The sequence below is a fragment of the Aequorivita vitellina genome, from assembly GCF_022008365.1.
GTDB lineage: Bacteria > Bacteroidota > Bacteroidia > Flavobacteriales > Flavobacteriaceae > Aequorivita > Aequorivita vitellina.
The window spans coordinates 1-57,671 of record NZ_JAIRBA010000022.1; the positions used below are offsets into that span (position 1 = coordinate 1).

The 57,671-nt window shown below is 36.4% G+C and carries 53 protein-coding genes and 1 other RNA gene (1 of these 54 running past the window's edge); 29 read left to right on the forward strand and 25 right to left on the reverse strand.

Going from position 1 to position 57,671, the window contains the following annotated elements:
* On the forward strand, nucleotides 1-94 hold a 94-nt coding region (locus K8089_RS16705), incomplete at its 5' end, for a T9SS type A sorting domain-containing protein (RefSeq protein WP_407932391.1).
* A gap of 128 nt (nucleotides 95-222) precedes the next feature.
* On the forward strand, nucleotides 223-2,343 hold the full coding sequence (locus K8089_RS11115) for a M3 family metallopeptidase (protein WP_237603365.1): 2,121 nt from the start codon (nucleotides 223-225) through the stop codon (nucleotides 2,341-2,343).
* Nucleotides 2,344-2,421: 78 nt separating this feature from the next.
* Here the strand turns inward: K8089_RS11115 and K8089_RS11120 are convergent, their stop codons facing one another.
* From K8089_RS11120 to ssrA, 5 genes are all read right to left on the reverse strand, one after another.
* A complete protein-coding gene (locus K8089_RS11120; protein WP_237603366.1) occupies nucleotides 2,422-4,590 on the reverse strand; it encodes a S46 family peptidase in 2,169 nt (722 codons plus the stop codon).
* 170 nt (nucleotides 4,591-4,760) lie between these two features.
* The gene (locus tag K8089_RS11125; protein ID WP_237603367.1) at nucleotides 4,761-5,264 is read right to left on the reverse strand and encodes a GreA/GreB family elongation factor; all 504 of its coding nucleotides are present in this window, start codon (nucleotides 5,262-5,264) and stop codon (nucleotides 4,761-4,763) included.
* Between the two features lie 97 nt (nucleotides 5,265-5,361).
* Complete coding sequence (locus K8089_RS11130) at nucleotides 5,362-5,898, reverse strand: hypothetical protein (RefSeq protein ID WP_237603368.1); 537 nt, start codon at nucleotides 5,896-5,898, stop codon at nucleotides 5,362-5,364.
* Between the two features lie 526 nt (nucleotides 5,899-6,424).
* Nucleotides 6,425-6,913, reverse strand: a complete 489-nt coding sequence (locus K8089_RS11135; RefSeq protein ID WP_237603369.1) for a YqiA/YcfP family alpha/beta fold hydrolase — start codon at nucleotides 6,911-6,913, stop codon at nucleotides 6,425-6,427.
* Between the two features lie 546 nt (nucleotides 6,914-7,459).
* Nucleotides 7,460-7,873, reverse strand: a transfer-messenger RNA (tmRNA) gene (ssrA, locus tag K8089_RS11140).
* 125 nt (nucleotides 7,874-7,998) lie between these two features.
* On the opposite strand from ssrA, the gene K8089_RS11145 reads away from it, so the two are divergent.
* Entirely contained in the window at nucleotides 7,999-9,210 is a 1,212-nt protein-coding gene (locus tag K8089_RS11145) for an NAD(P)-dependent oxidoreductase (RefSeq protein ID WP_262913925.1), read from the forward strand.
* Between the two features lie 23 nt (nucleotides 9,211-9,233).
* Here K8089_RS11145 and K8089_RS11150 read toward each other — a convergent pair whose 3' ends face one another.
* The 11 genes from K8089_RS11150 to K8089_RS11200 all read right to left on the reverse strand — a co-directional run bounded on the left by K8089_RS11150 (nucleotide 9,234) and on the right by K8089_RS11200 (nucleotide 20,363).
* Nucleotides 9,234-11,204: a DUF3857 domain-containing protein gene (locus K8089_RS11150; protein ID WP_237603370.1), complete on the reverse strand. Its 1,971-nt coding sequence runs from the start codon at nucleotides 11,202-11,204 to the stop codon at nucleotides 9,234-9,236.
* 1 nt (nucleotide 11,205) lies between these two features.
* The gene (locus K8089_RS11155; protein WP_237603371.1) at nucleotides 11,206-13,173 is read right to left on the reverse strand and encodes a DUF3857 domain-containing protein; all 1,968 of its coding nucleotides are present in this window, start codon (nucleotides 13,171-13,173) and stop codon (nucleotides 11,206-11,208) included.
* A 57-nt stretch (nucleotides 13,174-13,230) separates the two neighbouring features.
* Nucleotides 13,231-13,899: a DUF1361 domain-containing protein gene (locus tag K8089_RS11160; RefSeq protein WP_237603372.1), complete on the reverse strand. Its 669-nt coding sequence runs from the start codon at nucleotides 13,897-13,899 to the stop codon at nucleotides 13,231-13,233.
* The gene (locus tag K8089_RS11165) at nucleotides 13,871-14,263 is read right to left on the reverse strand and encodes a ribosomal maturation YjgA family protein (protein WP_237603373.1); all 393 of its coding nucleotides are present in this window, start codon (nucleotides 14,261-14,263) and stop codon (nucleotides 13,871-13,873) included. The genes K8089_RS11160 and K8089_RS11165 overlap by 29 nt, the downstream gene beginning before the upstream one ends.
* A 72-nt stretch (nucleotides 14,264-14,335) precedes the next feature.
* Nucleotides 14,336-15,685, reverse strand: a complete 1,350-nt coding sequence (creD, locus tag K8089_RS11170; RefSeq protein ID WP_237603374.1) for a cell envelope integrity protein CreD — start codon at nucleotides 15,683-15,685, stop codon at nucleotides 14,336-14,338.
* A gap of 79 nt (nucleotides 15,686-15,764) precedes the next feature.
* The gene (locus K8089_RS11175) at nucleotides 15,765-16,079 is read right to left on the reverse strand and encodes a hypothetical protein (RefSeq protein WP_237603375.1); all 315 of its coding nucleotides are present in this window, start codon (nucleotides 16,077-16,079) and stop codon (nucleotides 15,765-15,767) included.
* A gap of 82 nt (nucleotides 16,080-16,161) precedes the next feature.
* On the reverse strand, nucleotides 16,162-16,458 hold the full coding sequence (locus K8089_RS11180) for a winged helix-turn-helix domain-containing protein (protein WP_237603376.1): 297 nt from the start codon (nucleotides 16,456-16,458) through the stop codon (nucleotides 16,162-16,164).
* Between the two features lie 2 nt (nucleotides 16,459-16,460).
* A complete protein-coding gene (locus K8089_RS11185; RefSeq protein WP_237603377.1) occupies nucleotides 16,461-17,069 on the reverse strand; it encodes a hypothetical protein in 609 nt (202 codons plus the stop codon).
* A 441-nt stretch (nucleotides 17,070-17,510) separates the two neighbouring features.
* On the reverse strand, nucleotides 17,511-18,329 hold the full coding sequence (kdsA, locus tag K8089_RS11190) for a 3-deoxy-8-phosphooctulonate synthase (RefSeq protein WP_237603378.1): 819 nt from the start codon (nucleotides 18,327-18,329) through the stop codon (nucleotides 17,511-17,513).
* Nucleotides 18,330-18,648: 319 nt separating this feature from the next.
* Nucleotides 18,649-18,894, reverse strand: a complete 246-nt coding sequence (locus tag K8089_RS11195; protein ID WP_237603379.1) for a hypothetical protein — start codon at nucleotides 18,892-18,894, stop codon at nucleotides 18,649-18,651.
* Nucleotides 18,895-18,971: 77 nt separating this feature from the next.
* On the reverse strand, nucleotides 18,972-20,363 hold the full coding sequence (locus K8089_RS11200; protein WP_237603380.1) for a T9SS type A sorting domain-containing protein: 1,392 nt from the start codon (nucleotides 20,361-20,363) through the stop codon (nucleotides 18,972-18,974).
* A 137-nt stretch (nucleotides 20,364-20,500) separates the two neighbouring features.
* Here K8089_RS11200 and typA point away from each other — a divergent pair, with 137 nt between their 5' ends.
* The 9 genes from typA (at nucleotide 20,501) to K8089_RS11245 (ending at nucleotide 30,755) form a co-directional block, all read left to right on the forward strand.
* Nucleotides 20,501-22,294 carry a translational GTPase TypA gene (gene typA, locus K8089_RS11205; RefSeq protein ID WP_237603381.1) on the forward strand — a complete coding sequence of 598 codons (1,794 nt, stop codon included), beginning with the start codon at nucleotides 20,501-20,503 and terminating at the stop codon, nucleotides 22,292-22,294.
* Nucleotides 22,295-22,497: 203 nt separating this feature from the next.
* On the forward strand, nucleotides 22,498-22,701 hold the full coding sequence (locus K8089_RS11210) for a hypothetical protein (protein ID WP_237603382.1): 204 nt from the start codon (nucleotides 22,498-22,500) through the stop codon (nucleotides 22,699-22,701).
* Nucleotides 22,685-24,079, forward strand: a complete 1,395-nt coding sequence (locus K8089_RS11215; RefSeq protein WP_237603383.1) for a class I SAM-dependent methyltransferase — start codon at nucleotides 22,685-22,687, stop codon at nucleotides 24,077-24,079. The genes K8089_RS11210 and K8089_RS11215 overlap by 17 nt, the downstream gene beginning before the upstream one ends.
* Complete coding sequence (locus tag K8089_RS11220) at nucleotides 24,069-25,550, forward strand: sulfatase-like hydrolase/transferase (protein ID WP_237603384.1); 1,482 nt, start codon at nucleotides 24,069-24,071, stop codon at nucleotides 25,548-25,550. Before K8089_RS11215 ends, K8089_RS11220 begins: the two co-directional genes overlap by 11 nt.
* A 145-nt stretch (nucleotides 25,551-25,695) precedes the next feature.
* Complete coding sequence (locus K8089_RS11225) at nucleotides 25,696-26,688, forward strand: GNAT family N-acetyltransferase (RefSeq protein ID WP_237603385.1); 993 nt, start codon at nucleotides 25,696-25,698, stop codon at nucleotides 26,686-26,688.
* Nucleotides 26,685-27,785 carry a DegT/DnrJ/EryC1/StrS family aminotransferase gene (locus tag K8089_RS11230; RefSeq protein WP_237603386.1) on the forward strand — a complete coding sequence of 367 codons (1,101 nt, stop codon included), beginning with the start codon at nucleotides 26,685-26,687 and terminating at the stop codon, nucleotides 27,783-27,785. The genes K8089_RS11225 and K8089_RS11230 overlap by 4 nt, the downstream gene beginning before the upstream one ends.
* The gene (locus K8089_RS11235; protein ID WP_237603387.1) at nucleotides 27,786-29,081 is read left to right on the forward strand and encodes an O-antigen translocase; all 1,296 of its coding nucleotides are present in this window, start codon (nucleotides 27,786-27,788) and stop codon (nucleotides 29,079-29,081) included.
* Nucleotides 29,082-29,131: 50 nt separating this feature from the next.
* A complete protein-coding gene (locus K8089_RS11240; protein ID WP_237603388.1) occupies nucleotides 29,132-29,650 on the forward strand; it encodes an acyltransferase in 519 nt (172 codons plus the stop codon).
* A 121-nt stretch (nucleotides 29,651-29,771) separates the two neighbouring features.
* A complete protein-coding gene (locus K8089_RS11245) occupies nucleotides 29,772-30,755 on the forward strand; it encodes a hypothetical protein (RefSeq protein WP_237603389.1) in 984 nt (327 codons plus the stop codon).
* A gap of 6 nt (nucleotides 30,756-30,761) precedes the next feature.
* Here the strand turns inward: K8089_RS11245 and K8089_RS11250 are convergent, their stop codons facing one another.
* The gene (locus K8089_RS11250) at nucleotides 30,762-31,901 is read right to left on the reverse strand and encodes a glycosyltransferase (RefSeq protein WP_237603390.1); all 1,140 of its coding nucleotides are present in this window, start codon (nucleotides 31,899-31,901) and stop codon (nucleotides 30,762-30,764) included.
* Between the two features lie 133 nt (nucleotides 31,902-32,034).
* Here K8089_RS11250 and K8089_RS11255 point away from each other — a divergent pair, with 133 nt between their 5' ends.
* Together K8089_RS11255 and K8089_RS11260 are read left to right on the forward strand one after the other, a co-directional pair.
* Entirely contained in the window at nucleotides 32,035-33,144 is a 1,110-nt protein-coding gene (locus K8089_RS11255) for a glycosyltransferase (RefSeq protein ID WP_237603391.1), read from the forward strand.
* Nucleotides 33,131-33,547 carry a sugar 3,4-ketoisomerase gene (locus K8089_RS11260; RefSeq protein ID WP_237603392.1) on the forward strand — a complete coding sequence of 139 codons (417 nt, stop codon included), beginning with the start codon at nucleotides 33,131-33,133 and terminating at the stop codon, nucleotides 33,545-33,547. The genes K8089_RS11255 and K8089_RS11260 overlap by 14 nt, the downstream gene beginning before the upstream one ends.
* Here K8089_RS11260 and K8089_RS11265 read toward each other — a convergent pair.
* Genes K8089_RS11265 through K8089_RS11275 form a run of 3 tightly spaced genes read right to left on the reverse strand, consistent with a single transcriptional unit; the run spans nucleotide 33,530 to nucleotide 36,088 of the window.
* Nucleotides 33,530-34,459, reverse strand: a complete 930-nt coding sequence (locus K8089_RS11265) for a glycosyltransferase family 2 protein (RefSeq protein ID WP_237603393.1) — start codon at nucleotides 34,457-34,459, stop codon at nucleotides 33,530-33,532. The two genes, K8089_RS11260 and K8089_RS11265, sit on opposite strands and share 18 nt — an antisense overlap.
* Nucleotides 34,452-35,348, reverse strand: coding sequence for a glycosyltransferase family 2 protein (locus tag K8089_RS11270; protein ID WP_237603394.1), 897 nt, complete (start codon nucleotides 35,346-35,348; stop codon nucleotides 34,452-34,454). Before K8089_RS11270 ends, K8089_RS11265 begins: the two co-directional genes overlap by 8 nt.
* A complete protein-coding gene (locus tag K8089_RS11275; protein WP_237603395.1) occupies nucleotides 35,345-36,088 on the reverse strand; it encodes a class I SAM-dependent methyltransferase in 744 nt (247 codons plus the stop codon). The genes K8089_RS11270 and K8089_RS11275 overlap by 4 nt, the downstream gene beginning before the upstream one ends.
* Nucleotides 36,089-36,190: 102 nt before the next feature.
* Between K8089_RS11275 and K8089_RS11280 the strand changes: the two genes are divergently transcribed.
* Entirely contained in the window at nucleotides 36,191-37,825 is a 1,635-nt protein-coding gene (locus tag K8089_RS11280; RefSeq protein WP_237603396.1) for a S8 family peptidase, read from the forward strand.
* A gap of 74 nt (nucleotides 37,826-37,899) precedes the next feature.
* Here the strand turns inward: K8089_RS11280 and K8089_RS11285 are convergent, their stop codons facing one another.
* The 4 genes from K8089_RS11285 to K8089_RS11300 form a co-directional block, all read right to left on the reverse strand.
* A complete protein-coding gene (locus K8089_RS11285; protein WP_237603397.1) occupies nucleotides 37,900-38,583 on the reverse strand; it encodes a cell division ATP-binding protein FtsE in 684 nt (227 codons plus the stop codon).
* Nucleotides 38,531-39,901 (reverse strand): hypothetical protein, encoded by a 1,371-nt coding sequence (locus K8089_RS11290; protein WP_237603398.1) that lies wholly within the window; start codon nucleotides 39,899-39,901, stop codon nucleotides 38,531-38,533. Before K8089_RS11290 ends, K8089_RS11285 begins: the two co-directional genes overlap by 53 nt.
* Nucleotides 39,898-40,374 carry a tail fiber protein gene (locus K8089_RS11295; protein ID WP_237603399.1) on the reverse strand — a complete coding sequence of 159 codons (477 nt, stop codon included), beginning with the start codon at nucleotides 40,372-40,374 and terminating at the stop codon, nucleotides 39,898-39,900. Before K8089_RS11295 ends, K8089_RS11290 begins: the two co-directional genes overlap by 4 nt.
* A gap of 245 nt (nucleotides 40,375-40,619) precedes the next feature.
* Nucleotides 40,620-41,174 carry a transposase gene (locus K8089_RS11300; RefSeq protein ID WP_237603400.1) on the reverse strand — a complete coding sequence of 185 codons (555 nt, stop codon included), beginning with the start codon at nucleotides 41,172-41,174 and terminating at the stop codon, nucleotides 40,620-40,622.
* 213 nt (nucleotides 41,175-41,387) lie between these two features.
* Between K8089_RS11300 and K8089_RS11305 the strand changes: the two genes are divergently transcribed.
* The 4 genes from K8089_RS11305 (at nucleotide 41,388) to K8089_RS11320 (ending at nucleotide 48,589) form a co-directional block, all read left to right on the forward strand.
* Nucleotides 41,388-44,402, forward strand: a complete 3,015-nt coding sequence (locus K8089_RS11305; protein ID WP_237603401.1) for a tetratricopeptide repeat protein — start codon at nucleotides 41,388-41,390, stop codon at nucleotides 44,400-44,402.
* An 81-nt stretch (nucleotides 44,403-44,483) separates the two neighbouring features.
* On the forward strand, nucleotides 44,484-46,304 hold the full coding sequence (locus tag K8089_RS11310; RefSeq protein WP_237603402.1) for a TonB-dependent receptor: 1,821 nt from the start codon (nucleotides 44,484-44,486) through the stop codon (nucleotides 46,302-46,304).
* An 80-nt stretch (nucleotides 46,305-46,384) separates the two neighbouring features.
* Nucleotides 46,385-48,022: an amidohydrolase gene (locus K8089_RS11315; RefSeq protein WP_237603403.1), complete on the forward strand. Its 1,638-nt coding sequence runs from the start codon at nucleotides 46,385-46,387 to the stop codon at nucleotides 48,020-48,022.
* A 75-nt stretch (nucleotides 48,023-48,097) separates the two neighbouring features.
* On the forward strand, nucleotides 48,098-48,589 hold the full coding sequence (locus K8089_RS11320) for a YkgJ family cysteine cluster protein (RefSeq protein ID WP_237603404.1): 492 nt from the start codon (nucleotides 48,098-48,100) through the stop codon (nucleotides 48,587-48,589).
* 138 nt (nucleotides 48,590-48,727) lie between these two features.
* On the opposite strand, the gene K8089_RS11325 is transcribed toward K8089_RS11320, so the two are convergent.
* Entirely contained in the window at nucleotides 48,728-50,008 is a 1,281-nt protein-coding gene (locus K8089_RS11325; RefSeq protein WP_237603405.1) for an exo-beta-N-acetylmuramidase NamZ family protein, read from the reverse strand.
* A gap of 9 nt (nucleotides 50,009-50,017) precedes the next feature.
* Between K8089_RS11325 and K8089_RS11330 the strand changes: the two genes are divergently transcribed.
* The 10 genes from K8089_RS11330 to K8089_RS11375 all read left to right on the forward strand — a co-directional run.
* Complete coding sequence (locus K8089_RS11330; RefSeq protein ID WP_237603406.1) at nucleotides 50,018-51,253, forward strand: ABC transporter permease; 1,236 nt, start codon at nucleotides 50,018-50,020, stop codon at nucleotides 51,251-51,253.
* Nucleotides 51,254-51,445: 192 nt separating this feature from the next.
* Entirely contained in the window at nucleotides 51,446-51,703 is a 258-nt protein-coding gene (locus K8089_RS11335) for a hypothetical protein (RefSeq protein ID WP_237603407.1), read from the forward strand.
* Nucleotides 51,690-52,667, forward strand: a complete 978-nt coding sequence (locus K8089_RS11340) for a C10 family peptidase (protein WP_237603408.1) — start codon at nucleotides 51,690-51,692, stop codon at nucleotides 52,665-52,667. The genes K8089_RS11335 and K8089_RS11340 overlap by 14 nt, the downstream gene beginning before the upstream one ends.
* A gap of 5 nt (nucleotides 52,668-52,672) precedes the next feature.
* Nucleotides 52,673-53,131, forward strand: a complete 459-nt coding sequence (locus K8089_RS11345) for a hypothetical protein (RefSeq protein ID WP_237603409.1) — start codon at nucleotides 52,673-52,675, stop codon at nucleotides 53,129-53,131.
* 234 nt (nucleotides 53,132-53,365) lie between these two features.
* Nucleotides 53,366-54,355 carry a PLP-dependent cysteine synthase family protein gene (locus tag K8089_RS11350; RefSeq protein WP_237603410.1) on the forward strand — a complete coding sequence of 330 codons (990 nt, stop codon included), beginning with the start codon at nucleotides 53,366-53,368 and terminating at the stop codon, nucleotides 54,353-54,355.
* 155 nt (nucleotides 54,356-54,510) lie between these two features.
* The gene (locus tag K8089_RS11355) at nucleotides 54,511-54,852 is read left to right on the forward strand and encodes a DUF202 domain-containing protein (RefSeq protein WP_338149253.1); all 342 of its coding nucleotides are present in this window, start codon (nucleotides 54,511-54,513) and stop codon (nucleotides 54,850-54,852) included.
* Nucleotides 54,853-54,914: 62 nt separating this feature from the next.
* Nucleotides 54,915-56,195: a DUF2851 family protein gene (locus K8089_RS11360; RefSeq protein WP_237603412.1), complete on the forward strand. Its 1,281-nt coding sequence runs from the start codon at nucleotides 54,915-54,917 to the stop codon at nucleotides 56,193-56,195.
* Between the two features lie 84 nt (nucleotides 56,196-56,279).
* Nucleotides 56,280-56,510, forward strand: a complete 231-nt coding sequence (locus tag K8089_RS11365) for a PspC domain-containing protein (protein WP_237603413.1) — start codon at nucleotides 56,280-56,282, stop codon at nucleotides 56,508-56,510.
* Complete coding sequence (locus K8089_RS11370; RefSeq protein WP_237603414.1) at nucleotides 56,507-57,514, forward strand: potassium channel family protein; 1,008 nt, start codon at nucleotides 56,507-56,509, stop codon at nucleotides 57,512-57,514. Before K8089_RS11365 ends, K8089_RS11370 begins: the two co-directional genes overlap by 4 nt.
* A 101-nt stretch (nucleotides 57,515-57,615) precedes the next feature.
* Nucleotides 57,616-57,671, forward strand: the 5' end (the start) of a protein-coding gene (locus tag K8089_RS11375; RefSeq protein WP_237603415.1) for an alanine/glycine:cation symporter family protein. 1,615 nt of this gene lie beyond the right edge of the window; only the first 56 of its 1,671 coding nucleotides appear in the window; the start codon lies at nucleotides 57,616-57,618; the stop codon falls past the right edge of the window.

Genomic DNA, 57,671 nt, shown 5'->3' on the forward strand with positions numbered 1-57,671 from the left:
AGCAGTTGATGTTTCATCTCTTGCATCTGGCGTTTATATGGTACAGATTATTGGTGAAAAAGCAAGCACTGTAAAGCGCTTGATTAAAGAGTAATCACCAAATAACCAACCAAAATAGGAGGACCCCTTCGGCAAATGCTGAAGGGGTTTTTCATTTTGTAACATTCAGAATATAAAGAATACTAATTATGTATCTTTACGTCTCCTTAAAAATAATCAACAATGAAAAAAGCAATTCCTTTTTTGGCACTCGTTCTGCTAATTGCGGCCTGCAATGATTCCAAAAAACAATCAACTGAAAGTACTGACGAAATGAACAACACCGAAAACCCGCTCCTTGCCGAAAGTACGCTGCCTTATGGAGCACCGGATTTTTCAAAAATAAAAGATGAAAACTTTAAGCCTGCAATGCTTGAAGGTATAGAACAACAAAAGAAAGCAGTTGAAGAAATTGCAAATAATAAAGAAGAACCCACTTTCGAAAACACCGTGCTCGCTCTTGAAAAAAGCAGCGTACTTTTAGACCGTGCTACTCAAGTTTTTTACGCACTTACTGGTGCTAATACCAACGAAACGCTACGGGCAATAGAAACCGAAATGGCACCAAAATTTGCCGCACAGAAGGATATGATTTATTTGAACGAAAACCTGTTCAACCGTTTTAAAACGCTTTATGATAAAAAAGAAACACTAAATCTAGATGCCGAATCTTTAAAATTACTTGAAAACTATTACGAAGATTTTGAAATAGCCGGTGCTAATCTTTCTGCTGAAGACAAAGAAAAACTGAAGTCTTTCAACGAAAAAATAGCCACGCTAACTACAAAGTTTGGCAAAACCCTGCTAGATGCAAACAATGCAGGCGCAGTTATTTTTACAAACAAAGAAGACTTGGCAGGTGTAGATGAAGATTTCTTAAAAACTAAAGAATCCGAAGACGGCAAAGGCTGGTCTATTCCGTTGCAAAACACTACACAACAACCTTTATTGCAATCTATGGAAAATAGAGCAAGTAGAGAAAAACTTTTTAAGGCAGCTTGGCACAGGGCAGACCACGGCGAATATGATACCCGAGAAATAATTAAGGAGTTAGTAGAAGTACGTGCTCAAAAAGCAAAACTTTTAGGCTTTAATAATTATGCAGAATGGAGCCTTCAAAAAACGATGGCAAAGACTCCAGAAAATGTGAATAAATTTTTCAGCGGGTTAATTCCAGCTGCAACAGCCAAGGCGCAAACTGAAGCTGATGAAATTCAACAAATGATAAAGGCTAAAGGTCAAGATTTCACTTTAGAACCTTGGGATTGGAACTACTACGCCGAAATGGTTCGAAAAGAAAAATACGATTTAGATGAAAACCAAATTAAGCCGTATTTTGAATTGAAGAATGTACTGGAAAAAGGTGTGTTTTACGCTGCTGAAAAACTGTACGGTATAACTTATAAACCCAGAACAGATATTCCAACCTATCACGAAGATGTGATGGTTTATGAATTGTTTGAAGAAGACGGAGAGCCACTTGGGCTTTTCTACGCAGACTACTACGCCCGCCCGTCTAAAAGCGGTGGTGCTTGGATGAGTAATTTTGTTACACAGTCTAAGTTGTACAACAAAAAACCTGTAATCTATAATGTTTGCAATTATCCAAAACCTGCAGAAGGTGAACCGGCCTTGTTAACCTATGATGAAGTGGAAACGATGTTTCACGAGTTTGGGCACGCGCTTCACGGGTTTTTCGCAGACCAAGAATACCCATCATTATCAGGAACGGCTGTAGCCCGCGATTTTGTGGAATTCCCTTCGCAGTTTAATGAAAACTGGGCACTGTATCCAGAAATATTAAAGAACTACGCGCTTCATTATAAAACTGGGGAACCGATTCCACAGGAATTAATTGATAAGATAAAAAATTCTGGAACTTTCAATCAAGGATATAGCTTAACTGAAAATCTGGCGGCAAGCAATCTAGATATGCAGTGGCACACTATTGCCGCAGATAAGCAGATTGAAGATGTGAACGCTTTTGAAAAAGAAGCGTTAAACACAACCAATCTTGATGTGGTGCACGCAGTACCGCCAAGATATCGCTCTACCTATTTCTCACATATATTTGCTGGAGGGTATGCGGCAGGCTACTATTCGTATTCGTGGACAGAAATGTTGCATCACGATGCTTACAATTGGTTTGAAACTCACGGCGGACTTACGCGCGAAAACGGGCAACGTTTTAGAGATATGATTCTTTCCAGAGGAAACACGTTGAACCTCGAAAAAATGTATAAAGATTGGCGCGGTAGCGAGCCAAAAATTGAACCTATGTTAAAGGCGCGCGGGTTAAAATAATAAAAAAAGAAAACCACAAATCCACGAATAGTTTTTATAATTATTCGTGGATTCGTGGTTAATAGCGCAACCTGATATTTATTTCTTCTTTTTAGAATTCTTCTTACCCTTTTTTGGATGAACCAACTTCAGCTCATCAATTAGGTTTGTTGCGCCAGCGTACTTGTCAACTATAAAAAGCACGTAGCGAATATCTACCATAATGTTACGAGATAGGGCAGGGTCGTAGTAGAAGTCGCTCATAGTGCCTTCCCAAACACGGTCGAAGTTTAAGCCAATTAAATTTCCGTGGGCATCAATGGCAGGGCTTCCGCTGTTTCCACCTGTGGTGTGATTTGTACCAATAAAGTTGACAGCCATCTTGCCGTTTTCGGCATACTGGCCGTAGTCTTTCGCTTCGTAAAGATCGATTAGCTTTTGTGGCACGTCAAATTCATAATCGCCGGGGACGTATTTCTGCATTACTCCTTCCAAATGAGTAACGGGTTCGTAATAAATAGCATCAGCAGGAGAGTAGCCGGCTACTTTTCCGTATGTTACACGCAGTGTGCTATTGGCATTCGGAAAAATTCGCGCGTCTTTTGGGCTCAATTCTAGCAGAGCTTTCATATAATCGCGTTGCAAACCTGAAATATTTAAATCTAAGGCCTCGTATTTTGGAGCTACTTTTTCAAAATAAGCATCTGCCATTTCTTGAACAACTTTAAAACCTGGGTCGTTGTTTAGCTTTGCAATAACTTCTTCGGCATCGCCTTCCAATAATTTTTTAACCGAAGCATAATCTACAAAAGCAGAATTGGAATACACGTCATTAGTTAGTTGTTGCGCGTTTAAATTTTTAAAGGAAGCGGGTAAAAATTGCTCTTGCACTCCTTCGGCATAAAGGGCTATCAAAGCTTCGAAAACCTCTTTATCTACTTGCTTGCTGTAATCTTTATACTGGCCTTCCAGTCTTTCAACCAAATTATTTCTTCGGTCGTCAAAAGATTGTGCGCCTCGGTTTTCATAAACTTGTTTCAATTGATACATTTGATAGCCGGTGCGAAGCAATTCAACATTGCGCAAAACGGTTTCGAGGAAATATTCGCGAGCTAAGGTATAGGGTTCTATTTCGGTATAATATGCTTCGAATTTTGGTAAAAGCTGACCGAATTCCTGTTGTTTTCCTTTTTTATTTATCTGTGCTGTAAGCTCTTTTTCCTGTTGTTTTTTAATTCCAACTGCGTTTGATTTTGTTAAACCAAGCGTTTCACCTTTCCACTTTTTCCAGTAGTTCGCGATTCGAGCAAACTTAGAAGCATATTGAATTTTAATCTGTGGATCTGCACGCATATATTTATCTTGAATAGCCAATGCAGCGTCGCGAATGGCGATACGCGCGGGGTTCACAGTGTTTATAACCTGCTCAATAGCGATGGATGGTAAATACTCATCTGTAGTACCGGGATAACCAAATACCAAAGTAAAATCGTTTTCAGCAACACCATCTAAAGAAATAGGTAGGAAGTGCTTTGGAGTATAAGGCACATTGTCTTCAGAATATGCTGCAGGACGATTGTTTTTGTCGGCATAGATTCTGAAAAGTGCAAAATCGCCAGTGTGTCTAGGCCAAATCCAGTTGTCAGTATCGCTACCAAACTTCCCGATGGAGGACGGCGGCGCACCTACCAAACGGATGTCTTTGAAGGTTTCTACCACAAAAAGCATGTATTGGTTGCCTTCATAAAATGTACGAATACGGTTTTCCTGCCAAGTTTCTTTGGGAGAAGTCTGCACCGTTGCAGCTATATTTTCCTCAATCTTTTTTTGTTTATCGGCTTCGCTCATTGCGGCAGTAACGCCTGCCAAAACTTTGGTGGTTACATCTTCAATTTTAACGATAAAGGTTGCGGTAACGCCTGGATTGGGAAGCTCTTCCTTTAAGCTCATCGCCCAAAATCCATCTTCCAAATAATCATTTTCTAATGAAGAGTGACTTTGTATCTGCGAATAACCACAGTGGTGATTGGTGAGCAAAAGACCTTTATTACTTATAACTTCGGAAGTACATCCGCCATTAAAATGTGGCACAGCATCTTTCAGGCTGGCGTTGTTAACGTCGTAAATATCCTTGGCAGTCATTTTCATACCGAGGTTGGTCATTTCAGTTTCGTTCATTCCTTCCAAAAGTGAAGGAATCCACATCCCGCCTTGTTGCGCGAAAAGAGGAACGGATAAAAAGATAAAAAGAAGGCGAAATAATTTCATAATAATTGTTTTTTAAAATAATAGCGTGCAAGATAACAATACCCTGTCAATTCTGGTAGTTAAGGTGATTAAAGGCTTGAAAAATTTTAGGAATAATTATTAAATTCGAAATTTTCAGCCATTCAAGGTTGATTTAGAATTTTCTTTGAAGTGAAGCAAAAATCAAATTTTTAAACATATTGAATATTCACAATCTCGAGTGCTCTCGTTTCGGCACCCAATTTAAAAGGAACAATTTCACCTATTTTATGCCCAGTTAAAGCCACTGCAATTGGTGCAACAAATGCAATTTTACGTTCGGCTATGTCAGCCTCATCTACTCCAACAATCTGAAAGGTTTGGGGAGTGGGGGAGGTAGAAATTTTATAGGTAACTGTAGCGCCAAAGCGCACTTCATTTTTTGGCTGCGTTGACGGATCTAGAATTCTTGCCGAAGCTATACGCTCCATTAATAAATCTAGCTTGCCGTTGATTACGGCTAATTCTACACGTCGTTGCTGCTCGTCTGTAGTGGGTAAGTTAGTGCGTTCGTCTTCCAAAAATTTTCGTTCGGTTTGCAGTAATTCCATTCCCGTGGGAGTAACATAATTGGTAGCCCCTGCAGGCAGTGCTGCTCGCGGTGGGATAATTGGCACTTCTTCTTGATCACCCTCTTTTACAAAACCTCTGCTCATAGCTTATTGTTTTTTAAGGTAAGTTATAAATTTTAGTGCAGATGGGCAATCAGATGTTTTTTTTGACTATATAAGTAAGAATATTTGAATTAGGTTGTTAAAAGAAAGGTTGGATTTCCTGAACGTGAAAAACATAATTGCCATTGGTAGCTTCCCAGGTGCCATAATAATTCATTAGTAAGCCTTCAATTGGTTTTTTATAATAATTTTTTGGATCGATTTCGCCAAAATAAATATGGACTCCAAAACCATATTTTTCTGAAAAACAACTGTTTGATAGTTGGTCGCTAATGTCATTGACCATTTGTGAGGTTACCATTTCCAGATCGGTAAACAAACAGCCCATTTTGGTTTTAGAATTGTAATTATATACATACCCGCCCAAAGTAAATTTAATTCTATTTTGATCAATATTGAGCTTTTGGCCCGTTGTGTCTTGAGCTACTAATTTAGCGCGAGTACTATTTTTACTAACAATTTTCACATTTTCTACCATTGCATCATTTACACTACACAATGCGGCATAGCTTTCGCCATTATAAAAATCGAAATCGACCGAAGTTGCTTTTGCTGTTTTAGCGAAGAAAATAACACCTAAAATTAGTGCGAATTTAACTGTTTTGAACGTCTCCATAATTCAAATATTTGTTGGGTAATTACTATTCATTTGCATAGAAATAACTGCAATAGCAATCGGTTCTACTCAGTGTCACTATTTTTAACAATATGAAATTGTTGAATACACGCAATTGAGATTGTAGTTTGACCTACAATCATTGAAATAAAATAACTTTTAAGTTTTCTGCTTTAATTGAATTAAGCTTTTGGTTCGTCTGTTTGAAAACTTACGCTGTACTTAATGAATGAAAGCACCTGCAGTTGGGGAGAAATACTGCCAGTTAAGGAAAAATCTTACGCTCGTACTAATTGATCAAAAAATTTTTCTAAAGTAACAAATATAAGAAATGCGATAATATGTATTAGATTTTAATTGAAATTTTTCAACTATTAAATGATATATGGGTTCGTCATAAAATATTTTGCTTGTGCGTGAACGTTTTAATTTTTGAGAAGACGTTTACATTTTTTAAAGATTAATTTATGAACATATAAAGTGAAACTCAAATGAAATATGTTATAATTTCAAGAAATATTTTAGTTTAAAGCTTCTTAAAAAAAGCTTCTATTTCCTGTTTAAAAATATCAACCGGAATACGATGCCCTAGGTCTTGCCGCACATAAATGTGATAATTTGTGTGCTCCTGAAGGTTTTTAGAAAAAAAGGCAAAGGTGCTTTTAGGGTTTATTACATCGTCGTGAAGTCCTAATATAATTTGTTTAAAGCTGAGATACGGATTTTTATAAACTGGAATTTTTTGGAAAACCGACCGCGTATGAAGCGCCGGATTAAAAAGCAAAGAGGGAAGATTGTACGCATCTGCAATGTAGTATCCTACAAAACCACCCATGCTACTGCCAATTACTACCTTGATATTTTCATTTTTATACTGTTCTACGAGCAGTTCAATGCTGTTGTATTCGGTTCGGTAATCTATTGCTGGAGAAAAAACTTTGCCATATTCTTCCAAAATGGTTCTTTTTTCCGGAGCTAAATCTCCATCTAAACCGTGTAAATATAGAATGTTCATAATTTAGATTATTTTAAAATGGTGAGGTAATACAATTAGTTAGCTGCAAATTTCACATTCTGCAGTTGTTCTCTGAGTTTCACCTTCTAAGTTACCCTATTCTTTTTAAACATCAAAACCAGAAGTTTTTTTTAACCTGAATTTAGCCATCCTATTTTTCTGAAAATTACTGAATAAATCTGTTCACTTGCACCTTTCAGACTCAAAATATTAGGAAGCGGATTTGTAAAGATTGGTTATTGGTATGAAGAAGGCTTTTGGAGAAGATTACTTTGTTAATTGTTTTCCATAAATATTCAGAATTGACAGAAAATCTAAACATAAAAAAGCTCGCCGTCGCTTCGTAGAAAAAACGAAGCTATGGCGAGCAAAGGTGGAGCTGGGGAGATTACAAATAAATGTGATCTCTTGAGTTCCCATCCCGTAAATGTGAGTGCACACCTTCGGGATGTGAAAAACATCCCTGTGTCTTAAACCAAAAATCTGCTCAAACAAAAATGTTTGGCAGATTTTTATGTTTTAATCCACGTGCGCAAGCACGTTTAATTGTGGAGCCGGGGAGATTCGAACTCCCGTCCAAACAAGCAATTATAATGCTTTCTACATGCTTAGTTTTCATTTAGATTTTCGAGAGATTGCCGGTCGAAAACTACCAACGCACTCCTTAGCTTTACTTGTGCCGATAGTTATCGGCATTTACCCTGTCATCAAAGCACTAACAGAGCTAGGTTTACTTTTACGAAGCCACTATGTCAACCGCCGTAAACCAAGGCCGTTGAGTGACTTCCTGCTTGCCCACCTTGTGGGCCGAGGCACATCCTACTATGATTCGGATTATGCAGCTAGGGCGTAGTTATTCTCGCCGTTTAAAAAGTGTGAAATATGATATTTACGAGCTATATCCCAGCGCTCGGCATGCTTACAATACAATTAGACCCGCTGTCAAAACCAGTCGGCCCCTTTTTTCTTTAATGTTCAACGTTCAGTAGCAGTAAGCAGTTCACGTCTCACATCTAAAGAGGTGCAAAGATACATGAAAAACCCTATCTTTGGCATCGCTTTAATCTATTCAAAAAACATACCATATGCCTATAACCTTTGCTATTATCAAAGAACGCAAAAACCCGCCAGATCGTCGGGTAGTTTTTTCACCAGAAAAGTGCCAAGAAGTCATATTAAAATTTCCCGATGCTAAAATAATCGTTGAAAGTTCAGACATTCGCATTTTTACCGATGAAGCGTATCGCGAAGCAGGGTTTGAGGTAATGGAAGACGTTTCAGAAGCAGACGTAATGCTGGGCGTAAAAGAAGTGCCTGTAAACGCTTTAATTCCGAATAAAAAATACTTTTACTTTAGTCACACTATTAAAAAACAGCCTTACAATAGAAAACTGTTGAAGGCCATGCTCAATAAATATATTGAAATGTACGACCACGAAACCATCGTGAATAAAGCCAATAGGCGGTTAATTGGTTTTGGGTATTACGCTGGCTTGGTTGGCGCATACAATGGTTTTAGAGGATTGGGCTTACGCGACAATTTGTTTGAACTTCCCAAAGTTGAAAACCTTCCCGATTTGGAAGCGGTAAAAGCCGAATTGGATAAAATTACCATTCCCAAAATGAAAATAATTTTATCGGGCACAGGAAAGGTAACCAAAGGGGCAAAGGAGATTTTAGATCACTTAAAAATTCGTGAAGTTACCGATGCTAAATATCTTTCAAAAGAATTTGACGAGCCAGTTTATTGCCTAATAGACGTTTCGGAGTACAATAAACGGAAAGATGGGGGTGCTTTTAGCAAGAAGGAATTTTATAAAGACCCGTCTAATTACGAAAGCGATTTTATGAAATATGCCAAAGTGAGCGATATGTTTATCACCGGCCACTTTTACGGAAACGGAGCGCCATATCTGTTTACACGCGAAGACGCTAAAAACCCAGATTTTAAAATAAACCTAGTGGCGGATGTTTCCTGCGATGTTGACGGCCCAATTGCTTGTACTTTGCGATCTTCAACCATTGCCAATCCTTTTTACGGCTACAACCCACAAACTGAAAGTGAAACAGCTTTTGATGCGCCGGACGCTATTATGGTAATGGCGGTAGATAACTTGCCGTGCGAATTGCCAAAAGATGCCAGCGAAGGTTTTGGCGAAATGTTTTTATACCATGTAATCCCCGCATTTTTTAACGGTGATAAAAATGGTATTTTAGAACGCGCTAAAATGACCGCAGCCGGAAAACTTACTCCGAGATTTTCGTATTTACAAGATTATATTGAAGAAGCAGATTAACAAATTTTGCAACCAGTTGCGCTCTAGATTTTCTTTAGCTCAATAGGTTCTTCGTTTTGAATTTTAATTAGCGTTTCAAAGAATTGGCGCAAAGCTGGATATGCTTCTATTGAAAAATTAGTTGTGTTCAGTTTTACGCTTAGTCTAATATTTACTTTACTGCCAGAAACATCGTAAACCACAGAAAACTCACCATCGTTATTTGGAAGTTTTATAATTTTATTTCCGGGTGTTTTTAATATTTCGTATTGGTCTGCAACATCTATGGAAATTAAATAGTTGTTAATCACCGGAAATCCAAAATCTATGGGATATTTGCGCGTTTCTTTGGTGAAAGGATTTTCAGTAAAATAAGTTTGAAACAAAAAAGGATAAACAAATAGCTTATCGCCCACAGGCTGCTCGTAAATTACAAGGTCGTAACTTTCTTTATACGGCTGCTCTAAATCGGTTTCGTTTTCAATCTGAAGGTTAGAAATGTCTAAAGCTTCGTTTTTGCTCTGCTTCCTTTTAACAACTTGTTCTTTTACAACATTGTTGTTTTCGCTTCGTTTTGGCACCGCAATATAGCCGGTGGAAACCTCGTTCACTTTTCCTGAAAACTCACCGTTTTCATTAGCGGTTAATTGCATATTTACATAATGCATGTTTCTGTCAAAAGGCGTGATGGGCTCCCAAAAACTACCTTTTTTAAAATCGAAAACGCGCCCCTCGATATTTAAAAGACGAAATGGAAGCACCCCAAAAGGCGTGTGTTTGTCCGTGGCATCCAGTATGTACTTTTTATTGTTGATGTTTAAAAAAACCGCAGCGTAATTAAAATCTGTCAATACCGGATATTGCTTGGTAGGTTGTGCGTCGTCTCGGGTTGCCAAAAGCATTATTTTTGGATTTAATCCCACTGCCTCCAAAGCATTTATAAGGCTTAAATTTATTTCGGAACTATTGCCAAATTTTTTTTCAAAAGCATCTTTTACACGAATATCGCTTAAAATTCTTCTTTCTTTATTCCAAGCCATCTTTTGTTGAATGAAATAATAAACTGCCTTTGCACGCTCCAAATCGTCTGTAATATGTTTCACATTTGCGGGAAGCTGCTCTTCAAAAAAACCATCGTATTTTAATTGACGCCCTAAATCTTTATCGTATTTAAAATTTTTATCCACGTCATCCCAAGTTTTTGAGAAATTTGTTTTGCTTTCGTCAACGTGAACAACATTCCGAAGTTCAAATTTTATAGAAGCTTTATAATTATCGCCTGAGAGCATGTACTTTTCTTCTTTAAAAGCTGGCACCGCTTTCATTACATACGTAGCCGATTCGCAATCGCCAGGCACTTTAAAACCTCGTAGTTGGAAGCAATTTTTCTTAATTTCGGCATGATTTACATCTAGTTTTCGGTCGCCGTACATCGTTCTGTTATACGTGTAGTTTCCAGGGATTTCAGTGTGAAATTCAGAATAAACAGTTGGCAGCTCATTCATAAACGACCAACCTCCCAAATTGTGGAAATAGGGCGTTTCAATTCTATAGGTATATTCAAGAATACTTCCGTCCTGCACATTTGGAAAGGTAAATTTTTTAAGCGACCAATGATCACTTTCGTCCGTATCGAAAACGGCGTCCTCGCTCACATAAACTTTCGACTTGCCATTATGTGTAATTGCTTTTAAATCTTTAACATTTTCGCGCACATTTCCATCGCGATAGTAGCCAATTTCAATATAATCGTACTCAAAATTTTTAGCATTGAATACTTTTATTTTTCGGTGCACTTCTTTGAAAAGCCGAATATAACCATCGGCGGCATCAACGGTGTAGTTTCCTCTTTCATAAAGCACCACGCCGTTGGCTTCCGGGTCTAACGGATAATTGGTCATAGCGTATTCTGAAGCCATTGGCTCGCCAAAAATATGAGGTGATTGGGTGATTTGCGAATTGCTGATTGTAACATGTAGTGTGAAACAAATAATGAGGAGCGATTTTAAATTCATTTTATAGTTTTTTTAAAATGATGGATTCTTTTTTTAAGATAGTAATCATAGTGCCGAAATATTCTTTTAAAGATTGATATGCGGCAGGTGGAAAGCGGTATTCGTTTAGCTTCATATTAAAACGAATTTTTATTTTATTCCCTTCAGAAATGTAGGTTACCGAACACTCGCCATCTTCCCCTGGCAGTTTTATGCTGCGGCTTTGGGGTAATTGTTCTACTTCGTAAACACTTCCCAAATCTATGGAAAGTAAATAGGTGTTTGTGAATGGAAAGCCGAAATCTATCGGGTAATTTCGTTCCTTTAATTTAAAGGGATTTTCAGAAATATAGGTTTTGTTGAAAAACGGGTATAGAATTACTTTATCACCTACCGTTTCTGGCGCTATTAAAACACTGTAGTTTTCTTTGAGCGGTTTTTCAATACTATTTAAATCTGCTACTTGGTAATCCTGAATTTCTACGCCTGCCTTATCATTTCCTTCAGTTTTAATATAAGTATCTAAAGTTTTTTCTTCAATTAGGCTTCTTTTTTTTAAACCTATATAACCATAACTTGCTTGTGAAACTTTTCCTGTAAAATCCCCGTCAGTGGTAGCGGTAATTTGTGCATTTACGTAATAAATATTTTGTTTAAAAGGTTCAATTGGCAGCCAATAGCTTCCTTTTTTGAAGTCCATCACACGGCCTTGTACGTTTAAGGCGTGAAACGGAATTACACCGAATGGGGCTTGTTTATCTGTTGCGTCTAATAAGTAAGTTTGATCTGCAATTTTTAACACTGCAATTGTATAATTAAACTTTGTCATCACTGGATAAAGCGTGGTAGGCAGACCATTTTGTCTTGTTGAAAGTAACATCAATTTTGCGTCCAATCCAGCTGCTTCTAATGCGTTTATCAAGGAAAGATTAATTTCTGGAATGCTACCTTTTTTATCGTCAAAAGCATCTTTTACCTCTGTTTCGGAACTGTAAAAAGTACCGTTCCAAGTGTAGTGATTTTGAATAAAACTATAGATTGCTTTTGCTTTTTCGAGAGCGTTGGTTTTAGCTAGTATTGAATCTGGTAGATTTTCCTTAAAATATTTGGAGTTTTTGAGTTGACGACCCATTTCTCCTTTTCTTATAAACTTGTCAACGTCTTTCCATTCCTTAGTGAATTTTTTGGATTTGCTCCACCCAGATACTGCGAAAAGTTCTTTAGGCTCAAATTCTACTCGTGAAATGTAATTTTTAGAAGAAAGCATATAATCCTCTTCATTAAATGCTGGTATATCTATCATTGCATATAATGTAATTGGGCACGCAATAATCATCGTGTTGAATTTTGTTTGTAAACAATCATCTGTAACTTGAGATATGTTTAAATATAAAGGATGCTTTCCATAAAGAACATTTTCAAATTGATACTCGATCGGTATTTTGAATAAAAATTCACTATAAATTTTAGGCAGGTCACTTTGAAAATGCCAACCATAAAAATTAAAGAGGAAAGGAGATTCAATTTTATATACGTATTCTATAATACTACCATTTGATACATTGGGAAAAACAACCTTGCAAACCGTTCCAATTCCTGGATCGGAAGTTATGAATACCGCATCCGAGGTAACTCTAGTTTTGGTATTTCCATTATAAGTCCATGCGTTTAGGTTTTTTACTTTTTCCCTTGTGCCATCCAAGCTAAACAATGGAATTTCTACCGTACCATATTCAAAAGATTTTGAATTAAAAACTTTTATTTTTCGATGAACCTCTTTAATTAATTTAATATAATCACCAACCGCATCGTAGTAATAATATCCCTGCTCATACAAAACAACCGCGGCGGCCGTGGTGTCTTTTTCGTAAATATTCATCGCCAACTCACTTTCGGTAGGCTCCCCAAATTTGGCAGTTCGACGTTCTTGCGAATAGGTGCTACTTAATGAAAATAGAAGCGTAACTAATAAAAGAAAGCGCAAGGACATAGTGAGGGGTTGTATTTTATTTTGCAAAGTAGAATAATTATTGGAAATATAAAACCATTAGACACCAATACGGTTGAAAAGAAATTTTTCGGAAGCCCAGCGACAAAGTTTTAATAATAATCCTATTAAAAAAGTGAACAACCACGCTTCAAAATGAATGATGGGATTTGTAAAAATTTCAAAAATATCTGTAAAAAGATCGCTTGGGTTATGAAGAATATCCCACGAATTCCAGCGTAATACACGCCCTAAATAAATACCGAATCCCACTAAAAACGGAAGGGTAACTAAAAATACTGAAGTCACTTTTCGGTTGAAATGATTATAAAGCACTTCTTCAATATCTTTTACCGAATACAAGTAAAATGCAAGACCCGTAATAGCGAAAAGGGCAATCATAAAAGCGTCAAAACCTAGCCATTTAATTGGGCTTAAACGCAAGTGGATTAAATCTGTTAGTATATAAGGTGCATTTGGAAGAAAAAGCAACCACAGCAAAAGCAGCAAATAGAGCTTGTGTTTTTTTAACGGCACCCGGGTTTTTGCGTACAGGGAAATAAAAAACGGAACCATGGCGAGAAATAAATTCCACGCTAAAAAAAGATAGAAAAAGGAATGTGTGCTTTTTGAGCGAATGGCAAGCAGAATAATACACAAAGCTGTTAACGACAAAAGGGGAAAAAGTATATTGAAACGATTAAAGAGAAATGTTTTTATTGTCTTCATTTTTAGTAAAGGTTTTTTCAATTAAAAGAATAAGTAAAAAGCCAAGAAAATAGGCTGCGAGATCCCAAGGGTCAAACACCGAACCTAGGATTATCAACAATATTTCAGAGGTGATTTGAAGTTTTTCAGCCAGCTTAAAAAGCTGAAGAAATTCTACAAAATAGGCGAATGCCAAAACGGAAGTCGCAATTTTAAAAATGTTGTTTTTGATGAAAATTTTCAGGAATGTATACATGAGCAGGACAACCAAAATATCTCCTAAAAACCCTCTTACAAAAGGATTAAAGTGAAACTTGGCGATGCAAATTTCTACAGCGAGTAGCAGTAATGTTGAATAAAAATAACTATTTCTGAAAATGTGCATTTCTTCAATATTGATTAAAACCTCACAGATTAAAAACCCGCGAGGTTCAATTTTTATTATGTATTTACAATATTAACTTTCATTATTCCAATCAATTTTTCGAGAGGCGAACATAATTGTTGTTAAGATTATAAAAAGTCCGATGCTGCCAACCAAAAGCGCATAATTTTCCAATTGAATAATTACATAAATAAAGCCATACAACGAAGCCAAAGAAGCGCAAATAAGCAGCGGAAATTTAAACCCCTTTAATATGGCACGCGAGTAAATTGTAATTAATGCGAGTACAGCGACGGCTGCAATGGAATACGCTTTAAAAAAATTACTGTGTTCAGAAATTGAAATAAGCAACGTATAAAACATCACTAATGCCAGACCAATCATTACATATTGAAACGGATGAATGTAGATTTTACTTACCAATTGGATTAACAAAAATACCAGCAATGTTAAGCCAATTACCATAAATCCATATTTTGCGGTACGTTCACTTTTTTGGTATTCGTCAACGGGGATTATTAGTTTTGTGCCAAAAGCCGAGGCAGAGAGATTTGGGAGATGCCCAAAAAACGACTGCTCAAACTGACGGTTTATTTGAAGCACGCGCCAAGAGGCTGAAAAGCCGTCTTCACTTATTTCTTTATTGGTGTCTTCGGGTAAAAAATTGCCGTCAAAACTGGGGGAGTGCCAATTAGATTTCATTGTAGCATCGGTCTCTTTTCCTATTGGTAAAAACTTCAGGCTTTCGCTGCCGTTAATCTTTAGGTTGAAGGAAAACGGATGCGAAGTTGCAAATATTTCCTTGGCATTTGGAATGTAATTGCTTTGTATTGTGCTTAAGTATTCGGTTGAATATTGGGGTATCATTATTAAAGTTTCCGAAGCAAGATTCACAATTGGAGTGGTTTTTATTCCCTTTAAATTTGAAGTTTTTAAAAGCACTGTAGCTTTTTCCCACAGAATATTTTCGTCGAGAATATCGGTTTCTGAAAAATCGATTTTAGGAAATTTTCCCGTCACATCAATAGCTGCGGAATATACCACAGATTGATAAATACTTCGGTTTAGCGGCTTAGTTTCCACCTGCGATGCGATGTTTAATTTGTCTGGTAAAAAGTAGGCGTTTTTTATGGTTTCCTTTGTTTTAGTAAAATAGGAGTTGCTTTTTTGGTTAAAGATTTTTTCTTCCGAAATTACTTTATAGGGAATTTTTACAATGGGGCCGGAGAGCAGCACTTCATTTCCCCACTTTTCATTTATTTCTTTCACAACGGCTTCTTGTCTGCTGGCTCTTTCGTTAATTAGCGCTTTCACAAATTTCAGCGGTATTAGCAACACCAATAATAAAAACCCAACCACAAACATTCTGGCGGTAATTGAGTTTCGCATCCAATGGTTTAATTTACTTTTTTTCTGTTCCATAATTTTTAGTTTTAAAGTGAATAGTTAATTATAAAGTACTTTGAAATACAAAGTATAAGTGTAAGAAAAAGTTTTTAAATTAAGATTCTGCAAAGGGAGACCCAAAAATACCCACGGCCAATTCAACCCAAATCAAGCAAAACGCGATAAACAGAAACACGCATAAACAAATTCGAAAGATTGGTTTTTTAAACTTTCTCAAAACGAGTTCGCAGCTAAGCCCAACACCAAATAACAAAATTGCCATGACTGCAAAGTCTGCAAAGTGCCAATTAACTTGTTCTGTAAATTGCATTGCTATTAGTGGAACTATCAATAATAGAGCTGCAGTAACTACCATCGCGAGTAGTCTTTTGTTTGCTCTATGTTCCGTTTTGTTTTTTTTCGGGTTCATATTTTGCGGATTTTAAAAATTAATAGCGTTTTTTCTGTAATACGTATGAAAAATAGATGTTACATTCTTTAATTAAAATTTGTTAGTTGGTTTTTCCTATAAGTTTTTCCAAGGCGTCAATATGTTTTTTAAACGCAGCTTTTCCAAGTTTGGTGGCGCTGTAACTGGTGTTCGGTTTTCTTCCTATAAAACTTTTTTCAACTAAAATATATTCGGCTTGTTCTAAGGCTTTTATGTGGCTGGCAAGATTGCCATCTGTAACGTCCAGCAGTTCCTTTAGCCGGTTAAAATCTGCATCTTCGTTTACCACAAGTATGCTCATTATACCCAGCCGGATACGATGATCAAAAAGTTTATTTATGTTGTCTATAATGCCCACGTTTAGCTTTTTCTTTCGTTAAGATACATAATGCTGCCGTATAGAATGTGGAAAATACCAAAGCCCAAAATCCAAAACCAAAGACCGTAGCCAGGAAATGCTGCGCAAATAAGTCCGATAACTATTTGAGCATACCCCAGATATTTTACGTTTCCAATGGTGTATTTTGAAGCATTTACTAGCGCGAGACCGTAAAAAATAAGCATTAGCGCTGCAGTGAGGCCGTAGTGCTCACTATTTATTTTTATGATGATATAGATTCCGCCGGTTACCAATGGAATTAGGAAGTTTAACAGCAGTCGGCGAGTGGTTGTGTCCCAAATTTTTTCGTTATTCTTTTTTGCTTTTCTTGTGGTTAGTAGATACGCGGTTACTACGCTAAATATTGCTACCAGAGCTAAAAGTGCTACAAGCAGTTTAAAATTCCAACTGCGAAGTGTTATAAATTCGCCCGGTGCGGGGAAAAGATACACATACGCTATAACGGCTCCAACGATGGCGTAGAGCCCTGCGAAAATTCCGGAGAGGCCGCTAAGTGAAATAAACCGAGACGAGCGGTTCATTAAATTTTTAATTTCGCTGATGTCTTTTAAATAATCTTGCTCACTCATAATAAAGTACTTTGAAAAACAAAGTAAGTGCAAATTTATTTCACAACCAAATTTATTTATTGAATACTTTTTATAAAGGTTTTGACTGGATTGTAAAAAGTAAGAATGGTCTTACAAAATAAAAAGGGGAAAATCCCCTGTAATATCAGGTTTTTTCCTCTTGATTGATACAATACTTCTTCGCATCTTTATACTCTGAATTAATTGGGGAGTTAATTTAAACCATGACTCAAAAGCTGTTTCTCACTTGGAAACAGCTTTTGTTATTTCGTTGACACTTTAGCATTAAAAAATTCGGGAAATACTTCTTGATTAACATGTATTTCATCCCGAAATTTATATACGATTAAAATGAGAGCTTTATAAAGTTTTGTTTTAGCCAAAGCGCCCTGCCATCAATAGATAGCAGGGCGCTTTACAGTTTGAGAATTACAAAAATATTTAAAGTGTAAGGATCGTTTTTCGAATAGCAACCAAATCTGTTAGTAGTTTTTCAAGCAAGTTTAAATTTAGCATATTGGCGCCATCGCTTTTTGCGTTTGCAGGGTCAAAATGGGTTTCAATAAAAATTCCATCTGCGCCTGTTGCAATTCCGGCACGCGCAATAGTAGAAATCATTTCGGGTCTTCCACCCGTAACGCCAGCGCTTTGGTTGGGTTGCTGTAAGCTGTGCGTTACATCTAAAACTACGGGTGCATATTGTTTCATGGTTGGGATACCGCGAAAATCTACAATCATATCTTGGTAGCCGAACATAGTACCACGATCAGTAATTAGTACTTGTTCGTTATCGCAATCGGTTACTTTTGTAACGGCGTGTTTCATACTTTCGGGGCTCATAAATTGTCCCTTTTTTAAGTTTACAACTTTTCCAGTTTTTGCTGCGGCTACCACCAAATCGGTTTGGCGCACTAAAAATGCGGGTATTTGTAACACATCTACAAATTGTGCAGCCATTTCGGCGTCGCTTACTTCGTGAATATCTGTTACGGTGGGAACGTCAAAAGTTTCGGAAACTTTTTGAAGAATTTTTAAAGCCTTTTCATCACCTATTCCTGTAAAGCTGTCAATCCGGCTGCGGTTTGCTTTTTTAAAACTGCCTTTAAAGATGAAAGGAATTTCAAGTTTACCGGTAATCTTCACAATTTTCTCTGCTATTTGCAGCGCCATTTCTTCGCTTTCAATAGCGCAGGGGCCAGCAAGCAGGAAAAAATTGTTAGTGTTTGTATGTTTTATTTTTGGGATTTTATGTAGTTGCATTTTCTTGTATAGTCTAAAGATTTGTAAGTATTGTGCTCAGTTTTTTTGGGTTTTTTTGGTTGTTCCAGAATAATAGGAGTTCAATTTTTTTGTCGTTTATTAATCTAAAATACAACGTAGTTTGTTTTGAAATAACAAAGGAGTGAAATGATTTTTTTTTCAGAATATCTACTAGGAATTATACCAGATGAGAGAGTCAGTAAATAATCATTCACGAGAATTTCAAATTTATCAGCTTCGTGAATCCCCCATTTATTAAAGATGAAATCTAGCTCTTGCCAATAAGATTTTAATGCCAGTTAGCTCCCAGATTATTCGTTCATCGCTTAAATCCATATTTTTTTCTGGTCATTTCTCTTACTTGATTATTGGTGTATATTTCACCGTTTTCAATTTGTTTAAGGGATTTCAATAATAATTCGTGAACTTCTGGGGTAAGAGTTTTAAAAAAATCTTCTTGGCTTTGTTCCAAATTATCCAACACCTGATCTACTGCCAATAAGGTATTTTTATCGGAGGTATTTATTCTAAAAATTATTTTCTTTTTTAAATCTGAAATTTCCATTTCCCAAAGTATTTACACAAAGATATGAATTAAAGCTATAAACATTTTAAGGAATATGGTTTTGAATCTTTTGGAAACTATTTCTTCACAATTTTAAAAGTCTGTAAATCTCCATTGTCACTTTCAACCTGCAAAAGATAAACCCCCGATTTTGTTTTTGAAAGGTCAACTTGTTTGTTTTTTGAAGTTGTTTCAACCAATTGCCCCAATATATTAAATACTGAAACTTGTGAAATAGGTTGTTTTGATTTTATATAAAGAAGACCGTTGGTTGGATTTGGATAAACCTGGTAGTTGGAAACTTCATTTTCTGAAATACCCAAGGTGTTGTTTGTATACCAAGTTAATTTGTTATCGCCGCTAGATGCAGAAACAATATCTAACCAACCGTTACCGTTAAAATCTGCGGCTTTGGCATCACTTACAAAATCGACTGCCAAAGTAATTATATTAGGTGTTCCAAAAGTACCTTGTCCATCTTCATTTTCCTTCCAAGAAATCTTGTCTGCGTATCTATTCCATAATAACATGTCGTTATCGCTATCATTGTCAAGATCATAAAAAAGATATTGATCATGCGTATCCATTATAAATTGGAGGTCTCCAAAGTTTCCTTGGTTGTCCAAATTTTCAAGCCAATAGGTGTTTATAAAGGAATTGTCATCTATAGAAGTTATAATGAGATCCTTTTTTCCATCTGTATTGATATCTGCATATTGAAATTCAACAATATTAGTACCACCAGACTGCGCCCAATTAAATTGGTAGATAATTTGCATCGGGCCGAGGCTGCCATTGCCCATATTTTTATGCCAAAAAATCTTGCCTTGGCTATAGACATACTCTGTGGCAAGAATATCCAAAAGCCCATCATTATCAATATCCTCCAATGCTATTTTAGCAAATTCATTTGGGTTGTCTATTAATAACGCTTGTGGTCCAAATGCACCTTGTCCATCAATGTTTTCGTACCAAACTATCCATCCTGTAAAAGTATCTGTTAGCGTCGCCAATAAATCTAAATCGCCATCATTGTCCATATCAATAGATTTAATATTTCCAATAAAATCTTCTTCCATTACTATTTGTACTGCGCCAAAATTACCGGCTCCATCAAGGTTTTCAACCCAGACTACCTGCCGAGGATTGTTTCTTAGGTAAAGTATATCTTTATCTCCGTCATTATCTAAATCCACAAACTCAACTGAAAGATAGAAAGCACTTGTTCCATCAATCACATTTTCGCTTCCGAAGTTTCCGGCGCCATCTAGGTTTTTATACCAACTAAGTTCGTATGTTTCACCCGATGCGGTTAGAACATCTATAAAACCATCGTTGTCAATATCAAAAGGAATGGATAAATATGATTTTTCGGTCTCTGTAGAAATAAGTTGCTGTTCTCCAAACCGCTGCGAAAACCCAGAAATTGTCCACAAGATTAAAAGTGTAAAGAGTAGCTTTGCCTTCATAATTAAATATTTAACATAAATATATTGTTTTTAGACAGTTAATTCTAATTTTTTTATGAAAAATAAAATATCATCTTTTACTTCTAATCCACTTAGAAACACTACTTTTGCACCCTCTTAAAAAAAGGAGTAACTATATGAAAGTCAAAAACATTGCAATTATTGCCCACGTTGACCACGGTAAAACCACCTTGGTTGACAAAATTATGCACTTCTGTAGTATTTTCCGTGAAAACGAAAATTCTGGAGAACTTATCTTGGATAACAACGATTTAGAACGCGAACGCGGAATTACTATTACTTCAAAAAATGTTTCAGTAATATATAAGGACACAAAAATTAATATAATTGACACCCCTGGTCACGCCGATTTTGGTGGTGAAGTTGAACGTGTTTTAAATATGGCCGATGGCGTACTACTTTTAGTAGATGCCTTTGAAGGACCTATGCCACAAACTCGTTTTGTGTTGCAAAAAGCAATCGACCTTGGTTTAAAACCTTGTGTTGTTGTAAATAAAGTAGATAAAGAAAACTGTACGCCAGATGAGGTGCACGAATCTGTTTTTGATTTAATGTTTGAATTAGGGGCCGAAGAATGGCAACTAGATTTTCCAACTGTTTACGGCTCGGCAAAGCAAAACTGGATGAGCGATGATTGGAAAAAACCTGCAGATACTATTGAACCATTGTTAGATATGGTTTTGGAACACATTCCTTCACCAGAATTTGAGGAAGGGACGGTTCAAATGTTGATTACTTCTTTAGACTTTTCTTCTTTTACGGGACGTATCGCTATTGGACGTTTACAAAGAGGTGTTTTAAAAGAAGGAATGCAAGTTACTTTGGTGAAGCGTGACGGAACGAAAGTAAAATCTAAAATTAAAGAACTGCATGTTTTTGAAGGATTAGGACGCAGAAAAGTCTCTGAAGTTCAAGCAGGCGATATTTGTGCTTTAGTTGGTTTGGAAGGTTTTGAAATTGGCGACACCGTTGCCGATGCCGAAAATCCGGAAGCATTAAAAACTATTTCTATTGATGAGCCTACTATGAGTATGCTTTTCACCATCAACGATTCTCCGTTTTTTGGAAAAGATGGAAAATTTGTTACTTCAAGACATATAAAAGAAAGACTTGAAAAAGAGCTTGAAAAGAATCTCGCTTTGCGTATGCAACCAACAGATAGTGCCGACAAGTTTTTGGTTTTCGGTCGTGGGGTACTGCACCTTTCTGTTTTAATTGAAACTATGCGTCGCGAAGGTTATGAGCTTCAAATTGGGCAACCACAAGTAATTATTAAAGAGATTGACGGTGTAAAATGTGAACCGGTTGAAGAAATGACTATCGATCTTCCCGAAAATGTGAGTGGTACAGCCATTAATATGGTAACTATCCGTAAAGGCGAAATGCTTAGTATGGAAGGAAAAGGTGATAGAATGGTTTGTAAATTTATAATTCCATCGCGTGGTATTATTGGCTTGCGTAACCAATTGCTTACTGCTACCGCTGGAGAAGCAATTATGACACACCGTTTTCTTGAATACCAACCTTTAAAAGGCGGAATTCCTGAAAGACAAAACGGTAGTTTGGTTTCTATGGAAACCGGTACCGCAATTCCTTATTCTATCGATAAATTACAAGATAGAGGTCGTTTCTTCGTTAATCCAAATGAAGATATTTACGAAGGGCAAGTTATTGGTGAAAATTCCCGTCAAGATGATATGACGGTAAATATTACCAAAACTAAAAAGCTCTCTAACGTACGTTCTTCGGGAGCTGACGATAAAGCTAGAATTGTTCCTGCAATTAAGTTTTCACTTGAAGAAGCATTAGAATATATTCAAAAAGATGAATATGTTGAAGTTACGCCAAACCATCTTCGACTTCGAAAAATATATTTGAAGGAAGTAGATCGTAAACGTAACAAAATATAATATAAAGACGATAGACATAGGATTCAAAATAAATTTTGGTCCTATGTTGCACGTCAAATATTATTACATTATTTTAAAAATATAATTGGTGTTCCAGTAAATAAACTCCACGATTTTTAGTTTATTTGTGGAAGCTGAAAATGATGGCAAAGCAAAAGTAAAGTCATCACTCCAAAAAAAGGCATTAGTATAAAATTATAGGTATGAATTTTCTTTATTTCGATCCAGGACTGGGAGCAATGATAGTACAAGCATTAGTAGCAGCAGCAGCTGGTATTTTGCTTTTCTCAAAAAGTGTTTTGTATAAGGTGAAGTCTTTCTTCGGATTGGTAAAAGAAGAAGAAGATACTTACGATTCAATTGACGTTGAAGAGCAAGACACCAATACAGATGACAAAAAAATCTAACGCACACCAAGCCTCGTTTAGAGACCCTTCAGGTTACATATTTCACGATGGAAAAACGCTGCGCAGGGCTATAAAACCTATTTATTTTCCGCAGTATAACAAGTTAAAAGACAGCGGGTTTTTTAAAAATCTTATTGCCAACGGCTTGTTGATTCCGCATACTGAAACTTCTGTTTCTTCCGAAGAAATTATTATTACCCCTGAAGAAATTCCGTTTATAACCAATCCTTACGAGTGGAGTTTTGAACAGTATAAACACGCTGCACTTCACACTTTAAAAATTCAGAAATATGCGCTTTCAAAAGGTTTTATTTTGAAAGATGCTTCGGCCTACAATATTACTTTTCACAAAGGGAAACCTGTTTTTATCGATACGCTTTCTTTTGATTTCTATGAAGAAGGCACCCCGTGGCGCGCTTACAAACAATTTATCACTCATTTTTTAGGGCCGCTTGCCCTCGCAAAATATCACGGCACCGAAGTCTTTAAAATGATGCAAACGCACATTGACGGAATTCCAGTGAAATTACTTTCTTCTTTGCTTCCGTTGCGAACAAAAATTAGTTCGGTGCTTTACCCCAATATTCACCTGCTTGCAAAAATGGAAAACAAGCATAGCGAAGATTATAAAGCCGAAACAAAAATCGCGACCCTTTCCAAAAAGGCACAAGAAAACATCATTAAAAGCCTTTACGATTATATTAAAGGGTTGACACTAAAAGAATCTAGCGAATGGGGCGATTATTACGATAAAACCAATTACGACGAAACCGCCTTTGAAGCTAAAAAAACGCTAATCAAAGAGTGGATAAAACCTTTGGCACCTCAAAAATTAATTGATGTTGGTGGCAACGACGGTACCTTTGCGCGTACTGTAATTGACACGGTACCGCATATTGTTGTTACCGATATTGATAGCAACGCGGTAGATTATAATTACAAACAAGTTCAACAAAATAAAGAGGCAAATATGCTTCCTTTTGTGTGCGATGTGCTGCAACCTGCACCGGGTATTGGTTTTAATAATACCGAACGAAACTCACTTATTGAACGTTTAAAAAATTATGCGCCAGATGTTACGATGGCCCTGGCTTTAATCCATCACATTACCCTCTCGGGGAACGTACCTTTTGAAAAATCTGCCGAATTTTTCGCGTCGTTTTCAAAAAACTTAATCATTGAATTTCCAAAGCGTGAAGATTCTTGGGCAGAATCTTTGTTGGTTCGTAAACGCGAGTTTATTAATCATTTTGATTTTTACAACGAGACCGAATTTGAAAAAGGCTATTTAGAATACTTTACAATTGAAAAAAAGGAAACGGTAAAAGGCACAAAACGTTTGCTATATTTGTTGAAAAACAAAAATCTTGAAGCCTAAAAGTAGTTTTCTCAAGAAGCATTTTCAAAATATTTCTAAAAGCCCAATTGTTATTGCACTTGGCGTTGGGCTGTATCCCTTAGTTTTTTACTATTCCCGCAACTTCGGGATGATTAATTCTTGGGAGCAGTTTGGGTATTTTATACTGCTGTTTCTGCTTCTTCCCACAGTTTTCTTCGCGGTACTAACCCAAGTGTCAAAGTTGTCTTTTGCTGCGAAATGGAAGAAATATCTACTTCCTTTTTTTAGTGTATTTCTGTTTCTATTTTATGTTAAAATCATTTTATATGCAGACATTCAGCGTAAAATTATTTTAGGCATTTTTATTCTTTCGGTACTTGTTGCCTATTTTCTGCATAAACACTTTAAAAAATGGATTTTTCTGCAGTTAATTTTGGCGGTAATTGGTTTTATTGGTTTAGTGCCAACCTTACTGAAATATTTAAACTATTCTTCCAATTGGACCCAGCAACCCGATAATATTGAAACAGTAGTTTTTAAAAAGAAACCAAATATTTACTACATTCAACCCGATGGGTACGCTAGTTTTTCTGAAATGCAAAGCGACTTTTATCAGGTCGATAACAGTGATTTTAATAATTTTTTAGCTGAAAACGGCTTTAAAAATTACTCTAATTTCCGAAGTAATTATATAACCACAATTTCGTCAAACAGTGCTACATTTATGATGAAACACCATTATTATGACAACGGAAAGGATTATTCTGAAATGTTAAACGCGCGGAAAAATATTATAACCGAAAACCCTGTACTTTCCATTTTTAAAAACAATGGTTATAAAACACATTTTATTACGGAACATCCCTATTTAATGGTTAATCGCCCAAAAGTAGGATTCAATTACACTAATTTTGATTACAGCGAAATACCTTACATTTCCACTGGTTTCAAAGTAAAACGAGAAGTGTTTCCAGATTTAGAAAAGGCGATTGCTGCTAAAAATGAAGATGGTAATTTCTTTTTTATTGAAATTTTTGAACCCAGCCATGTTTCTACCACCAAAGCTGCATCAAAAGGCAAGGAAACAGAGCGCAAAGAATGGATTGATAGGTTGCAGGTTGCAAATGCGAAGATTAAAAAAATGGTTAATCTAATTTCTGAAAAAGATCCCGAAGCCTTGATTATGATTATGGCAGATCACGGTGGTTTTGTGGGCTTAGATTATACTCTTCAAGTTTACACTAAAACCTCAAATCCTGAGATTATTTATACTACTTTTGGAGCTATGTTGGCTATAAAATGGCCAAATGGCGAAGCGCCTGAAATAGATTCGCATCTTAAAAGTTGTGTTAACACGTTTAGGATTTTATTTTCGTATTTGGGAGATGATAACAAATATTTAGAGCATTTGCAAGAGGACAGCAGCTACCTTATTTTAAAGGACGGTACCGAAGCAGGTGTGTACAAATATATTGATGAAAACGGCAATATTATATTTAGTAAGTTATAAAATATTAAGTTTTAAGACGGTTTTCTTCTAACATTCAGAGGCATTCAAAAATTAGTAGAAATCAAGCTTAAATCTTTGAAAATAATACTTTTTCGAAATCTATCCGAGTGGTTATTGAGGCTGGAAAAGTGATTTCAAATTAAAATTGATATCAAACGCATTGGAAAACTATAAGGTAAAAAAATATAACTCATCGCAAAAAGAAATGTGGGACAACTTTGTAAAAGAAGCAAAGAACGCTACGTTTTTGTTCCAACGCGATTTTATGGATTATCATTCAGATCGGTTTGTTGATTATTCTTTGTTGGTTTTTAAAGGTGAAAAGTTAGTTGGTTTACTTCCGGCGAATATTTTAGATTCAGAGTTACATTCCCATCAAGGATTGACATACGGCGGATTGGTTTTAAGTAAGAAAAGTACGTTTGCGGAAACTATAGTAATTTTTAAAAGTGTACTCACTTTTTTGAAAAGTGAAGGTATAGCCGTTTTAAAACTGAAATTGCTCCCCAAAATATATCATCAATTGCCGAGTGATGAAATTGATTATTTGTTGTTTTTAACCAACGCATCGTTAACTCGAAGAGATATTACAAGTTGCGTCGATAATGAAAATCGTTTAAAAATTAAATCTTCTAATCGTTTACGCGGAATAAAAAAAGGAGTAAAAAATGAACTCGAGGTTAAAGAAGAAGCGAAATTTGAAACGTTTTGGAACGAGGTTTTAGAGCCCAATTTAAAGCAAGTACACAATCAAAAACCTGTTCATGCTGTCAAAGAAATTAAATTACTTCAATCTCGTTTTCCGAAGAATATAAAACAATTCAACGTTTATAAAAATGACGAAATCGTCGCTGGTGCAACTATTTTTGAAACTTCAAATTTAGCACACGCGCAGTATATTTCGGCAAATGAAATGGGGCGACAAACAGGCGGATTGGATTTCCTTTTCAATTATTTATTGGAGCATTTTTCGCATAAAAAATATTTCGACTTTGGGATTGTAAACGAAAACCAAGGAATGAAGGTAAATAAAGGACTTTTGCATTGGAAAGAAACCTTTGGCGGCAGGAGTATTACTCACGATTTTTACGAAGTAAAAACTGAAAATCACCAACTATTAAACGATATTTATTTATGATTCCGTTTTTAGATTTAAAAGAAATAAACCAACGTTTCGAAACGGAATTTCAAAGCAATTTCCAACAGTTTTTAGATTCTGGATATTATATTTTGGGTAACCAAGTGAAATTGTTTGAATCGAACTTCAGTAGATTTTGTGGTACAAAGCACTGCATTGGTGTTGGCAATGGTTTAGATGCATTGCGACTTATTTTGGAAGGGTATAAAATACTAGGAAAACTAAAAGAAAACGATGAGGTTTTGGTGGCTTCAAATACATATATCGCCACAATTTTGGCAATAAAACAAGCGGGTTTACAACCTGTTTTGGTGGAAGCCGATTTCAATACTTATAACTTCGACTTAACTTCACTTAAAAATTCAATTACTGAAAATACAAAAGCGATAATGCCCGTTCATCTTTATGGCCAAATTTCGCCAATGGGAGAAATTTTAAAAATTGCCAAGGAAAATAATATGTTGGTAATTGAAGACGCTGCGCAAGCACACGGCGCGAAAAATGCCAATGGTAATCGTGCAGGAAACCTTGGCGATGCCGCAGGATTTAGTTTTTATCCGTCAAAAAATCTTGGTGCCCTGGGAGATGGGGGAGCGGTTACCACCAATGACGATGCTTTAGCGCAAACAATTACGAAACTCAGAAACTACGGCACTACAACCAAATACGTAAACGAACTTTTGGGTTTTAATTCGAGGTTAGACGAAATTCAAGCTGCATTTTTAAACGTAAAATTACCAACGCTCGACACCGATAACAAGCGCCGGCAAGCAATTGCAAAAAAATATATTTCCGAAATAAAAAACAATAAAATTACGCTTCCAAAATACGATGGCGGTGAAAACCACGTGTTCCATCTTTTCGTAATTCGTGTGGAAAATAGAAATGCGTTTATAGATTATTTAGACCGAAACGGAATTGGTCATTTAATTCATTACCCAATTCCACCGCATAAACAACAGGCACTTTCAGAGTTTTCGCATTTAAGTTTTCCTGTCACGGAACAAATTCATAAAGATATAATCAGTATCCCGATAAGTCCGATTCTGCGTGACGAAGAAATGAAATTAGTTATTTCCGTTTTAAATAGATACTAATTGAAAATCCCACAATTCATACGCGGCAATTTACTTTTAAAGATGACCTCTTTAAATGCTGTTGTTATAATAATAAGATTACTAATTTCGGGAGTAGTTCAGCGTCTTTTAACTGAATATGTTGGACCAGTTGGGCAGTATAAAATCGGGCAGCTCCGCAGCTTATCGCAACTCTTAACATCTGTTGCGTCCTTGGGTACGTTTAATGGCATTATAAAATATATTGCAGAATATAAAAAAGATGAAATACAGCTGCAAAAACTGTTTTCTACTGTATTTGTTTTTACAATTATAGGAACTTCCGTTTCAGCTTCGGTACTTCTGTTTTTTTCTACAGAAATAAGTATTTATCTATTTTCAACTTCAGATTATTCATATCTAATTAAATTAACCGCAGTAATAGTGCCATTTATAGCAATGCAAAGGGTTTTTAACGGGGTTGTAAACGGTCTTTCTGAATATAAAAAGTATGCTAAAATAGACTTGATAAGCTATTTTATTAGCATTGGGCTAACCATTGTTTTTCTATTTCAATATAACTTGGCGGGAGTTTTGATTGCCATTGCTATTACACCCGTTATTCAAGTTTTGGTAATGCTTTTCTTTTTTTATAAGGTGCTACGAGAGTATATACAGTTTAAAAACCTTAAGCTTGAAACCCCAATGGCCAGAGCTCTTTTAGCGTTTACAGTTATGTCTTTTGTGTCGTCTATTTTATTGCCAATTGTGGAGATTGATATTCGGAGCATGCTCGATGATAGACTTTCAGGAAGAGATGCAGGTATCTGGACAAATCTAACTTTTATATCCCAAAATTATATGGTGTTTTCGGGCTCATTGTTTACGCTATATGTAATACCAAAATTCGCTGGAATTTATGAATACAAAGAATTTAAGAAAGAAGTAATCTCAATTTATAAAACTCTTTTACCACTTTTTGCGGGTGGAATGATTTTAGTTTTTTTATCAAGGAATATTATTATTGAACTTATCTATCCTGGACAAGTAGAAATGGCTCCACTGTTTAAATGGCAACTTATGGGCGATTTTATACGTTTGGCATCACTCATTTTAGCACATCAATTTCTGGCGAAAAAGCTGGTGTTTAATTTTATATTTACAGAAATTTTTTCTCTTTCAGTATTTTACGGCTTAGCTTACTATTTGGTTGGAATATATGAAGTTGAAGGTGTGGTTATCGCACATTTTATTAGGTGTTTAATTACATTCTGTGTAATATTATATTTAGTATTACGCTATTTTAAAAAACAAGGAAATAAATTAGAAACGAATTAAACTTTATTTTGAAGCTTTTCTTTATTAAAATATATCGGGATTTAAGAAAGTTGAAATATAATTTCCTGTCCACTAATAGAAATATAAAAGGAAATTATAAAGCCCATCAACCTATTGTTTGCAATGGATCAGGAAAAATATCATTCGGTCAAAATGTGAATTTTGGAGTGATAAATTCGCCTTCATTTTATAATACCTATGCATATTTAGAAGCAAGAGGAAAGGAGGCGAATATTTCTTTTGGGGATAATGTGAATATAAATAATGGGTTTTCAATAATTGCAGAAAGGAGTATCACAGTAGATAGTAATGTTTTGATTGGTTATAACTGCCAAATTGCGGATAGCGATTTTCACGATTTAAATGTTGCTAATAGAATGGAAACAGATCCATTTCCAAAGGAAGTAATTATTGGCAAAAACGTGTTTGTTGGTAATAATGTGACAATTTTAAAAGGTGTTGTTATCGGAGAAAACACTGTCGTTGCTAATGGTTCGGTTGTTACAAAAAGCTTTCCAAAAGATGTAATTATCGGTGGGGTGCCAGCAAAAATTATTAAGGAACTTTAGTTTTCCAAATCTTAATTTTTTTGATAAACCCAACTTTCGCACAATAATCTCTTCAGAATTTGGGCAACCCAAACAATGGATAATACGTACCTTTGCACCAAAAATTTTAAGCTGCAATTTTATGTCCACATCTCTTTATAATCCTTTTCAAGATTTACTATTCGACGATCATTTTTGCTTCCTCTCAGGTAATTTGACCACGGAACGCATTTCGGTTTTTCCCGAGTGGTTGATGAATCATTTTCAATTTGGAGACGAAAGAATTGAGATGATGGATAAAACCAAATCGTATAAATACAGTGACCTCGAATTACCGTGTTCTCCCGAAGTAAAAGATGCTTTTGCGCAATTGGATGTAAAAATTCAAGCTGCATATAAAAAAGGTTTTGAAGGAATGGCGGCTCTCGACGAAAAATTGCTTTTTCAATGGACAGGTAGAATTGTTTACGGTTTGCTCTACTACGAAATGGTTTACGAAAGAAACAGACTTCAAAAGTTGGGAGAAGATTTTAACCTTTCTCCGATGCTTCGCGAGCGTTTTGGGCACTTTCACTTAATGCTTCAGTCTTTAATTGAACCAATTTCGTTTAAAGGAAACAAGCCGTGGAGTATTATTGTTTTTCCGCTTAAATATTCAGCAGATATTTTTAGCTATCGCGATGATACCGTTAACTTATTGTTTTCAATGGGTGTTAACGGTTTCGGGATTATTGCGTGTTTGCAGGATAATGGGGCAATTGGTGAGAAGCAAAAGGATATAGTTGAAAAAATGAAAGGCCACATTTTGCACCCAGTCCAATTTGAGGAATTGTACGCACGGTTTCACTACTCAGATTATATTTTTCAATATAAACCGCAATACAAAATTGAAAGCGACGAAAACGGAATTACTATTGAAGCCCTTCCGATAAAAAAAGTTGGGAGCAAACCACTTTTCGGGTTTTGGGACGAAGATATATTTGCACAATTACTCGCCAATTATTGGCAGGTTTACGGCATTGAAAGAGAAGATATCTTAAAGTTTCAAAAGCCACCGCTTAGCTTTCTTGAAAATCCATATTCCAAAGATTTTATTAATCCAGAAACTATTGAATTGCCTTTCTAAAGTGAATTAATCTGCGTCCCAAAACGCAACATATTTTTTAGCGATGGAAACATAGTCGTGTTCCCGTTCAATAAACTGTCTGGCATTAATTGAAATGGTAGCCAGTTTTTCAGGATGCAAGATTAAATTTTCTAATTTTTCAACTAAGTAATCTACATCGGGAAGCGTGTTAATGCATACTTCATCTTCCTTTAAATTAAACCGTTCCAAAAACTCGGTTTCCGCGCCAGTAAAAACTACTTTTCCTTTTGCCATTGCTTCCAACGCGTTATACCCTTGATCGTACGCAAAAACTTGATCTAAAAGAATATGAGCCGAATTATACTTTTCAATATATTCTAAATACGGCACATTCTCAACCGTAATTACTTCAACTTTTGAAGAATATTTTTGCAGTATTTTTTCTAGCGCAGCTTCAAAATAATCATTTCCTTTTTTAAAATAATTCTCCCGATTGATGCCGTGAAAAATGTTGATTTTACCTTTGGAAGAAATAGGTTGAAACTGTAATTTCTTTGTATTTATAGGGTTCGGGATTAGTCCGAAATATTTTTCAGTTCCCATTAACGGAATCGCGTAATCAAAATCTGAAGCTGCTACCCCTTTTACATTTTTAAGGATAAAGTTGTGCAAATCTTCAAATTCGGGCTTTAAATATTTTAAAGCCGGGTAAAATTCTTTTTCTGAAACTTTCCCGTTGAAAAGTGGATCGAAAATAGAATATCGAAACTTTTTTTCGAAGGCATATTTCACGCTCGTATAATCTGTACCGCAGGAAAGTAGAAAGAGGTTTTTGTTATTCTTTTTTAAATATGAAATGATTTCCTTTTCGTATTTCGGCAAAATCCCGAACGAGCTTTCGTTAATAAATTGCACCGCATCAAAACCTTTAAATTTTTCCTTTTGCTCAAAAAATTGATTTTTTAAGGAAAGCGAAGTGATATCTAATCCGAAAAGCCGATACAAACCAATCTTCACTTTTTTTAAAATTCCAGAATTGAAATTGCGTTTTAAAAGTATGTCTGACGGATAATTTTTAAATGCATCGCCCGTGGAAACCAGCGTTACTTCGTGGCCCAGCGCCAATAATCCTTCTTTTAAGGAGTTGTGCAATCGGCTGTATTCGCCCACTAAAAGTATTTTCATTTGCAGATTGTATTATTTTTATCGGTCAAATTTACATCTCAATCTAAACTTTTTGTAGTGTCAAAAAATGGCTTTGGATGTTTCATAAAACCTATATTTGCGCTGTGCAACCAAAAATACACAATAAATAGTGATGGCCGCTGAAAAGAAATTTAAAGTGTGTCTAGTTTCCATTTCGCTCGCAAAGGGCGGGTTGGAGCGGTCTTGCGCCATGCTTTCGCAAATGCTTGAATCGCAGGGGCACGAAGTACATTTGGTAGTTTTAAATAATGAAATTGATTATCCATTTAGCGGTAAACTGCTGAATTTAGGAAAGTTAAAAACCGAAAACGATACAATGGTAAAACGGTTGCTTCGTTTTCGGAAACTTCGGAATTATTTAAAAACAGAAAAGTTTGATGTAATAATTGATCATCGTCCCAAAAATAATTACCAACGCGAACTGTTTTATTCAAAATATATGTATCGTGAACTGAACAAAATGTACGTGGTTCACAGTTCAAAAAAGGCGGAATACTTGACCGAAAATCCAACTGCATTTGCAAAAATCTGTAAAAGAAATCTTTTAAACGTAGCTGTTTCGGAATATATTGAAACCGAAGTTTTAAGAAAGGAAGGAATAGAGAATTCCATAACAATTCACAATGCTTTTAATCCTGCTTGGAAATCCGACGGCGGTGAATTACCCGAAATACTTCGAAATAAAAAATACGTACTTTCTTACGGTAGGTTAGACGATTCAATAAAAGATTTTTCATTTTTAATTGAAGCTTTTTCAATTTCAGAAGTTTGGAAAACAGACGTGCATCTCGTAATTCTGGGAGATGGAATGGATTTGGAAAGGCTTCAAAAGTTGGCGAAATTTAAAGATTGTTCGCGACAAATTATCTTTTTGCCTTTCACAAATAGTCCTTTTGAAATCATTAAAAACGCGCGTTGTGTTACGCTTACCAGTAAATACGAAGGTTTCCCGATGGTGCTTGTAGAGTCGCTATCGATGGGAACACCAGTGATTTCGCTGGATATTATTTCGGGTCCTTCGGAAATAATACAACATAACAAAAACGGTTTGTTGATTGCCGAAAGAAGCTTACCTTTATTTGCTGAAGCGCTGCAAAGCGTATGTTTTTATGAGACGCTTTTTCAAAATTTAAAGAAGAATACGAAACCTTCCGTCGAAAAATTTTCAATGCAGAATATTTCTGAAAAATGGAACCAAACTTTACACAATGCCTTATACTGAAAAATTAGAAAAAATTAGTCTGTTAGATATTCCAAAGATTACTGATCCTCGAGGAAATCTGTCTGTTATTGAAGAGGGGTTTTTGCCGTACGAGGTTAAACGGGTCTATTATTTGTATGATGTGCCAAGTGGTGCTTATCGTGGCGGACACGCACATAAAGAACAACAGGAATTTTTAATAGCTTTAAGTGGCAGTTTTGAGGTGCTATTGGACGACGGAACGAATAAAAAATCCGTCATTTTAAACAAGCCCAATAGCGGATTACTAATACCTACTGGAATTTGGAGAGAACTCGAAAACTTTTCGTCAGGATCAGTCTGCTTGGTGCTCTCATCGGGACGATTTCTTGAAAGTGATTACATCCGCGAATACGACGAGTTTAAGTTATTTAAAGGTGCCTAATCGCAATCCTAATTTTTCTAAATTGTTTTTCATTTTCGATAAATGCTTCAAAATTGTTTTATTTTGGCGGAGTAGAAAACGCTGTCTTTTACTGAGGTTTTCTGGATTTATTTTGCTGAAATTTTTCTGAAAAGCTGCTTTGTCGCTCTCCATTTTCGCCAAAATACAAAGCGAATATCTATTTAAATCTAAAAACTTTTTTAACGTAGGATTGTCTTTTTCAAAAATTTCGTAGGCTTCAAAATTGGCTTTTTCATCCAGTTTTCGCACACTATTAAATAAACCGCTTTTTCGAATTACATAGGTTACACAGACTTTTGGGCTAAAAACCACTTTGTATTTCAGCCCGATGCGGACGTACAAATCTGTGTCCTCTCCGCTTATAATTTTAGGATTATACCCACCCACTTCATCAAATACATTTCGTTTTATAACCACGGACGAACTGTGCAACACCGAATCTAATTGGCTTGCTTCAAAGTAATCAACAAGTGCAGCATCCTTTTCAATTGTTTTGATGGAATAGCTATTTTGAAATTTTTTCCCGTTGCGCTTTATTTCGGCGGCGGTGGCAAAAATATATTGGCTTGGAAATTTTTTTAGTAGTCTATTTTGCTCTTCCAAATAGAAAGGATACCAATAATCGTCTGCGTCTAAGAGTGCTATGTTTTCGCTCTTTGCTTTTTCAATTGCTGCATTTCTGGCGGCTGCGGCACCTTGGTTATCTTGTAAAAAATAACGAATCCGCGGATCTTTAAATTTTAAAATTTCGGCTTCGCTGTTATCGGTAGAACCGTCGTTTACGATCACAATTTCAAAATCGGTAACAGTCTGCGCCAAAACACTTTTTATAGTATCGCCAATGTACTTTTCTTTGTTAAAGACCGCTATTACAACTGAAAATTTAAGCATCTTTCGCGTTTAAAGAACTAAGATAACCCAAGCGATATAAATCAAAAAGAAAAAGGGAAGGTTTAGTGGAAGTTAGATTTTTGAGAATTTGAGATTTCGAAATGTAATAAACCCAGCGTACTACTAAAAGTAGATGAAGATTTTTAAGCTTTGAATAGGTTTTTAGAATTTTCACGGTTTCCACATCAATTGCGCTGTTTTTATAAAAATTCAATAAATTTTGAAGAGCCAATTCAGATTTTTTTATGAAATCTTCATTAGTTTCCAAATTTAGATGAATCACAGGGTTATCAATATGCATTAAAGTTAGTTTGTTTTTTTGAAGTTCAAACGCAAAAACGGAGTCTTCATATCCATAACCTGCCAGTTTTTCATTAAATTTTATTTTTTCAAATACATCTTTTTTGATGGCGAAACCCATAGTTATAAAGCTTCGGTATGGATTTTCTAGGCGCTTTTGGAGACTCAAACTTTCGCGATTGGTGCCGTATTTATACCTTAAACTTGCATTTTCTGGAGTGTTTTTAGGGTATTCAATTCCGCCAAAAACCACGGAAATATCTTCGGAAAACGAAGCCAAATATTTTTCTATAAATTCTGAACTTGAAGGAAATGTGTCTGCATCTAAAAATAGCAACCAGTTATACTTCGCCTTTTCAGCCAAAAGATTTCTGATTTTACTTCTTCCAATATTTTCATTTAAAATCTGATATCTGCAATTTTGAAATAAATTGATTTTTGAATTTTCTTCAATAATATTTTTTTTGGTTGAAGCATCATCCAGAACCAATATTTCAAAGACTATAGCTGCGCTCGTGCATTGTTTGTGCAAGGCTTCAACCATCGAAAAGATGTTGAAATTGTATGTTGGTATGAGGATTGAAATCATTTTTTGCCAATCAATACAGTTTCTTCCATAAACCCATAACGCTCGTTTGGTGGAAAAGTTTTGGCTTCAATCTTTTTAAAGCCATTTTCGTCAAGCCTTTCTAGTAATCCATCCACAGAATAAACGCGCACATGGTCTTCTTGCCCGAAAGCTTTCAGTCGTTCTTTTGGGGTCTTTTTTGAAAAATCTTCGTAAATAGCTCCCGTCTTAAAAGGCGTTTGTATTATGCACGTTCCATTCTTTTTTAATACGCGGTATAATTCTGACATCGCTTTTTTATCGTCTTCAATGTGTTCTAAAATATGATAACAGATTATTAGGTCGAAAAAATCTTTTTCCAAAGGAATTTGGGTAATGTCGTAATGGTATTCAGCAATAAATTCGTCTTCATAATCGGTGCTGAAATAATATATTTTTGGGTTTTTCTTCAGTAATCTGAAAACACTTCGCGAAGGTGAAAAATGAAGCACTTTTCCGTGGAGTAAATCTTTTGAATTTAGGAAAGAATAAAGTCTTCGTGTTCGCGAACGACTTCCACAAAAAGGACAAAGCAGATCGTCGGGTATTTTTATAAACTTTTTTATTCCCTTTGCACACACAGTACACTCGTGATTTTTTCCGCCAAAGTGAAATGCAAAAATAGAGCGAAAAAAAATCTCGTGTTCAAAAAGTATTTTTTTCGGAACTAGCGAAAGCGCTACTTTTTTAAGTGTTTGGTACATGCCGCTAAAATACAGCATTCTTTTTTGGATGTGGAATATTTCTGTTTAGAAATGCATCAAAAAGCTTCTGTATTTCTTCAATTTTGAAAAAAGAAGTACCTTGTGTGAAAAGAATTTTACGTGCGAATATTATTTCTGTTTTCCTTAATTTATCTATTTACATTTTCGGCGAATGCTCAGAAAGAGGCTTGGTTTTACCTCCGCGCTAGCGACACTGCTTTTGTGCCTTCATTCGAAAAAAAAGGTGATTACTTGGTTTACACAGGAAATGACGCGCGATTGGAAGCTGCACTGCGGAATTATAAAATTAAGACCTTCAAAAAAACGTGGAAACATGCGCGAAAGGAAAATCTAAAAAAAACCTTTTTTGTAATCGCCGATAAAGAAGCAATGATGACCGATTTGCTACAGAACGCCGCACATCTTTTTGAATTTGGCGAACTGATTGCCGAGGAGGATAAAAAAATATTCGAGCCCAATGATTACGGGTTAACAAGCACGATTGGCGAAAACCGTGGTGCGCAAGTAAATCTTGATTATTTGGATGTAATGGAGGTGCCCAAAGCTTGGTATTATACTACAGGCTCTCGCGATGTTATTGTTGGTATATCGGACGGTTCCGTGCCCACAGACGACATAGAATTTGCGGGAAAAAGTAAGCAAATTCAGGAGTCGTTTTTGGCTAAAGGACATGGTATTTCGGTAGCGGAAACTGCGGCGGGCCAAGGAGATAATGCGTACGGAATTGCAGGCGTCTGCTACGATTGCAGTATTTACGCTACAAATTATGGACATTTTAATAATTTGAAACAGCTGGTTGAACTTTCTAGGTTGGGGGTGAAAGTAATTAATTGCAGTTGGGGACTTGCACATTATTACGAAACGGCGCAACAGGCAATTTATGAAATGCTGGAAAACGGAACCGTGGTTGTAGCAATTGGCCACAATCCATCTTTTATCAAAACCAAAGGAAAGAAATTTTACTATCCGGCTTCGTATGACGGAGTAATCGCGGTTTCCTCGGCTTCGCATCGTTTTGAAAATTACTCGGAAAATATACAGATAGAAGAAGACAAAGGATTGTATTATGTAAAAAACATTCGGAATTATGTAGGACTCACAGGTGGTTTTAAAAATAATGATACTACTCAAGTTCCATATTTGTACCCAATTAGTATTAGAAACCTAAACAGTGCAATTGATATTGTGGCGCCTTCAAGTGGTTTGTTTAGGTACAGCGAATTGGTGCTGAGAGATAAAATAGACGTGAGTGAGTTTAATCAAACTTCGGGGGTTGCTCCTTTGGTTACGGGAACAGTGGGACTTATGTTTTCGCTCTATCCTTGCCTTCCCGCGGATGAGGTGGAAAGCATTATTAAACTTACATCAACCAATATTGACGATGTGGAACCCAATAAACCGTATGCAGGAATGTATGGCGCCGGAATGCTAAACACCGGTCGCGCTGTAAAAATGGTTTTTGATATGTTTGCTGAAAAAGAACCGGCTGTAATAGAAAACCAGCGTTTTAGTCGTTGGAATTTTAAACTCACCTCAATTTCTGAAGTGTTAATCCAAAATCAAGAATTTACTGAAGACGCTCGTTTGGATTTAACTTCAAAAAAGCGAATTACTATTTCAGAAAACACGGTTTTAAAGCCGGGTGCGCTCGGGAAAATTCATCTTAAAATTGATTCGTCACTCGAAAAAGAATGTGAACTACAACTTCGCGATCCGAGTATTTTGGATGATTAGTTGTGGATTGGACGTTTTGAAATATAATGTTTTGAACCACTAGTTCACGATTCACTATCTCTTTAATTGAAGTGCTAAACTGTTTTTTGAACTACTTCAAAAATTTGGTTTTCGTCGCACTTTAATGTTTTGGATGGATATTTCAACAATAGGGCGTAATCGTGAGTAGCCATTAAAATAGTGTTTCCGTTTTTGTTTATTTCGCGTAAAACTTCCATTACTTCTACACTTGTTTGCGGATCGAGGTTTCCGGTGGGTTCATCTGCTAAAATAAGTTCGGGGTCGTTTAAGAGTGCACGGGCAATTGCCACGCGTTGCTGCTCACCGCCCGAAAGTTGGTACGGATATTTAAACGATTTGGTTTTCATATCTACTTTTGCCAACACATCGTTAATCTTACTTTCCATTGCAGATTTGTCTTTCCAGCCGGTTGCAGTAAGCACAAAAAGTAAATTGTCGTGAACGGTTCGGTCGTTCAACAATTTAAAATCTTGAAAAACTACACCCAGTTTTCTGCGTAAAAAAGGTATGTCTTTTTCTTTTAAAGTGGCAAGATCGTAACCCACAATATTGCCTTCGCCTTCTTTTAGGGGAAGATCGCCGTAGAGGGTTTTCATAAAACTACTTTTACCCGTTCCTGTTTTCCCGATTAGATAAACAAATTCGCCTTTATCAACCTGCACACTAACGTCGGATAGCACCAAGTTATCGGTTTGATAAATGGCGGCGTTTTTTAATTCTAAAACTGGCTGGGACATATTTTTTATTGTTTAGGTAAAATTGAACTACAACTATAAGTATTAATGGGAAAAACGGCATTGAAAAGCGGGAGTTACCGCCAAAGGTAACTAAAGCCTGCCCAACGGATGCCCCCAAAATTAGTAAAACACAGAAGAATTCAAAAGTAAATAACCATTTTCTATTTCGTATTCTTTTATAAAAGTGAAACGCACAAATTATTAAAAAAAGTATTTTCAGAAAGATAACAATAGGCGTCATAATAAACAGCCAAAAACCTGCTAAAACCCACTTAACTTCTTTGATTTGGAAGGATTCATAATTCCACATTATGCCCGTGTTCCAGAAATCTATCCAAGATAGCGAGACTCTTTTTAAGTAAGCAAGTTTATTGTTTTTTAATAAATCCTCGTTCATTGGTTTAAGCAACTGCGAAAATTCGGCAACTGTGATTGAATCTTTTCTTTCCAAATCCGCAAAAACGTGCCAAATGGCCATGGCGGGATCTTTACCAATAGTAATTAATGAATCTCTTTTACGAACGTGTAAATCACGGATAGTAGCGTATTTATCATCTGCATTTTCAACAAAGAATACCGTTGTTTGCGCAACATTTATTCCTGAAAAAGCGGTAATGGCTTTATAGCCCGTATGCTCTTCGTTAAAAGAACTCCAAAACGAATAAAATATAAACGCCGGAAGACATAAAAGCACAACGCTTATTAGGTTGTGAAAAATTCCTCTTCGGAAGTTTAGAACCAAATAATAAAAGGCAATTAACGGGGGAAGTATTATAAACATTGGCCGCACAACGAGTGCCAATGTTGCAGCCAAACCGACCAGCATGATTTGCAGGAAACTGAGCCGCTGTGAGAAAAAGCCGGTTTTAAACAAAACCCAAACACACAAAACCAAACTAAACAGCGTAAGATATTCTGTAAGAATTGCACGTTCGTAAAAAAGAAGATGCATAAAAATTGAAGGAATAAGTCCAATCAAAAGTGAAAAATTCAGGTTTTTGCTCTTTTTATAAAAAATATAAAACAGCATAAACGAAGTGAGTATTCCCAGGATATTTTGATAGATTGCGGTAACTGGTTCTGAAAGATTTGCTAAGAATATAAAGAGAGGATAGCCGGGAGTGCGCGTGCCGTTGTAATTTGTGAAATCCCAGTTTTTAATCATTTCGGCAATGGTTAAATAACCGCCGGAATCGTTGAAAATACTTACGTGGCCATTGTAAAGTACATATACTAAAACCCGTACCAATACGCCAAAAACGAAAAGGAAAGTATAGGGATGTTTTTTAGCCCGTTCCCACGTTTTTTTTAAAATCATTTATTTGAAGTTTGAATGATTTTTTTCAGGGCATCTATTTCCTTTTGCTGCTGAAGTGTATATAATGTCAATTCTTCAATTTTTTGAAGTAGAAGGAGATTCATTTCTTTTAGCGAAATTCCTTCCCGTTGCATTTCTTCGGCCGAAGGGATATTGGGCAAATGGTTGTTCGCCATTATAAAAACCTCCAATTCTTCCAAAGAAATTAGTTTGTATTCTGGCATTGCTTCAGAAAAGCCATTGAAATAGTTTTCAAAAACATAATCGGGCGCCACGGCACCGTATAAATCTACCAGCACTTCCTGTGTGTGTATTTTACCTTTTACAGTTAAAAGTTCGTCCGGAGTTGGAGTGCCAATGCCTATTTTTCCATTTTTTTCAAAAAGGATTTTAAAAGAATTGCGCTGCGCGGTGGCAGAAACACAAAACAGCAGTACAGCTGCAATCACGATTTTAGGGAATATTTTTTTCATGCCAATTAAATTTTTATAAAAATAGGGGTTATTTTTGGAACCAAACGGTTTTTGATTTTTACCATTGCAAACGCAAACGCAAACGTAAACGCAAACGCAAACGCAAACCAAACGCAAACGCAAACGCAAACGCAAACACAAATGCAAACGCAAACGCAAACGCGAACAATAACGTTATGCAGAGACAAGGCATGCCTTGTCTCTATCAATCAATCAATCAATCAATTAATCAATCAATCCATGCGTTAATTATTGAATTTATCGCCCCGCCAATTCTGCGGATTTTTAATAATATAATTTTTAATACGGTTATATTCCGCGTGGTTCCTAATAATGTGGTCGTGAAATCCTGCCTGCCAACCATTTTGTATTTCCAAACGATTTGCATGTCGGGTGACCGCCGATTTATACGAACCCACGATGGACGATATGGTGTTTTTCCCCTGATTTTGGAATCGGTTTTTCCCCGTTGTTCCGGGTAGAGACAAGGCATGTCTTGTCTCTACGGCCATGCCGTCGCCATCCGGTTTATCAATTAATAAAATACCGTGAATATGGTTGGGCATAACCACAAATTCACCCAACGAAATGTGTTCCGAATGATTTGGAATTTCGTGCCATAAAATATTCACAATAATCCCTAACGATGAAAATACCATTTTCCCATTCTGTATTTCTCCAAAAAAATGTTGTCTATTTTTGGTGCAAATTGTAATAAAATAAGCGCCATTCCAGCCGTAATCCCACCATTGCGCTCGAATAGATTCAATTCTATATTTCCCTTTGAATTTTTTCACCATCAATTGATTTTCAAATCATTGAAATGAAATTTTAATTGTTAAAAATAAAGAATATTTCCGTAAAAATTTGAAATGTAATTTATTGCAATATGTGGCGTTATAATAGGGATAAATTCACCCAAAAACCATTCGTTAATAAATCCTTAAAAATTACAGTATCGCCGAAAGCTACATTTAAAGTTAAATATCTTTACGCCACAAAAACTGTAACTAATGGTTAAGAATTTTCTTGTTTTATCGCTTTTAATAATTTGTTCATTTTCATCATTTTCGCAACAATCTGCTGCGTTTACAAATGATTTTGCCGAGTTCAACAAAGCGTTGGAACTTTACAATAACGGTCAGTATTTAGCCGCCCAAAGCCTTTTCGAAAAAATTAAAAATAGCAGTAACGACGAAACCGTGCAGAGCGATTGCGCATATTACGTTGCAAATGCCGCTGTGCGTTTGAATCAGCAAAATGCCGATCAGTTAATGGAGGAATTTGTTGAAAAACATCCCACAAGTTTAAAACGAAATTCGGCTTATATAGATGTGGCGAATTTTTATTTCGAAAACGGAAAATATTCCCACGCGCAAAAATGGTACGACAAAGTAGATGCCAGTAGTTTGAGCCGAAGTGAGCAGGAACGTTTTAATTTCAATAATGGATACGTATATTTTAAGGCGAAGCGGTACGACGATGCGAAAAGCTATTTCAATAAAGTTTCCAATTCGCAAAAATACGGCTCGCAAGCAAAATATTATTTAGGTTTTATTGCATACGAAGGCGACGATTACGAAGAGGCCAACAAAAATTTTGAAGAAGTAAAAGGCGAGGAGCGCTATTCCGAAGACCTAAGTTATTATCAAGCCGATATGAATTTTAAGCTCGGTAACTTCCAAAAAGCCATTGATATGGGGAAGGCGCAGTTTAGTAAAAGCAATCCGCAGGAGCAGAGCCAACTTTCAAAAATTATTGGTGAAAGCTATTTTAACCTCGAAAAATATGCTGAAGCAATTCCGTATTTGAAAGAATACAAAGGCACGCGTGGCAAATGGAACAACACAGATTATTACCAATTGGGTTACGCTTATTACAAAGAGGGCGATTATGAAAGCGCCATTGGTGAATTCAATAAAATTGTGGACGGAAAAAATGCCGTTGCCCAAAATGCCTATTACCATTTAGCCGAAAGTTATTTAGAACTCGATAAAAAACAGGAGGCTTTAAACGCATTTAAAAATGCTTCGGAAATGGATTTCAGTGCCGAAATTCAGGAAGATGCGTTTTTAAATTATGCGAAGTTGAGCTACGAAATTGGCAACAGCTACAAAAGTACGCCACAGGTTTTGCTTTCTTTTATTGAGAAATACCCCAACAACGCCAATAACGACGAGCTTAAAAAGCTGTTGATTGATAGTTACATCACTTCAAAAAATTATAAAGAAGCATTGAATTTGCTTGAAAACAACAAAAATTTCGCAGATAAAACGGCCTATCAAAAAGTAGCTTTTTATCGCGGAATTGAATTGTACAACGAAGCAAATTACAACGAAGCAATATCCTATTTCGATAAAAGTTTACAGGAACCGCAAGACGCCAACTTCACCGCACGCGCTACGTATTGGAAAGCTGAAAGCAATTATCAACTTTCAAATTTTGAAAAATCGTTGGCGGGTTATAAAAAGTTTGCACAAATACCGGGTGCGCAAAACACTTCAGAAAATAAAAACTTGAAGTATAATATGGCGTACAATCAATTTAAGCTGAAAAATTATACCGATGCAATCGCCAACTTTAAAAGTTATGTAGGATCTTCTTCCACAGAAAAAGTTCGTAAAAAGGATGCGTATCTGCGTTTGGGCGATAGTTATTTTGTGACCAGCCAATATTGGCCAGCAATGGAAAACTACAACACTGCAATAGAATTGGGTGGCGACAACGATTACGCGCAGTTTCAAAAAGCCATTAGTTACGGTTTTGTGGACCGAAGCGAAAAGAAAATTGAAGAGCTAATTGCTTTTATAAAAGCATATCCAAAATCGGTTTATCGTGACGATGCGTTGTACGAATTGGGAAATACATACGTAGCACAGAATAGAAATAACGAAGCAGTTTCGGCATACGACCAACTAATTCGCGAGATTCCAAATAGCAGTTTTGTTTCAAAAGCTTTGCTGAAAAAAGCGCTGATTTTTGAAAACACCGGAAAAAGCAACGAAGCGCTCGCAATTTTTAAAAGAGTAACAAAAGATTTTCCAAGCACGCCCGAAGCTTTGCAGGCCGTTTCTTCGGCGAAACTTATTTATATAGAACAGGGAAATGTTGATGAATACGCGCGCTGGGTAAAAACCTTAGATTACGTGCAAGTGGGCGATACCGAACTTGACGATGCAGCTTATGCAGCGGCTGAGCAGCCATATTTGGAAAATAAACAAAGCCAGGCACAAAGCCGTTTTGAAGATTATTTAAAGCAATTTCCGAGTGGTTTACACGCACAGAATGCACATTTTTATTTAGGCCAAATTTACTTTGCCAATGCGAAAAACGACCAAGCCATTCCACATTTTGAGTACGTTGTAAATCGCGAACGCAGCGAATTTACCGAACAAGCTTTGGCAAGGATTTCAGAATTGTACTTGGCGAAACAGGATTACCAAAATGCCTTAAAATATTTAACCCGTTTGGAAGCCGAAGCAGATTTTCCGCAGAACATAATTTTCGCGCAGACTAACAGTATGAAAGCTTCGTATGAATTGAAAAAATATGCTGAAGCGGTAAACTATGCCGAAAAAGTACTTCAGAATTCTAAAATAGACAATTCAATTAAAAGTGATGCGCAAGTAATAATTGCGCGTTCCGCGATGAAAACCAATAACGAAGCAAAAGCCAAATCAGCTTATGCCGAAGTTCAGAAAATTGCAACGGGCGCCCTCGCTGCCGAAGCGCTTTATTTTGATGCTTACTTCAAAAATAAAGCGGGGAATTTTGAAGGTTCAAACGCTTCAGTTCAGAAATTAGCGAAAGATTATTCGGGTTATAAATTGTACGGAGCCAAAGGTTTGGTGCTAATGGCGAAGAATTTTTATGCTTTGAAAGACGCGTACCAAGCAACTTACATTTTGGAAAGCGTAACTAAAAATTTCACCGATTTTCCCGAAGTGGTCGCAGAAGCAAAAGCGGAACTAGCCGTAATTAAGAATGCGGAGGCAAAAACCAATTCATCTGTAGAGACCGGAAACTAAAATGAATTCAAACCCGAAAAGGTTTTCAAAACCTGTTAGGTTTAATCAACGCTCAAATAAAAAGACACAAAATTATATACTATGTTCAAGACCCTTAAAGCAGGATTTTCATTAAACATACAAAACATTCCGTCCCAGCCATCCCTTCAAAGGGCGGGAATGACTTCTCCCTTTGCCGCGGGATTGAGGGGGGTGTTCTTCCTTTTTACCTTAATTGTCGTTGGGTTTTCAGCAAATTCACAAGAAAAGGAATTAGACACTGAAGTGGTAAACGTTGTAAAACCGTACACACCTACAATTTCAGACGCTTTTAAAGTGAAGGAAACGCCTTCGTTAAACGATTCTATTTCCACTACAAAAAAGGAAGTGAAATACAGTATATTTTCAGTTCCCGTTGCCTCAACTTTTACACCGGCAAAAGGGAAAGCTACAAATGTTGAAAAAGCAAAACCTATAAAATTGTACGATAATTACGCCACGCTTGGTTTTGGAAATTACACTTCTATTTTGGGTGAATTGTACAGCAATTTTCAGATAAGCCGAACCGATAATGCTGGGTTTTTCTTTCGGCACAATTCTTCGCAAGGTGATATAAAAGGAGTGAATCTTGAAAATAAATATTACGACACAAGTTTGGATGCAAATTATACCAGCCGTCAGCGCGATGCAACGTACAGACTCGATGCCGGCGTGGAGCACCAATTGTACAATTGGTACGGGGTACCAGATTTTATTTTTGTTCAAGAACCCAACGTATCAATTGATCCGCAGCAAACGTATATTAGCGGTTATGTAGGCGGGAATATTGCTTTTGAAGATTTGTTTTTTGAAAGAGGCACTGTAAATATTCGTTACTTGGGCGATGCTTTTTCCTCTTCGGAATTCAATGCTACGTTGAAGCCTGAGTTTTCATTTCCGTTGGAAACCGTAACCTTCAAAATTGATGGCGATATTGATTATTTAAGCGGAAGTTTCGATAAAAACTACGCAAATACTTCAGACATAAAATACAGTTATTTAAACGCAGGTTTGGCGCCATCCATCACTTTTGTGAATGAGGATCTCAGCATTTCATTAGGTGTTGCGGGGTATGTGAGTTTAGATTCTGAAAATAGCAAAACCAACTTTTCACTTTACCCAAAACTGAACGCTTCGTACCGTTTAATGGATGAAACAGTAATTTTGTACGGTGGGGTAGAAGGCGGCCTTCAGCAAAATACATATTATAATCTTAAGGAAGAAAACCCTTTTATTTCACCTACTTTATACATTCTTCCCACCAAAAATTTATATGAAGGTTTTGCCGGAATTAAAGGAAAATTGTCTAATTCGGTTGGTTATAACGTAAGGGCTTCCTACGGAAAAGATGAAAACAGAGCGCTTTTTCAAGCAAATGCAATTAATAATTTAAGTCCGGAGCTGGAAGGATATCAATACGGTAATTCCTTCAACGTGGTTTATGACGATATAAATACGTTGGCTTTTTTCGGAGAATTGAATGTGGAAGTTTCCGATAAGTTTTCTATAGGAATTAATGCGAATTATTACAACTATAGCACAGACTTCCAAAACGAAGCTTGGAACTTGCCAGAGTTGAAAGCTTCGGTGTTTTCAAATTTCAATATAACCGAAAAATTATACGGTGGTGCTTCATTATTTTACGTGGGCGAAAGAAAAGATTTAGTCTATAATAACAATCCTTTCAACACTTCATTTGACAGCGAAGTAACGCTGGATGGTTACGTAGATGCTAACTTACATTTTGGCTACAGATTTACAGATAGACTCTCGGTTTTTGTGAAAGGCAGCAATCTGTTTGGCGATAATTACGAAAAATGGATGAATTATCCAGTGCAAGGAATTCAAGGTTTGGCTGGAGCTACGTATAAGTTTGATTGGTAAATTTTCAATAAATTATAAATTCATAAAACATCCGTCTGTGGCGGATGTTTTTTTATTTTTACAGTTTAATAACTTCTACTATGAAAAAACTACTTTCCCTATTATTCGCAATTGCACTTTTTTCCTGTGCACCCGATAAACTTCCCGCAGATTTATTGATTAAAAACGCGACAATTTATACGGTCGATACGGATTTCAGTATTGCAAATGCCTTGGTTGTAAAGGATGGAAAAATTCTTGAAATCGGTTTAAAACCCGAACTCGAATTGAAATATAACATCAAAGAAACCTACGACGCCAAAGGGAATACAATTGTTCCTGGACTAATTGATGCCCACGCGCATTTATACGGGCTCGGATTGGGTTTGCGAAATGTTGATTTAATAGGAACTAAAAGTTTCGAAGAAATTCTGGGGCGTGTGGTGGCATTTCAAGAAGAAAAGCAAATGCCCTATATTATCGGTCGTGGTTGGGATCAAAACGATTGGGATGATAAAAATTTCCCCACTAAAAAAGAGCTGGATTCGTTATTTCCCAATACTCCAGTTGCGTTGCAAAGAGTTGATGGACACGCCTATTTAGTAAACTCCACAGCATTGGAACTTGCTGGAATTACTTCAAAAACAAAAGTGGCCGGTGGCGAGGTGGTTTTGGAAAATGGAGAGCCAAGCGGTGTTATCATTGATGCTCCAATGGCTTTAGTTAGAAAAACTTTCCCAGAAATCAATACCGAAGTTTCAACCGAAGCACTTTTGGAAGCCGAAAAAATAGCATTTCAATATGGTTTAACAACCGTTGACGATGCTGGTTTGGGCAGAAAAATAATTGAGTTGATCGATACGCTTCAAAAAGAAGGAAAGTTTAAACTCAGATTGTATGCGATGGTAAGCAATAACGCTAAAAATCGAGACTATTATTTAAATAAGGGAATTTATAAAACAGATAGACTCAATGTGCGTTCTTTTAAAGTATATGCCGATGGTGCTTTGGGTTCCCGTGGTGCCGCAATGCGCGAGCCGTATAGCGATATGCCACACCATTTTGGAGCTATGATTACCACTGCCGATAGTTTGGATTACTTAGCTGAAAAAATTGCCGCTTCCGAATTTCAAATGAATACGCACGCCATCGGCGATTCTGCAAATATTGCCGTGCTTCGAGCTTATAAAAAAGCATTGGAAGGTCAAACAGATAGACGGTGGCGTGTGGAACATGCACAGATTATTTCGGCCCAAGACTTCAATTATTTTGACGATAACAACAACATACTTCCATCTGTGCAACCAACGCACGCCACCAGCGATATGTATTGGGCCGAAGATAGAGTGGGGGCAGAGCGAATAAAAGGTGCATACGCTTATAAAGAATTGTTGAACAAAGCCGGAAGCATCGCTTTAGGAACCGATTTCCCCGTGGAACACGTAAACCCAATGTACACTTTTTACGCTGCCGTTGCCCGAAAGGATTTAAAAAACTATCCCAAAGAAGGATTTCAAATGAAGAATGCTTTAACGCGTGAAGAAGCTTTAAAAGGAATGACAATTTGGGCAGCATTTGCCAACTTTGAAGAAGATGAAAAAGGAAGTATTGAAGTGGGGAAGTTTGCAGATTTCACCATTCTCGATAAAGATATTATGAAAGTTGACGAAATAGAACTTCCGAATACAAAAGTGATTGCCACATTTATCAACGGTGAAATGGTTTATGAAGCCGAATAATGACTTTGCATTCTTTGCGACTTTGCGGTGGAAATCTTACCACAGAGACGCTGAGGGCGCAGAGAAAAATTGAAGATGGAAAACATTCTAAAACAACTTCCGCAGAAAGCAAAAGAAACAGCTACCGAAAACAAAAAGTTTTTTGCAAAGTTGAAGAAAAGGCCGCCCAAACATCTCGATAGTTTGATGCAGGAATTGCACGAAGCAGAATTTAAAAGAACAGATTGTTTAACGTGTGCTAACTGTTGTAAAACCACCGGCCCGCTTTTTACGGACAAAGATATTGAGCGTATTTCAAAACATTTTAGAATGAAACCGCAGCAGTTTATTGAAACCTATTTGCGGGTTGACGAGGAAAATGACTATGTGTTGCAAAACGTTCCCTGTACTTTTTTGGGAGCCGATAATTATTGCAGTATTTACGACGTACGCCCTAAAGCTTGCCGCGAATTTCCCCACACCGACCGAAAAAAGTTTCAGCAAATTTCAAACCTTACAATGAAAAATGTTGCTATTTGCCCAGCGGCTTTTAATATTGTGGAGGAAATGAAACGACGCTTGCCGTAATGAAGTGGCTTCGGGTTCGCCCAGCCACCTGTTTGGGTCATTGAGCGTAGTTGAAATGACTTTTTTTTTCTTGCTTTTTCAATCGTGACTTCGGCTCCGCTCAGCCACCGGTTTGAATCATTGAGCGTAGTTGAAATTTTATTTATACAGCAAATACTTCGCTCGTGTTTTTGCAAATTCAACAAGACCCTTTTTCCAAGTTGCGCGTATTTCTTCGGCAGATAAACCTTCTTCAATTTGTTGCTGCAATTTCTTCGTTCCAGCAAGTTTCACAAAAAAGGAATTGAAAAAATCCTTCTTTTTTCCGTTGGCGCTGTAGGCATCAATTAACCATTCCAGATTTATTTTACTCAATCTCGGCTCCTTCCGAAGATCTTTTCCGTGGCAAAGTTGATTTTTAAATTTTGGATTTTTTGCTCCTTCATTCGATTGTGGCGTATATTCAAAAGTATATTTTGAAGCAGGCAAACTCGGAGCCCCAAAAATCTGAAATTGCATCTCGGTACCGCGACCAGCATTAATAAATGTGCCTTCAAAAAAGCATAAACTGGGGTAAAGATTTATAGACTGGGCGTTCGGTAAATTAGGCGATGGTTTTATGGGAAGTGAATACGGTGTTTGGTGGGTGTAGTTTTGCATTTTAATTACTGTTAATGCGCATTGTATTTTATCTTTTAACCACCCTTCGCCATTTATCATTTTTGCATATTCGCCAATGGTCATGCCGTGCACCACGGGGATTGGGTGCATACCCACAAAACTTTGATGTTCTGCTTCTAAAATTGGTCCGTCAATATAATGTCCGTTTGGGTTTGGGCGGTCTAAAACAATTACTGGTATTCCTGCTTCAGCACAAGCTTCCATTACATAATGCAGGGTAGAAATGTAAGTATAAAAACGCGCGCCCACGTCTTGAATATCAAAAACCACTACGTCAATTCCTTTTAATTGTTCCTGCGATGGTTTTTTATTACTGCCGTAAAGTGAAATTAGAGGAACGCCAGTTTTTGAATCAATCCCGTCTTTTACGTGTTCGCCAGCATCGGCAGTGCCTCGAAAACCGTGCTCGGGGGCGAATACTTTTTTAACTGAAACTCCACTCTTTATAAGGTGATCAACTAAATGAAATTCCATATAAAATGTATGCTGAGGTGAGGTTTGATATTCTTCATCGGCTATATCCTCTACCATTGAGGTTTGATTTGCTACAACCCCTATTTGTTTCCCTTTTAATAGATAATGATATTCTGAAAATCTATTTGCACCGAGTTTAATTTTATCATTGACATAAACTATATCCTCCATGCTAATCTCGTCTATTTTTTTTTCTCTTTCCTCTTTCTTCTCAGTGGAACTTCCGCAAGAAAATATTGTTAAAACAACCAATAAAACTGTATTTTTGAAAAAAGTTAAGCCCATAAAACCTCAGTGAATTTCGAATTTTTCATCGCTCGGCGCATCATTGCTTCCAAGGACTATAAAAGTAGTATTTCGGCACCGATAATAAAAATTGCAATTACTGCAATTGCACTCGGTATTATTATGATGCTAGTTTCTATTGCCACAGGCGTTGGACTTCAAAAAAAGATTCGCGAAAAGGTTTCTGCTTTTAATGGCGATATTATCATTTCGAATTTCGACACCAATTTCTCCAACGATTCACAAAACCCGATTTCAAAAAACCAGCCGTTTTATCCAACTTTTAAAAACATTGAAGGAATAAAACACGTACAGGTTACCGCTTCCAAAGGTGGCGTTATTCGCACCGAAACCGATTTTGAAGGTGTAGTAGTCAAAGGCGTTGGCGATGATTACGATTGGTATTATTTCAAGGATTTTTTAATTGAAGGAAATCTGCCCGACTTTAAAGGTGATTTAAACGAAGATATCTTGATTTCAGAATATTTGGCAAATAGACTTCATCTGAAATTGGGCGATAAAGTGACCACTTTTTTTCTGAACGATGAAGTTTCCAAAACCCCGCGCAGTCGTGGTTTTGATATTGTGGGAATTTACAACAGCGGCTTTCAGCAGTTTGACGAACAATTCATAATTACCGACATTCGCCACATCCAGCGATTGAACAAATGGGAGGCCGACCAAGTTGGCGCTTTTGAAGTTTTTGTTAATGATTTTGAGGAAATAATCCCCATTGGAAACGAAGTTTATAACGAAACCGGAAGCACGCTGGACACACAGACCATCCGTCAAAAATATGCTTCCATTTTTGAATGGCTCGATCTTTTCGATTTCAACATTATTATGATTATTGGGATTATGATTTTGGTTGCGGGCATTAATATGATCACAGCTTTGCTAGTTTTAATTTTGGAAAGAACCCAAATGATAGGAATTTTAAAAGCTTTGGGTAGCAACGATTGGAGTGTACGGAAAGTATTTCTTTATAACGCGATGTATTTAATTGGCGTAGGACTTTTTTGGGGAAATGTAATTGGAATTGGACTGCTTTTAATTCAGAAATACGGTAAAGTATTTAAACTGAATCCAGATACCTATTATGTAAACGAAGCTCCTATTTATTTGCATTGGGATTATATTTTAATGTTAAACACAGGCACGTTTCTGCTTTGCCTTTTAATGCTTTTGATTCCTTCTTTTATCATTTCAAAAATTTCTCCTGTGAAGGCGATTCGGTTTGAGTAATTGCGAGCGAAGCGAAGCAATCCCAAACCCCTAGTTTATTCAAAAAAGATATGATTGTCTTAAAAATTAACTAAAAATATTCCTACAATTCGTTTTTTTTTTTTTTCATTTGCTGGGTATTAGGAAAAGTACTGGTGCGCACTCACTTTACGTTACAAAAATTTCACCTACTAATCTTTAAATTTTTATATTATGAAAATCAAGCCTCGAATCTGGCAATATGCTTTCATATTGCTTTTTATCTTTACATTATTATCTTGTCAAAAGGAAGAAGCTTCCGATCAGCTACCCTTGCAATCACAGCAGATTGAAAATTTTATTGACCAATCAACGGCTTCTACCATTGCTTCTGAATTTATTTTTGATATTAAATCCAAAACCTCAAATGAGATTACTTATTTGAAGAAAGAGGTGGAGGAAGTTTCTCCAATACAAGATGAAAAAAAATAACATTGTTTTTTATATAGTTAATTATAAAAATGGCGGCTTTGTAATTCTTGCGGCAGACAATAGATCTATTCCTATTTTGGCATATTCTGAAACAGAAACTTTCAATTTAAACGCTGAATTTTACTCCTCTGGTCTAGTTGAATGGTTATCTGAAACTAAAGAAAGTATTAAATATCTAAGGGAAAATAAAATTGATCAATCCTTGGAAGCCAAGAAAAACTGGGAAGATGTAAATATTTTTCAAAAAGAACCCCCGGGAGGAGGTTGTGAAAACGAATTTGAACAAGTAGATCGTTTGTTAAGTACAAGTTGGAATCAAGGTTCAGGTTTTAATAATTATATGCCATTAAAAAATTGTAATCCTCCATTACCTAATGGTAGAGCTTGGGCAGGTTGTGTTCCAGTAGCTATTGCACAAATGATGCGATACCATCAATATCCCACAAATTATAACTGGTCAAATATGCCAACAAATAATATGGGAAATAACACTATTTCATCATTCATTAAAGATATTCACGATAAAATTAATTATTATGGTTCTGCAGTTCATTATGAATGTGACGCAACTGGTGTGAATACTGATTATAATACAGCAGGTTTATTTAGAAATTTCTTTGGCTATTCTACCGCATCTTCTGCAGATTATAATTCCAATATTATTGTAAATGAATTAAGAGCCAATAGACCTGTAATTTTACAAGGTGGTAGAAATGCAAATTGGTGGATATTTAATAATTACGATGATGGACACATGTGGGTCTGTGATGGTTTTAAGAGAAGCAAAATATGTATTTTTGATGATAATGGCAATCCTATTGGTGCCGTACATTATTTGTACTACAGAATGAACTGGGGATGGGGAGGCGAATATAATGATGCATGGTATGCAAATAATAATTTCAATCCTAGTACCTATACATTTAATTTTCAGAAAAAAATGATTTATAACATAAAACCTTAATAATTATGAAATCAATTCTTATAGCGTTATCTGTATTCTTTTTGATAAGTTGCAGTAGAAATGATGAACCTCAAGGACAAATTGTAATTGATTTAGGTGTAAATTTCTCTATCCAGAGTGCTACTGGAGAGGATTTATTAGATCCTAATAATTCAAATGCATTTAAAAAAGAGAATATTAAAACATATCACTTAATAAATGGTGAAGTTAAGCTCGTAGGTGCAGATGATATGCTTTTTCTAGGGAACAATGGTCTATATGTTTTTGGAACTTTTGTAAATTATGAAGGAAATGATGAGTTCTCCATAACGTACATTGATTGGAGCGAAACGGATAGGGATACGATCAAATCTCAAATTTATAAAACCAAAAATCAAATTAGAGCAATAAAAGTTTGGTATAATGACACTTTAATGTGGGATGTGGAAAACGGTGGTGCACCTTATTTTACAATTGTGAAATAAAAAATTTTTATAAGTTATAATTTATAGACCTCACAGGTTTTCCTCCTTCGCTGAAATAGCTTGTGCCTCTGCTAAAGCTTCAGCGACACGCGGTCGAAGGACAAAGGGAAAACCTGTGAGGTCTTTTCGTTTAAACAATAAATTGTACCTTTGTCCTTCTGTACCGAAGCCTCTTGTAAAACGTAGCTTTAGCGAAGTTGTATGGTGAAGGGGTACTTTTCTTCAAAAAAATCTATGGAATACGCAGAAAATATATTAGGAACCATCGGCAACACGCCAATGGTAAAAATCAACAAAATTATTGGGGATATCCCCGCTTTGGTGCTTGCCAAATACGAAACTTTTAACCCGGGAAATTCAGTTAAAGATAGAATGGCGGTAAAAATGATTGAAGATGCCGAAGCCGACGGAAGATTAAAACCTGGCGGTACAATCATTGAAGGTACTTCTGGTAACACCGGAATGGGCCTCGCCCTTGCAGCTATTGTAAAAGGCTATAAAATGGTGTGCGTAATTAGCGATAAACAGAGCAAAGAAAAAATAGATATTCTTCGCGCTGTTGGAAGCGAAGTAGTTGTATGCCCAACCGATGTGGCGCCCGAAGATCCTCGTAGCTATTATTCCGTTTCAAAAAGATTGTCTGAGGAAACTCCAAATAGTTGGTATGTAAATCAATACGATAATCTCAGCAACACCAAAGCACATTACGAAAGCACAGGCCCAGAAATCTGGAAACAGACCGATGGAAAAGTTACGCATTTTGTAGTGGGCGTGGGAACTGGCGGAACAATTAGTGGAGTAGGGAAATATTTAAAAGAACAGAACCCAAATGTAAAAGTTTGGGGAATTGATACCTACGGAAGTGTTTTCAAAAAATACCATGAAACGGGAATTTTTGACGAAAACGAAATCTATCCCTACATCACCGAAGGAATTGGCGAAGATATTCTTCCAAAGAATGTAGATTTCAGCATTATTGATGGCTTCACGAAAGTAACCGATAAGGACGCCGCAATCTACACCCAAAAACTCGCCAAAATGGAAGGTTTCTTTTTAGGAAATTCTGCCGGTGCAGCAATAAAAGGTTTACTTCAATTAAAAGATAAGTTCACGAAAGATGATGTTGTGGTGGTACTTTTCCACGATCACGGAAGTCGGTATGTTGGTAAAATGTACAATGACGAGTGGATGCGTGAGCAAGGTTTTATTGAGGACGAAGCGTAATAGTTACTTCATCCATTCAATATTTTGCGTGTTTTAATACGGCTGCCGTTTACGGGTTTAATTTATTCGCGTTAAATTTGTATATTAACTACTTCAGTTTATAGCATACTTTAGCCGTTACTATGAAAAACGAAGCCAAAAAATTATTTCGCTTTTTGCGCACAAAACCGGTGCCTGCCAATACCAATGAAATTTTGGCGTTGGAGCGCACCAAATTGGCTAATGAACGCACGTTACTTTCCTACATTCGTTCTTCGTTATACCTGCTTTTGGGCGGAATAGGTATTTTACAATTAAAAGATTTTGAAAGCATTCAGTGGCTGGGTTACGTAGCTTTGGCAGTTTGTATTATTTTTTTAGCAGTGGGTGTTTTTAGATATGTTTTACTTTCGCGAAGACTTTACAAATGGAACCGCATTCTTTTTGTGGATACTATTTCAGAAAATGTTGAAAAACAGTCAAGTGGTAAAGAAAAATTGCAAAAAGAGGAAGTTTAAAACCTACATTATTTTGTATCTTTATAGTACTATTTAAAGCTCCCCGCTAATTTATTTTTAAAATGAAGGAAGATTTTCTGCATTACGTGTGGAAATTTCAGAAGTTTGACGTGGGCAGCTTTTACACTTCAAATAATGAAAGTCTCCACATAAAAAATCCGGGGAGCCATAACTTACATTCGGGTCCTGATTTTTTTAATGCTCAAATTGAGCTGGCCGGCCAACTTTGGGCAGGCAATGTTGAAATACACTTAAAATCTTCAGATTGGTATGCACACGGCCACGAAACAGATGCGGCTTATGACAATGTAATTTTACACGTAGTTTGGGAACACGATGCCGAAATTTTCAGAAAAAACGGCAGTGTTATTCCAACTTTTGTGGTGAAAGAACACATTCCAAAAACGACACTTCAGCGCTATCAAAAATTATTTTCGAAAGAGAAAAAGTGGGTAAATTGTGAAAATGAATTAGGCGCTGTTGATGCTTTTACATTTCAAAATTGGTTGGAAAGACTTTATTTTGAAAGACTTCAGAAAAAGGAAGTGGTACTTCTCGAAGAATTGAAAAACTCTCAAAACCATTGGGAGTGTTTGCTTTTTAGAATGCTTTGCAAAAATTTTGGACTGAAGGTCAACGGCGATTCGTTTTTCAGCATTGCAAAATCTGTAGATTTTTCAATAATAAACAAATGTAGCCAAGAGCAGCAGGATTTAGAAGCGTTGTTAATTGGTCAAGCAGGATTGTTGGAAGGAGAAATTGAAGATTGGTATTTTAAAACTCTAAAAACAAAGTACGCATATTTGAAGCGTAAATTTGGACTGCAGAACCAAACTGTTATTGCTCCGAAGTTTTTTAGACTGCGACCGCCAAACTTTCCCACGGTGCGTTTAGCGCAATTATCGATGCTTTATTTTGAGCGAAGTAACTTGTTTTCGCGCATAATTGAAACCCAAAATTTAAAAGATTTTTACGAGCTATTTAATATTTCTGGTAGCGAATATTGGGATACACATTACAATTTCGGTATTGGATCTTTGGGGCGTAAAAAACGAATTACCAAAAATTTTGTCGATTTGCTGATTATAAACACTGTAATTCCGTTGAAGTTTTGCTACGCGATTCAACAGGGACGAGACGCTTCGGGAGAAGTGCTGCAATTGGCTTCCGAAATTTCTTCGGAAAAAAATACAATTGTGAAGAAATTCAATTCAATCAATAACATTTCAAAAAAAGCATGGCAAAGTCAGGCATTGCTTCAACTAAAAAGTGAATATTGCGATAAAAACAATTGCTTGCAATGTGCTATCGGCAATTCTATTCTCAATTCGCCAAACAATTAAATTACAGATAAAAGTAATTGTAGTATGATGTTTTTCTTTCGGTCAAAATTTCAAATCTAGCGGTAAAAAGTGTATTTTGCACCTATGTTGCGAGCCATTTATTCCTTACGATATTTTCTAGAAAAACGCGGCTTTTATGTGTCGTCGCGATTGGCAGATAGGCTGGGTATGCGCGCTAAAAGTGTTCGGTTATTTTTTATTTATGTTTCTTTTGCCACACTGGGCGCAGGCTTTGCAATCTACCTTACTATGGCTTTTGTTTTAAAGTTGAAAGATTTGGTAAATACCAAACGAACCTCTGTTTTTGATTTATGAAGCAATTCTTCAGTTCTAAAATAACCGTTGCCATTCTGCTTTTAATCGTAGTGTTTATGACCGGGGTTATAGGCTTTCATTTTTTTTCAGACTACAGTTGGATCGATGCTTTTTATATGACGGTTATTACCGTAACCACGGTGGGTTACGGCGAAGTAATGCCATTAAGCCCCAATGAAAAAGTTTTTGTTTCGCTTCTCATCATTTCCAGTATCTTTATCGTTGGTTATGCCATTTCGGTAATAACTGAATATATTTTAAGCAAAAATATTGGTATTTTAAGACAGAAAAAAGTGCAGAAAAAACTGGAGTCCATGCAAAATCATATTATTGTTTGCGGTTATGGAAGAAACGGAAAACAAGCGGCCCAAAAACTGTCGGCTTATAATCGTCCCTTTGTTATTATTGAAAAGGACGAAGAGATAATAGAACGATTTTCTAGCGATGGTTTCCTTTTCGTTTTAGGGAATGCTATTGAAGACGAAACATTGCTAAAAGCTGGTATAGAAAAAGCTTCCACCTTAATTTGTGCTACTCCAAATGACGCCGATAATTTGTTTATTGTACTTTCGGCGCGACAGATGAATAAAGGGCTCAAAATTATTAGTAGGGCCAGTGAAGAGACGAGTTATAAAAAGCTAAAACTAGCCGGTGCCGACAATGTAATTATGCCCGATAAAATAGGCGGCGACCATATGGCATCGCTGGTTGTAGTGCCAGATTTGGTAGAGTTTTTAGACAATCTAACCGTTGCCGGCGAGCAAGACAGCATTAATGTTGAGCAAATACCTTTTGAAAATATGTGTCCGCAAGGGGGAGAACAGGCTATAAAAGATTTGGATGTTCGTAAAAAAACAGGCTGTTCCATCATAGGCTATCGCTCTCCTTCGGGTGAATATATTGTCAATCCTGAACCGTCTTTAATTCTTCAGAAAAACTCAAAATTAATTTTAATAGGACGTCCAGACCAGATAGAAAGTCTTAAGAAAGAATACGGCGTTTAGGGAATTCGTTAACAATTTTTTAGTTGATTTTAGGGTATTGTAAAAAAAAATAAGCATCTTGCTTTTTTCAACATTGAATTACAAAATCTTAAAATTTCACTATGAAGAAATATTTTCCTTCGCTACTAGCTTTAATTCTACCAGCAATCACTTTCGC

Bases quoted from the DNA above. Each gene is read 5' to 3' on its own strand.
- K8089_RS11115 (WP_237603365.1), top strand. From the start codon at position 223: ATGAAAAAAGCAATTCCTTTTTTGGCACTCGTTCTGCTAATTGCGGCC.
- K8089_RS11120 (WP_237603366.1), bottom strand. From the start codon at position 4,590: ATGAAATTATTTCGCCTTCTTTTTATCTTTTTATCCGTTCCTCTTTTC.
- K8089_RS11125 (WP_237603367.1), bottom strand. From the start codon at position 5,264: ATGAGCAGAGGTTTTGTAAAAGAGGGTGATCAAGAAGAAGTGCCAATT.
- K8089_RS11130 (WP_237603368.1), bottom strand. From the start codon at position 5,898: ATGGAGACGTTCAAAACAGTTAAATTCGCACTAATTTTAGGTGTTATT.
- K8089_RS11135 (WP_237603369.1), bottom strand. From the start codon at position 6,913: ATGAACATTCTATATTTACACGGTTTAGATGGAGATTTAGCTCCGGAA.
- K8089_RS11145 (WP_262913925.1), top strand. From the start codon at position 7,999: ATGCCTATAACCTTTGCTATTATCAAAGAACGCAAAAACCCGCCAGAT.
- K8089_RS11150 (WP_237603370.1), bottom strand. From the start codon at position 11,204: ATGAATTTAAAATCGCTCCTCATTATTTGTTTCACACTACATGTTACA.
- K8089_RS11155 (WP_237603371.1), bottom strand. From the start codon at position 13,173: ATGTCCTTGCGCTTTCTTTTATTAGTTACGCTTCTATTTTCATTAAGT.
- K8089_RS11160 (WP_237603372.1), bottom strand. From the start codon at position 13,899: ATGAAGACAATAAAAACATTTCTCTTTAATCGTTTCAATATACTTTTT.
- K8089_RS11165 (WP_237603373.1), bottom strand. From the start codon at position 14,263: ATGCACATTTTCAGAAATAGTTATTTTTATTCAACATTACTGCTACTC.
- creD (WP_237603374.1), bottom strand. From the start codon at position 15,685: ATGGAACAGAAAAAAAGTAAATTAAACCATTGGATGCGAAACTCAATT.
- K8089_RS11175 (WP_237603375.1), bottom strand. From the start codon at position 16,079: ATGAACCCGAAAAAAAACAAAACGGAACATAGAGCAAACAAAAGACTA.
- K8089_RS11185 (WP_237603377.1), bottom strand. From the start codon at position 17,069: ATGAGTGAGCAAGATTATTTAAAAGACATCAGCGAAATTAAAAATTTA.
- kdsA (WP_237603378.1), bottom strand. From the start codon at position 18,329: ATGCAACTACATAAAATCCCAAAAATAAAACATACAAACACTAACAAT.
- K8089_RS11195 (WP_237603379.1), bottom strand. From the start codon at position 18,894: ATGGAAATTTCAGATTTAAAAAAGAAAATAATTTTTAGAATAAATACC.
- K8089_RS11200 (WP_237603380.1), bottom strand. From the start codon at position 20,363: ATGAAGGCAAAGCTACTCTTTACACTTTTAATCTTGTGGACAATTTCT.
- typA (WP_237603381.1), top strand. From the start codon at position 20,501: ATGAAAGTCAAAAACATTGCAATTATTGCCCACGTTGACCACGGTAAA.
- K8089_RS11210 (WP_237603382.1), top strand. From the start codon at position 22,498: ATGAATTTTCTTTATTTCGATCCAGGACTGGGAGCAATGATAGTACAA.
- K8089_RS11215 (WP_237603383.1), top strand. From the start codon at position 22,685: ATGACAAAAAAATCTAACGCACACCAAGCCTCGTTTAGAGACCCTTCA.
- K8089_RS11230 (WP_237603386.1), top strand. From the start codon at position 26,685: ATGATTCCGTTTTTAGATTTAAAAGAAATAAACCAACGTTTCGAAACG.
- K8089_RS11245 (WP_237603389.1), top strand. From the start codon at position 29,772: ATGTCCACATCTCTTTATAATCCTTTTCAAGATTTACTATTCGACGAT.
- K8089_RS11250 (WP_237603390.1), bottom strand. From the start codon at position 31,901: ATGAAAATACTTTTAGTGGGCGAATACAGCCGATTGCACAACTCCTTA.
- K8089_RS11255 (WP_237603391.1), top strand. From the start codon at position 32,035: ATGGCCGCTGAAAAGAAATTTAAAGTGTGTCTAGTTTCCATTTCGCTC.
- K8089_RS11260 (WP_237603392.1), top strand. From the start codon at position 33,131: ATGCCTTATACTGAAAAATTAGAAAAAATTAGTCTGTTAGATATTCCA.
- K8089_RS11265 (WP_237603393.1), bottom strand. From the start codon at position 34,459: ATGCTTAAATTTTCAGTTGTAATAGCGGTCTTTAACAAAGAAAAGTAC.
- K8089_RS11270 (WP_237603394.1), bottom strand. From the start codon at position 35,348: ATGATTTCAATCCTCATACCAACATACAATTTCAACATCTTTTCGATG.
- K8089_RS11275 (WP_237603395.1), bottom strand. From the start codon at position 36,088: ATGCTGTATTTTAGCGGCATGTACCAAACACTTAAAAAAGTAGCGCTT.
- K8089_RS11285 (WP_237603397.1), bottom strand. From the start codon at position 38,583: ATGTCCCAGCCAGTTTTAGAATTAAAAAACGCCGCCATTTATCAAACC.
- K8089_RS11290 (WP_237603398.1), bottom strand. From the start codon at position 39,901: ATGATTTTAAAAAAAACGTGGGAACGGGCTAAAAAACATCCCTATACT.
- K8089_RS11295 (WP_237603399.1), bottom strand. From the start codon at position 40,374: ATGAAAAAAATATTCCCTAAAATCGTGATTGCAGCTGTACTGCTGTTT.
- K8089_RS11300 (WP_237603400.1), bottom strand. From the start codon at position 41,174: ATGGTGAAAAAATTCAAAGGGAAATATAGAATTGAATCTATTCGAGCG.
- K8089_RS11305 (WP_237603401.1), top strand. From the start codon at position 41,388: ATGGTTAAGAATTTTCTTGTTTTATCGCTTTTAATAATTTGTTCATTT.
- K8089_RS11310 (WP_237603402.1), top strand. From the start codon at position 44,484: ATGTTCAAGACCCTTAAAGCAGGATTTTCATTAAACATACAAAACATT.
- K8089_RS11315 (WP_237603403.1), top strand. From the start codon at position 46,385: ATGAAAAAACTACTTTCCCTATTATTCGCAATTGCACTTTTTTCCTGT.
- K8089_RS11320 (WP_237603404.1), top strand. From the start codon at position 48,098: ATGGAAAACATTCTAAAACAACTTCCGCAGAAAGCAAAAGAAACAGCT.
- K8089_RS11325 (WP_237603405.1), bottom strand. From the start codon at position 50,008: ATGGGCTTAACTTTTTTCAAAAATACAGTTTTATTGGTTGTTTTAACA.
- K8089_RS11335 (WP_237603407.1), top strand. From the start codon at position 51,446: ATGAAAATCAAGCCTCGAATCTGGCAATATGCTTTCATATTGCTTTTT.
- K8089_RS11340 (WP_237603408.1), top strand. From the start codon at position 51,690: ATGAAAAAAAATAACATTGTTTTTTATATAGTTAATTATAAAAATGGC.
- K8089_RS11345 (WP_237603409.1), top strand. From the start codon at position 52,673: ATGAAATCAATTCTTATAGCGTTATCTGTATTCTTTTTGATAAGTTGC.
- K8089_RS11350 (WP_237603410.1), top strand. From the start codon at position 53,366: ATGGAATACGCAGAAAATATATTAGGAACCATCGGCAACACGCCAATG.
- K8089_RS11360 (WP_237603412.1), top strand. From the start codon at position 54,915: ATGAAGGAAGATTTTCTGCATTACGTGTGGAAATTTCAGAAGTTTGAC.
- K8089_RS11365 (WP_237603413.1), top strand. From the start codon at position 56,280: ATGTTGCGAGCCATTTATTCCTTACGATATTTTCTAGAAAAACGCGGC.
- K8089_RS11370 (WP_237603414.1), top strand. From the start codon at position 56,507: ATGAAGCAATTCTTCAGTTCTAAAATAACCGTTGCCATTCTGCTTTTA.